General features: G+C 60.4%; 47 protein-coding genes, 6 tRNA genes, 3 rRNA genes and 1 riboswitch (1 of these 57 only partly in view). Of the genes, 23 read left to right on the forward strand and 33 right to left on the reverse strand.

Features of this window, described 5'->3' with window-relative positions; genetic code table 11:
* The first annotated feature begins 23 nt into the window (after positions 1–23).
* The 4 genes from DXT74_RS19610 to DXT74_RS19625 all read left to right on the forward strand — a co-directional run bounded on the left by DXT74_RS19610 (position 24) and on the right by DXT74_RS19625 (position 2984).
* Positions 24–99, forward strand: a tRNA-His gene (locus DXT74_RS19610).
* Positions 100–244: 145 nt separating this feature from the next.
* Positions 245–928 carry a GntR family transcriptional regulator gene (locus DXT74_RS19615; RefSeq protein ID WP_043593865.1) on the forward strand — a complete coding sequence of 228 codons (684 nt, stop codon included), beginning with the start codon at positions 245–247 and terminating at the stop codon, positions 926–928.
* A 134-nt stretch (positions 929–1062) separates the two neighbouring features.
* Positions 1063–1911, forward strand: coding sequence for a pirin family protein (locus DXT74_RS19620; protein ID WP_194426822.1), 849 nt, complete (start codon positions 1063–1065; stop codon positions 1909–1911).
* A 212-nt stretch (positions 1912–2123) separates the two neighbouring features.
* A complete protein-coding gene (locus tag DXT74_RS19625; RefSeq protein WP_194426823.1) occupies positions 2124–2984 on the forward strand; it encodes a pirin family protein in 861 nt (286 codons plus the stop codon).
* 209 nt (positions 2985–3193) lie between these two features.
* Here DXT74_RS19625 and DXT74_RS19630 read toward each other — a convergent pair whose 3' ends face one another.
* From DXT74_RS19630 to DXT74_RS19645, 4 genes are all read right to left on the reverse strand, one after another.
* Positions 3194–8131 carry a hemagglutinin repeat-containing protein gene (locus DXT74_RS19630; protein WP_194426824.1) on the reverse strand — a complete coding sequence of 1646 codons (4938 nt, stop codon included), beginning with the start codon at positions 8129–8131 and terminating at the stop codon, positions 3194–3196.
* A gap of 245 nt (positions 8132–8376) precedes the next feature.
* Positions 8377–10017, reverse strand: coding sequence for a ShlB/FhaC/HecB family hemolysin secretion/activation protein (locus DXT74_RS19635; protein ID WP_194426825.1), 1641 nt, complete (start codon positions 10015–10017; stop codon positions 8377–8379).
* Positions 10018–10309: 292 nt separating this feature from the next.
* Positions 10310–11377, reverse strand: coding sequence for an alanine racemase (gene alr / locus DXT74_RS19640; RefSeq protein WP_194426826.1), 1068 nt, complete (start codon positions 11375–11377; stop codon positions 10310–10312).
* A 2-nt stretch (positions 11378–11379) separates the two neighbouring features.
* Complete coding sequence (locus tag DXT74_RS19645; RefSeq protein ID WP_043641071.1) at positions 11380–12687, reverse strand: D-amino acid dehydrogenase; 1308 nt, start codon at positions 12685–12687, stop codon at positions 11380–11382.
* 136 nt (positions 12688–12823) lie between these two features.
* Here DXT74_RS19645 and DXT74_RS19650 point away from each other — a divergent pair, with 136 nt between their 5' ends.
* The 3 genes from DXT74_RS19650 to DXT74_RS19660 all read left to right on the forward strand — a co-directional run bounded on the left by DXT74_RS19650 (position 12824) and on the right by DXT74_RS19660 (position 15249).
* A complete protein-coding gene (locus DXT74_RS19650) occupies positions 12824–13312 on the forward strand; it encodes a winged helix-turn-helix transcriptional regulator (RefSeq protein ID WP_019100787.1) in 489 nt (162 codons plus the stop codon).
* Between the two features lie 269 nt (positions 13313–13581).
* Entirely contained in the window at positions 13582–14709 is a 1128-nt protein-coding gene (locus DXT74_RS19655) for a methyl-accepting chemotaxis protein (protein WP_194426827.1), read from the forward strand.
* A gap of 72 nt (positions 14710–14781) precedes the next feature.
* Positions 14782–15249, forward strand: coding sequence for a YbaK/EbsC family protein (locus DXT74_RS19660; protein ID WP_043641076.1), 468 nt, complete (start codon positions 14782–14784; stop codon positions 15247–15249).
* Positions 15250–15566: 317 nt separating this feature from the next.
* Here the strand turns inward: DXT74_RS19660 and DXT74_RS19665 are convergent, their stop codons facing one another.
* The 11 genes from DXT74_RS19665 to DXT74_RS19710 all read right to left on the reverse strand — a co-directional run bounded on the left by DXT74_RS19665 (position 15567) and on the right by DXT74_RS19710 (position 23014).
* Positions 15567–16763: a tryptophan--tRNA ligase gene (locus DXT74_RS19665; RefSeq protein ID WP_043641077.1), complete on the reverse strand. Its 1197-nt coding sequence runs from the start codon at positions 16761–16763 to the stop codon at positions 15567–15569.
* Positions 16764–16845: 82 nt separating this feature from the next.
* A complete protein-coding gene (locus tag DXT74_RS22955; protein ID WP_231138227.1) occupies positions 16846–17121 on the reverse strand; it encodes a site-2 protease family protein in 276 nt (91 codons plus the stop codon).
* Positions 17088–17480, reverse strand: coding sequence for a site-2 protease family protein (locus tag DXT74_RS22960; protein ID WP_231138228.1), 393 nt, complete (start codon positions 17478–17480; stop codon positions 17088–17090). Before DXT74_RS22960 ends, DXT74_RS22955 begins: the two co-directional genes overlap by 34 nt.
* A gap of 47 nt (positions 17481–17527) precedes the next feature.
* Positions 17528–18148: an L-threonylcarbamoyladenylate synthase gene (locus DXT74_RS19675; protein WP_019101806.1), complete on the reverse strand. Its 621-nt coding sequence runs from the start codon at positions 18146–18148 to the stop codon at positions 17528–17530.
* A gap of 12 nt (positions 18149–18160) precedes the next feature.
* The gene (locus DXT74_RS19680; RefSeq protein WP_194426828.1) at positions 18161–18724 is read right to left on the reverse strand and encodes a dihydrofolate reductase family protein; all 564 of its coding nucleotides are present in this window, start codon (positions 18722–18724) and stop codon (positions 18161–18163) included.
* Positions 18721–19584, reverse strand: coding sequence for a 3',5'-nucleoside bisphosphate phosphatase (locus DXT74_RS19685; RefSeq protein WP_194426829.1), 864 nt, complete (start codon positions 19582–19584; stop codon positions 18721–18723). Before DXT74_RS19685 ends, DXT74_RS19680 begins: the two co-directional genes overlap by 4 nt.
* Positions 19585–19586: 2 nt before the next feature.
* The gene (locus DXT74_RS19690) at positions 19587–19775 is read right to left on the reverse strand and encodes an oxidoreductase-like domain-containing protein (RefSeq protein WP_019101808.1); all 189 of its coding nucleotides are present in this window, start codon (positions 19773–19775) and stop codon (positions 19587–19589) included.
* A complete protein-coding gene (locus DXT74_RS19695; RefSeq protein ID WP_019101809.1) occupies positions 19772–19987 on the reverse strand; it encodes an RNA-binding S4 domain-containing protein in 216 nt (71 codons plus the stop codon). Before DXT74_RS19695 ends, DXT74_RS19690 begins: the two co-directional genes overlap by 4 nt.
* Positions 19988–20187: 200 nt before the next feature.
* Positions 20188–20751 (reverse strand): AAA family ATPase, encoded by a 564-nt coding sequence (locus DXT74_RS19700; RefSeq protein WP_194426830.1) that lies wholly within the window; start codon positions 20749–20751, stop codon positions 20188–20190.
* Positions 20752–21240: 489 nt separating this feature from the next.
* Complete coding sequence (locus DXT74_RS19705) at positions 21241–22239, reverse strand: asparaginase (RefSeq protein WP_194426831.1); 999 nt, start codon at positions 22237–22239, stop codon at positions 21241–21243.
* Between the two features lie 40 nt (positions 22240–22279).
* Positions 22280–23014: a UTRA domain-containing protein gene (locus tag DXT74_RS19710; RefSeq protein WP_194426832.1), complete on the reverse strand. Its 735-nt coding sequence runs from the start codon at positions 23012–23014 to the stop codon at positions 22280–22282.
* Between the two features lie 209 nt (positions 23015–23223).
* Between DXT74_RS19710 and DXT74_RS19715 the strand changes: the two genes are divergently transcribed.
* The 4 genes from DXT74_RS19715 to DXT74_RS19730 all read left to right on the forward strand — a co-directional run bounded on the left by DXT74_RS19715 (position 23224) and on the right by DXT74_RS19730 (position 27131).
* Complete coding sequence (locus DXT74_RS19715; protein ID WP_081576422.1) at positions 23224–24318, forward strand: ABC transporter substrate-binding protein; 1095 nt, start codon at positions 23224–23226, stop codon at positions 24316–24318.
* A gap of 67 nt (positions 24319–24385) precedes the next feature.
* Entirely contained in the window at positions 24386–25297 is a 912-nt protein-coding gene (locus DXT74_RS19720) for an ABC transporter permease subunit (RefSeq protein WP_194426833.1), read from the forward strand.
* Positions 25294–26112 (forward strand): ABC transporter permease, encoded by an 819-nt coding sequence (locus DXT74_RS19725; RefSeq protein ID WP_043641092.1) that lies wholly within the window; start codon positions 25294–25296, stop codon positions 26110–26112. Before DXT74_RS19720 ends, DXT74_RS19725 begins: the two co-directional genes overlap by 4 nt.
* A 14-nt stretch (positions 26113–26126) precedes the next feature.
* Positions 26127–27131, forward strand: a complete 1005-nt coding sequence (locus DXT74_RS19730) for an ABC transporter ATP-binding protein (RefSeq protein ID WP_114154764.1) — start codon at positions 26127–26129, stop codon at positions 27129–27131.
* Here the strand turns inward: DXT74_RS19730 and DXT74_RS19735 are convergent.
* The 3 genes from DXT74_RS19735 to DXT74_RS19745 form a co-directional block, all read right to left on the reverse strand.
* The gene (locus DXT74_RS19735; protein WP_194426834.1) at positions 27128–28972 is read right to left on the reverse strand and encodes a methyl-accepting chemotaxis protein; all 1845 of its coding nucleotides are present in this window, start codon (positions 28970–28972) and stop codon (positions 27128–27130) included. The two genes, DXT74_RS19730 and DXT74_RS19735, sit on opposite strands and share 4 nt — an antisense overlap.
* A 287-nt stretch (positions 28973–29259) precedes the next feature.
* The gene (locus DXT74_RS19740; protein ID WP_231138229.1) at positions 29260–30486 is read right to left on the reverse strand and encodes a DUF1615 domain-containing protein; all 1227 of its coding nucleotides are present in this window, start codon (positions 30484–30486) and stop codon (positions 29260–29262) included.
* A 96-nt stretch (positions 30487–30582) separates the two neighbouring features.
* Positions 30583–31911, reverse strand: coding sequence for a sodium-dependent transporter (locus DXT74_RS19745; RefSeq protein WP_043641099.1), 1329 nt, complete (start codon positions 31909–31911; stop codon positions 30583–30585).
* 644 nt (positions 31912–32555) lie between these two features.
* Here DXT74_RS19745 and DXT74_RS19750 point away from each other — a divergent pair.
* Positions 32556–33488, forward strand: coding sequence for a sensor domain-containing diguanylate cyclase (locus DXT74_RS19750; RefSeq protein WP_043641101.1), 933 nt, complete (start codon positions 32556–32558; stop codon positions 33486–33488).
* A 128-nt stretch (positions 33489–33616) separates the two neighbouring features.
* Here the strand turns inward: DXT74_RS19750 and DXT74_RS19755 are convergent, their stop codons facing one another.
* Together DXT74_RS19755 and DXT74_RS19760 are read right to left on the reverse strand one after the other, a co-directional pair.
* Positions 33617–35014, reverse strand: a complete 1398-nt coding sequence (locus DXT74_RS19755) for a NarK family nitrate/nitrite MFS transporter (RefSeq protein WP_194426835.1) — start codon at positions 35012–35014, stop codon at positions 33617–33619.
* 99 nt (positions 35015–35113) lie between these two features.
* On the reverse strand, positions 35114–36364 hold the full coding sequence (locus DXT74_RS19760; RefSeq protein WP_194426836.1) for a nitrate/nitrite transporter: 1251 nt from the start codon (positions 36362–36364) through the stop codon (positions 35114–35116).
* 268 nt (positions 36365–36632) lie between these two features.
* On the opposite strand from DXT74_RS19760, the gene DXT74_RS19765 reads away from it, so the two are divergent.
* Complete coding sequence (locus DXT74_RS19765) at positions 36633–36950, forward strand: hypothetical protein (protein ID WP_019103283.1); 318 nt, start codon at positions 36633–36635, stop codon at positions 36948–36950.
* Positions 36951–37092: 142 nt separating this feature from the next.
* On the opposite strand, the gene rrf is transcribed toward DXT74_RS19765, so the two are convergent.
* From rrf to DXT74_RS19805, 8 genes are all read right to left on the reverse strand, one after another.
* Positions 37093–37207 (reverse strand): 5S ribosomal RNA (gene rrf / locus DXT74_RS19770).
* Between the two features lie 122 nt (positions 37208–37329).
* Positions 37330–40218, reverse strand: a 23S ribosomal RNA gene (locus tag DXT74_RS19775).
* A gap of 257 nt (positions 40219–40475) precedes the next feature.
* Positions 40476–40551, reverse strand: a tRNA-Ala gene (locus DXT74_RS19780).
* 105 nt (positions 40552–40656) lie between these two features.
* Positions 40657–40733 (reverse strand) — tRNA-Ile (locus DXT74_RS19785).
* Between the two features lie 87 nt (positions 40734–40820).
* Positions 40821–42356, reverse strand: a 16S ribosomal RNA gene (locus DXT74_RS19790).
* The 16S, 23S and 5S rRNA genes sit together here with 2 tRNA genes alongside, the layout of an rRNA operon.
* Positions 42357–42741: 385 nt before the next feature.
* Entirely contained in the window at positions 42742–44448 is a 1707-nt protein-coding gene (locus DXT74_RS19795) for a hypothetical protein (protein ID WP_194426837.1), read from the reverse strand.
* Between the two features lie 166 nt (positions 44449–44614).
* A complete protein-coding gene (locus DXT74_RS19800; RefSeq protein ID WP_019103433.1) occupies positions 44615–44920 on the reverse strand; it encodes an H-NS family nucleoid-associated regulatory protein in 306 nt (101 codons plus the stop codon).
* A 102-nt stretch (positions 44921–45022) separates the two neighbouring features.
* Complete coding sequence (locus DXT74_RS19805; protein ID WP_194426838.1) at positions 45023–46060, reverse strand: folate-binding protein YgfZ; 1038 nt, start codon at positions 46058–46060, stop codon at positions 45023–45025.
* Positions 46061–46255: 195 nt separating this feature from the next.
* Here DXT74_RS19805 and DXT74_RS19810 point away from each other — a divergent pair.
* The 6 genes from DXT74_RS19810 (at position 46256) to DXT74_RS19835 (ending at position 48952) form a co-directional block, all read left to right on the forward strand.
* A tRNA-Asn gene (locus tag DXT74_RS19810) sits at positions 46256–46331 on the forward strand.
* 34 nt (positions 46332–46365) lie between these two features.
* Positions 46366–46441: transfer RNA gene (locus DXT74_RS19815), tRNA-Asn, on the forward strand.
* A gap of 27 nt (positions 46442–46468) precedes the next feature.
* Positions 46469–46544, forward strand: a tRNA-Asn gene (locus DXT74_RS19820).
* Between the two features lie 89 nt (positions 46545–46633).
* Positions 46634–47482 (forward strand): DMT family transporter, encoded by an 849-nt coding sequence (locus tag DXT74_RS19825; RefSeq protein ID WP_043635760.1) that lies wholly within the window; start codon positions 46634–46636, stop codon positions 47480–47482.
* Between the two features lie 73 nt (positions 47483–47555).
* Entirely contained in the window at positions 47556–48014 is a 459-nt protein-coding gene (gene mscL, locus DXT74_RS19830; protein WP_019104144.1) for a large conductance mechanosensitive channel protein MscL, read from the forward strand.
* A 184-nt stretch (positions 48015–48198) separates the two neighbouring features.
* A riboswitch (yybP-ykoY riboswitch) is annotated at positions 48199–48372 on the forward strand.
* Positions 48373–48382: 10 nt separating this feature from the next.
* Positions 48383–48952 carry a TMEM165/GDT1 family protein gene (locus DXT74_RS19835; RefSeq protein ID WP_194426839.1) on the forward strand — a complete coding sequence of 190 codons (570 nt, stop codon included), beginning with the start codon at positions 48383–48385 and terminating at the stop codon, positions 48950–48952.
* Between the two features lie 65 nt (positions 48953–49017).
* Here the strand turns inward: DXT74_RS19835 and DXT74_RS19840 are convergent, their stop codons facing one another.
* The 3 genes from DXT74_RS19840 to DXT74_RS19850 all read right to left on the reverse strand — a co-directional run bounded on the left by DXT74_RS19840 (position 49018) and on the right by DXT74_RS19850 (position 52038).
* A complete protein-coding gene (locus DXT74_RS19840) occupies positions 49018–50838 on the reverse strand; it encodes a methyl-accepting chemotaxis protein (RefSeq protein WP_019104142.1) in 1821 nt (606 codons plus the stop codon).
* Positions 50839–51037: 199 nt separating this feature from the next.
* Positions 51038–51637, reverse strand: coding sequence for a methyltransferase domain-containing protein (locus DXT74_RS19845; protein ID WP_114153011.1), 600 nt, complete (start codon positions 51635–51637; stop codon positions 51038–51040).
* An 8-nt stretch (positions 51638–51645) separates the two neighbouring features.
* Positions 51646–52038 (reverse strand): DUF1289 domain-containing protein, encoded by a 393-nt coding sequence (locus DXT74_RS19850; RefSeq protein ID WP_196783792.1) that lies wholly within the window; start codon positions 52036–52038, stop codon positions 51646–51648.
* 94 nt (positions 52039–52132) lie between these two features.
* Here DXT74_RS19850 and DXT74_RS19855 point away from each other — a divergent pair, with 94 nt between their 5' ends.
* On the forward strand, positions 52133–52384 hold the full coding sequence (locus DXT74_RS19855) for a hypothetical protein (protein WP_019104139.1): 252 nt from the start codon (positions 52133–52135) through the stop codon (positions 52382–52384).
* Between the two features lie 55 nt (positions 52385–52439).
* Here DXT74_RS19855 and DXT74_RS19860 read toward each other — a convergent pair whose 3' ends face one another.
* Both DXT74_RS19860 and DXT74_RS19865 read right to left on the reverse strand, forming a co-directional pair.
* Complete coding sequence (locus DXT74_RS19860; RefSeq protein ID WP_194426840.1) at positions 52440–53729, reverse strand: FAD-binding oxidoreductase; 1290 nt, start codon at positions 53727–53729, stop codon at positions 52440–52442.
* A gap of 133 nt (positions 53730–53862) precedes the next feature.
* Entirely contained in the window at positions 53863–55041 is a 1179-nt protein-coding gene (locus DXT74_RS19865) for an ABC transporter ATP-binding protein (protein ID WP_114153014.1), read from the reverse strand.
* Positions 55042–55701: 660 nt separating this feature from the next.
* Between DXT74_RS19865 and DXT74_RS19870 the strand changes: the two genes are divergently transcribed.
* The 3 genes from DXT74_RS19870 to sbcB all read left to right on the forward strand — a co-directional run.
* Positions 55702–56490 carry an alpha/beta fold hydrolase gene (locus tag DXT74_RS19870; RefSeq protein WP_043635791.1) on the forward strand — a complete coding sequence of 263 codons (789 nt, stop codon included), beginning with the start codon at positions 55702–55704 and terminating at the stop codon, positions 56488–56490.
* Between the two features lie 30 nt (positions 56491–56520).
* Positions 56521–57309 (forward strand): enoyl-CoA hydratase-related protein, encoded by a 789-nt coding sequence (locus tag DXT74_RS19875; protein WP_043635796.1) that lies wholly within the window; start codon positions 56521–56523, stop codon positions 57307–57309.
* Between the two features lie 88 nt (positions 57310–57397).
* On the forward strand, positions 57398–57421 hold the start of the coding sequence (gene sbcB / locus DXT74_RS19880) for an exodeoxyribonuclease I (RefSeq protein WP_194426841.1). 1392 nt of this gene lie beyond the right edge of the window; the window shows 24 of its 1416 coding nt (coding positions 1–24); its start codon is at positions 57398–57400; the stop codon falls past the right edge of the window.

A 57421-nucleotide genomic window follows, 5' to 3' on the forward strand; every position in this document is an offset into this window, starting at 1 on the left:
GCGTCGGCTCACCGCTTTCGGCGGTGGATGTAGCTCAGTTGGTAGAGTCCAGGATTGTGATTCCTGTTGTCGTGGGTTCGAGCCCCATCATCCACCCCAAATCTTAAAAAAACCCGGCCAAACGCCGGGTTTTTTCATTTTTGCGACTCATAAGGTCAGTTTTGGGCCTTGTCTGACAGTTCAAGCTCCGTATAATCGAATACATTTGCATGACACCGCTTGACTGACGACGACACCCACCACCATGACCACCATGCAGCCGATCAAGCGCCAGACGCTCACCAGTGCCGTAACCGAATCCTTGCGCCAGCGCATTCTCTCCGGGGAATTCGCCGATGGCCAACAACTGCGCCAAGAGGCGCTGTCCAATGAATACGGCGTCAGCCGGGTGCCGGTGCGCGAGGCGCTGCGCCAACTGGAAGCCGAAGGCCTGATCCAGATCATCGACCACAAGGGCGCACTGGTGTCCAAGTTGTCGCTGGAAGACGTGCTGGAGCTGCTGGAAATCCGCGCGATGCTGGAGGGCTCGGTTCTCAAAGCCGCCATCCCCTGTCACACCAAGGCCGATCACGATCTGGCCCAGCAAACCCTGCGCGAATTCGAACAAGCGCTGCGCAACAACGACGTGCGCCACTGGGGCGAATTGAACTCTCGCTTCCATCTTGCGCTGTACCGAGCCGCCAAGCGGCCAAACACGCTGGCGCTGATCGAGCAACTGCACAATAAAACCGACCGCTACACCCGGATGCAGATCTTGTTCACCCGCACCATGGAACGGGCGCACGAGGAACACAGCAAACTGCTGGAGCTGTCACGCCAAGGCAAGGCAGATGAAGCCGCGGAATTCATCCGCTTTCACATTCTGTCCGCCGGCCACGCCCTGGAAGACTACCTGCGCAACCAAAGCCCGCAGAACGCCTTGAGCTGAAACCCGCCGCTCCGTCTTCAAATTATTTGAACCTGGCGCGCAATTCTTTGCGCTATCAAGCGCCATGGCGGCGCGTAATAATCCGATCATGCCAACCGCCGGACGCGAGTCCGGCCCCACAGGGAGACATGGTCATGCAACACTCTTTCATCAGCCGGGAAGCGGAGCGCCTGGTCGACGGCCAAGCGGTGACCGACGGCGCTGGCGTGCGCCTGCTTCGCGTGCTCACCGCCGATCTGCAGCGACGGTTGGACCCATTCCTGATGCTGGACGAATTCCGCTCCGACAATCCCGGCGATTACATCGCCGGCTTCCCCAGCCATCCGCACCGGGGCTTCGAAACCGTCACCTATATGCTGGCAGGCCGCATGCGCCACCGCGACAACGCCGGCAACGAAGGCCTGCTCGGACCCGGCGGCGTGCAATGGATGACCGCCGGCCGCGGCATCGTCCATTCCGAACTGCCGGAACAGGAAGACGGCCTGATGCACGGCTTCCAGCTGTGGCTGAACCTGCCGGCGGAACGCAAGCTGTGCGCGCCGTGGTATCGCGACATTCCCGCCGCCGAGATTCCAACAGCCCCGACCGACGGCGCGGCGCGGCTGATCGCCGGGCGTTGGCGCGGCCAGGCGGGCGCGGTGGAGCGGGAGCTCACCGAACCGCTCTATCTGGATCTGCATCTTGACGCCGGAGGCGAAGAGGCGCTGGAGATACCCTCCGGCCACAACGCGTTCATCTACGTCTACCAGGGCGAGGTCGCCGTCGGTGCGCAGCAACGCGGCGTCAAGGCAAGGCAGATGGCGGTGCTGGACAATCGCAACGGCGGCAACGGCGTCAGCGTTCGCGCCGAGATCGACAGCCGCTTGTTGCTGATTGCCGGCAAGCCCTTGGGCGAACCCATCGCCCAGTGGGGGCCGTTTGTGATGAATACCCGCGAGCAAGTGGAAGAAGCCATAGCTGATTTCCGCGACGGACGTTTCTAAGAACCTGTTTACGATCTGCTGCGCGTCGGTGATACGGCGTTGAAAACAACTTCGAAATGCTCATGTACCATGCGTACACCCCGCTTCCTCAGCTGTTTTCGCCTTGTCTCACCTTAGCTCGCGAGATCGTAAACACGTCCTAAGAACCCGTTCAAAGTTTCGCGAGCGAGACTTGAACACCCCCTAAACGCAACTCATTGCCTGGAGCCGCCATGCCGCTGCTTACTCAAACCATCGTCAGTCTGGACCGCGACATCGGCTTTCCGGTGCGCCGCCTGTTGCCCACCCGCCAGGCGCGCCGGGTCGGCCCCTTCGTGTTTCTCGATCACATGGGTCCGGCCCATTTCGCCGCCGAAAGCAGCGCTGGCGATGTGCGGCCCCACCCTCACATCGGCCTGGCCACCGTCACCTATCTGTTCTCCGGCGCGATGATGCACCGCGACAGCCTGGGCACGGTGCAGCGCATCGAGCCCGGCGCGGTCAATCTGATGACCGCCGGCAGCGGCATCACTCACTCCGAGCGGGTGCCGGCCGACATCCGCCAGCAAGGCGTGGCGGTGGAAGGCATGCAGCTGTGGCTGGCGTTGCCGGACGAACTGGAAGAATGCGACCCCGCCTTCGCCCACTATCCGGCCGAGGATTTGCCGCGCTGGAACCAGGCCGGGGTGGAATTGAATCTGCTGATCGGCGCCGGCTGGGGCCGGCTCTCGCCGGTCGCCTATCCGCTGCCGGTGTTCTACGCCAGCGCCGTCATGCCTGCCGGCGCGCGGTTGACGCTGCCGGAAGGCGTGGACGAACTAGCCGCCTATGTCGCCTCCGGCGAGTTGGACGTGGATGGCGCCGTGCTGGGCTCCAATCAGTTGGGCCTGCTGCGAACGGGTCAAGGCGGCGAACTGCTCGCGCTCAGCGACAGCCGGGTAATGCTGCTAGGCGGCACGCCGCCGGCCAGCCCGCGTTATCTGGACTGGAACTTCGTGTCCAGCAACCGCGATCGTTTGGCTCAGGCGCGCGCGGACTGGATTGCGCAGCGCTTTCCGATGGTGCCGGGGGAGACGGAGTTCATTCCCCTGTGAGAACCTGTTTACGATCTACTACGCTTCGGCGATACCGCGTTGAGAACGTCTTCAAAATGCTCATGTGCCGTGTGTACATTCCGCTTTTTCCGCCGTTTTCGCCCTGTCTCGCCCTGGCTCGCGAGATCGGAAACACGTTCTAAGGGAACAGCCCCAAAACAAAACCCCCGCCAGTTTCCTGACGGGGGTTTTCGCTTGGATCGAACGCCTTACTTGCTCTGAATGCCGCCTTGTACCACGGTCGACGTATTCTGATGCTCGGCGCGGATCAGCGGTGCCTTGCCGGAAGTCACATCGCTGACAGCCTGTTTCAGAATGCCGGACGGCGTGCTGTTCAGCTTAACCCCGCCGCCGCCGTTGTAGCGCTCAGTGGCGATATCGGTGGTTTCCACTTTGGATTCGCCCAGGTCCACCTTGCCGTTGGCGGACGAAACGGTCGCGCCGGTCAGCTGGGTCTTTCCGCCCACTTGCAGCGTCACGCCGTCGGCGCCGGCGATACCGGTGACGGTACCCACCGAGTTGTCGCGTTTGACGCTGACGTCCACATCGGCCTTCAGCTCGGTGCCCTTGTCCTGGGCATTCAACAGCTTGTCCTTCAGCGTATTGCCGCCTTTGCGCGCCAGAGTGTCCAGCGTGCCGGACTTGGCCGGTCCGGAAATCGGCTGCTCGGGCAGGGTGACGGTTTCACTGTTGACGTTGAAGCTCACCGCATTAGTGGTGTCTTCCTTCAGGCCCTTGTTGAAGGCGAAGCGTTCATACTTCTCCTTCACCTTGTCGGACGCGGCGTTGACCAGCTCGGTGCCCTTCTCTTTCACCTTGTCCTTCAGCGGGCCGGCTTTGTCGGCGGCCTGGTCAACCAGGCTGGCTTCCTTGCCGTTGGAGCTGTTGGCGCCCAGCGACACATCCACCTTCACGCTATTGTCGCGATCCTGACGGCTTTCCAGCACCAGTTGGCCGCCCACCTGGCCGGTGACGGTCTTGCCGCTGACATTGGCGCCGGCCAGGGTGGCATTGCCCTCGACGTTCAGCTCCACTTGCTGCTTGGCGGTCACGGCGGCGTTGGCGTTGCTCAGCTTGTCCTGCTGGTCCACCTTCACCTCCAGACCGGCTTTGACGTCATGCACATTCTTGGTGCTGTCAGGCTTGATCTGACCGTTTTCCTTATCGCTGCTGGCCTTGTTGCCGCCGCCGATATTGCCGGCCACGCTCCAGTTGTTGCGCTGGCTGCTGGACTGCGCCGACTCCAGGCGGACATCGCCCTGGCTGTCCAGTTTGACGCTGTCGCCCTGCAACTGGGTGCCGCTCAGGCGGACGCCGCCGCTGCCGGCCTCAATGCTGGCTTGGCCGCCGCTGGTCACGCTGCCGCCAGCCTGACTGCGGCTGGACTCGTCGGTGCTGGCGTAATTGCCGCCGACGCCCACGTTGAAGCCCTTGCTTGCCTTCTCTTGACCGTTGCTCTGGCTGCCGCCGGCTTTGACGTCGAAGCCCCACTGGCTGCCGGATTTGTCGGCGCTGGATTCGGCGGCCTTGAACTCCACCTTGTCACCCTTCAGCGCCACGTCGCCGCGGCTGGTGATCTTGTCGCCCTGCAGGGCCAGCTTGCCCCCAGCCGTCAATGCCACGCCGGCATCGGCGTCCACGCCGCCGGTCACGGCGACACTGGAGTTGGCTTGCTGCTTGTCCACGTTCACCGCCACCCCGCCGCTGCCGCCGACATTCTTGCCGCCGCCTTCGATCGGGCTGGTGGTGATGGCCAGGTTGGCCTTGCCGCCCACGGTGCGCTGCTCGCTGCTAGTGGTGTTGTTCGCCTGGGTGAAACTCAGGTCGCCGCCTGCGTTGACGCTGGCCGCGCCCTTGCCGCCGGCGATGGCCACGCCCTGATAAGCGGCGTTGTTGTCCACCTCCACCTTGACGCCGTTGCCGGCGCGGATGCCGCCGGTCACCGCGGTGGAGCTGGACGAAGCGCTGGTCACCGTGCTGCCGCTTCCTGCCGCCTTGACGTTCACATCCTCGCCGGTGGTGGTGTAGACGCGCACGCCCACATCCGCCTCGGTCTTGCTGCCGCTCTGGCTCTGGGTATTGGCCGCGGCGGTGAACTGATGGCTGTCCGCCTTGATCTCCACGGTGTTGCCGGCCTGGTACTGGGTCCCCTGGTCAGTGAGCCCGCCCTTGGCGTCCACCTTGACGTTGCCGCCGCTCAGGCTGCTGGCCTGCGCGGTGCTGGACTGGCGGGTTTCCGTGCCGACGCCAGCCTTAACGCCAAGGTCCACGCCCAGATTGGGCGCGCCCAGGTCGCCTGCAGCGCCCGCCGCGCCGATCACATCGCCCTTGGCTACTTTTTCACCAGCCGCCACCAACGGACGGGTCACGCCGCCGTAATCGGCGTTGACGCCCACTTCCACTCCCCAGTGGCTGCTGTCGGTCGTGGTCTTCTGAGTGCTGTTGGCCGCCTGGTTGTCAATGCGGCCGCCGGCCAGCTTGATGTCGCCGTCAGCCTTCACCTGGGTGCCCTGATTGCGGATTTCGCCGTCGCCGTTTCCGGCTACGATGCTGACGCCGCCCTTGGAACTGATCGCGCTGACCTGGGCGGTACTGCTCTCGGACTGACTACGGCTGTTCTTCTGGTCCACGCCCAGCGCCACGCCGGTCTTGTCCAGGCCGGCGTCGATATAGATGCCGCCGCCGGTGACGCTGCTGCTCTTGCTTTCCTTCACGGTGTCCTGCGCCGCGTTCAGGCTGACGTTCTGACCGCTGAGGGCCGCGCCGCCGGCGCCGGCGTTCAGTTTGGAACCGGTCACCGTCAGATCGCCCTGGGCGTTGAGCGCCACCTTGTCGCCGGACAGCGTCGCCGCCTGGTTCTGGGTCGCGTCGCGATCCACGCTGCTGCTGCTGTGCTCAATGCGCACGCCGCCGCGGTACTGCTTGTCCCCGGTGATTTCGCCAACGCCGCGCAACGCCAGCTCGGTGTCCTTGCTCTCTACCGTGTCGCGGGTCTGCGACGCCGCCACCTTGATGTCGCCGTTGGCGGTTACGTTCAATTCGCCGCCGGCTCGCACCTGGCTACCGCTGATCGCCACGTCCTTGGCGGACTGGATGGTCAGATTGGTGTCGGACTTCAGCTCGGCGTTGACCGCTTGCTGTTGGCTGGCATTGCCCTTGCTGCTGCTCTTGGTGATGTTGAAAGCGGTGCCGCTGCGCTGATCGGTGCGGGTTTGCGATTGGTTGACCACGCTATCAATGCTGATGTCGCCGTTGCGGCTCACCGCCACCGCATTCTGCTCGCCGCGGGCGCGGCTGCCGGCGATAGCCACGCTGTCGCCGCGCAGCGTCAGCTTGCCGCCGGCGGTCAGATCGCTGCCGGTGTTGACGGTATCGGTCTTACCGTTGTCGCGGTTGCCTCCGCCGCCGATGCCCCCCCAGTAAACCTGGTCGTTGCGCAGGCTATTCTGGTTTGTCGTCTGCTGCACGCCCAGGCCGAGCGCGCCGCCCGCGTCCAGGGAGGCGTCGCGGCCGGCGGCCAGCTTGGCCGCCTTGGCGTCGATATCGCCGCGGGCGCGGATATCCAGATCACGCCCGGCGCGCAGCTGGCTTTGCGCCAGACGCTGTTCGGTGGACGCGTTGTTCCAAGAACCCGTTTCCAGGCTGGCGCCGTCGTTCTTGCGGTTGCCCCGGTCGCTGCGGGTATCGGTTTCCACCACCCCGCTCAGGCGCACGCCGCCATCGGCCTGCAGACGGATGTCCTGACCTGCGCTGACGCTGCCGCCGCGAATGGCGATCTGGCCGCGCGGCTGCGCGCCGTCCGCCGCCTGATTGTCCGCCGCCGGCGCCGCCGCGATCAGCGTGGCATCCTGCTCGGCGCGAATGCGCACGCCTTCCTGACGCTGACTGGTTTCACTCTGGTCGCGGTTATACGCCCAAGAATTTTTCCAGGCGTGATTGCTGCTGCTGGACGCGCTTTCTGCTACTTGGCTATCCAGCGTCAGATCCTTGCCGCTAAGCGCCACATTGCGGCCGCTGATGTCGGTGGCGGCCAAGGTCGCCGCGTCGCCGGCGCTAAGCGTCACATCATCGCGCGCGCTGATGACGCTGCGCTTGATGCGGGTGTCGCTGCTATTGCTGGCGGTATTGGTCTCGCCGGTTTTCCAGATGAACCAGCTTTCGTCGTGACCGCTATCTTGAGTGGTGGAGGTTTCCGCCCGGCCGCGGCTGTCGATCTGCCGCGCGGCCAAAGCCACCTTGCCTTCGCTGGCGCGGATCTGCGCGCCTTCCAGCGCCAGTTTGCCCTGGCGCGCCTCCACCGACACTTCTTGCGCGCCGTTCAGGCTGCCGCCCACATTGACGCCCGCGCCGTCCGCGGTGCTGATGATGTTGATGCGGCCGGCCTGCATCGCGCCCAGAAACACACTATCCAGCGAGCCCACGCCCTCAGGCGCCTTGTCGCTGCGCAGCACCTTGGCGTCCTTGCCTTGGTAATCCACCAAGTTGAAGCCGGCGCGGACATTAAGCTGCTCGCGCGCGGCCACATTGCCGCGCACATCAATGCGCGGCGCGATCAAATCCAACACATTGACGCCGCTCAGACCGGCGCCGTTAACGGTGAGCGCGTTGCCGTTCATCGCCGCCTGCAGGGAGGCGATGGCCCCGTTCTCGATATTGGCGTTGCCCACCAGCAGCGATGCGCGCGGGGTGTTGATAAAGCCGCAGCCGCTGCACGTGATGCCGTTGGGGTTGGCCAGCACATAGTCGGCGGCCTTGCCGAACACTTCCTGCTTGCCCAACAGCAAGGACGGATTGCGGCTGATCACCTCGTTCAAGATCACGCTGGCTTCGCGTCCGCCCAGCAGCGCGTTGGCGCCCAGCTGGCCGGCCAATTGCGACTGCCCGCCAACGGCGGAGTTGTTGAACACCGCGCCCGGTTTGCCGACGTTGAAATCCTGGTACTGGTTATGCGACAGGCCCGCGGCGCTGGGCGCCACGATATTGACCACCGCCGCGCCGTTGGCGGCGTTGCTCACTTGCGGCTGCGCGCCGTTGCCCCCGGCGACGATGCCGGCCGCCATCGCGGCCTCCACCACCCAAAACGCCAGTGTCAGCGCCGCGGCGACTTTCCCCGTTACCGATAAGCCGAAATTTATTTTTTTCTTCATGATTTGAGTCCCGTTCATTCAGAGAACAAGCAGATTCGGTCCAAAACCGTCTTTCCAGACAACCCATGTTCCGCGGGCTGAGCCGGCCTGCCAGCCGGGCCCATCTCAATGAAACATGCGTTTGATTTCGAATCTACGTCTCTTTTTAAATCAATTCAAATGAAATACTGCCAATATCGCTTAGTCGCTTTCGCAGTTAAATTCTTTCAAAAAATTTCCACGTCGAAAAATAAATACCAAAAGCATCACCAGGACAATGCAAACCTGGCGAACAGCTGATGGCCTTCCTGCTGCCAACCCGCGGGCTTGTACAAGGGCCGGCTGTATTCCAGATCCAGACTGGCCTTGCGATAGCTGAAGGCCAGACCCAGGCTGGCCCCGGCAATGCTTTGCCACTGCTGAACCGAGCGATGCGGCAGCACCCGGCCTCCGTCCAGACCAATCCGCGGCGTCACGCCAACGCCGGCCGCCTCGAAACGACGCGACAAGGTGTTGCGCCAAGACCAGCCGGTTTCCCCGGCCAGGGTATTGCGGCGGAAACCGCGCACCGCACTGGCGTCGGACACATCCATCTGCTCGACGCCGGGCAGATAGTCACGGCTGGTCTGCCCCGTTAGCGCGCTGTTGAGCTGATAAGGCCCGCCGGGCAAACCCAGGCTTTGAAACCAGTTCAGCGAAGCCTTCCACTTGGTGAACTGCGGATTGGGGCCGTCCGGCGCGCGCGGGTCCGGCGCGCTGGCGCCCAGCCAGCGCGTGCCGCGCTGCACGCCGGCGTCGGCGATCAACACGCCGCCGCTGAGCAATTGCAAGCGAGACAAACCCAGCTCGGCCACGCTCAGCGTGGGGCTGGTGATCTCGATCTCGCTGTCGAGAAAGTAATTGCGCACCCGCTTGTGCGTCAGTTGCGCCATCAGCGAGGTGGTCTGATCCTGGCTTCGGCTCAGTACCCGGTCCACTCGCAGGCCGCTCTGCGCGGTGCGGCCGGACAAATTCACCGCGCTGTACTGCAATTGCAGCGGGTTCAGATAATCTGCGCGGCTGGCGAAGGCGCTGAAAGTCCAATAGCCATAGGGCAGAGAGTAAAACAGCGATTCGCTGCGGCTATGCCGCACCGCGTTGTCGTTGCTGGTGCGCTGCGCCGACACGCTGACGAAGTCGGACAAACCCAGCGGGCTGTCCCAGGACAGACCCAGGCCAGCCTGAACCCTGCCCGTGCTGTCGCGGCCGGTGTTGTCGGCGTTGAAGCTCAAGCGCCAGGGCGCATCCTTGTTGTTGCGCAAACTGAGGATGGAACCGCCGACGGTTTCGCCGGGCAAGATATCCAGCGTCGCCTTGCTGGACGGCAGCCGGTTGGCCTGGTCCAGCCCCTGGTCGGCGTCGTGGATGTTCAGCGGCCGGCCGACCACGCCGGGAAACAAGGTGGCCGGGTTGCTGCGACTATCGTCGCTGACGATTTTCTCCACCCTGCCTTCATGCACGCGCAAAGTCAGCACGCCCTGCTCGTCCGGCCCTTCGGCCGCCACGCGCGCGGCGATATAGCCCTTCTTCAGATAGAGCTGGGTCAAGGCGCGGCTATAGCGGTTCAGCTCCTCGTTGTTCAGGCAATCGCTGGCCAGTTCGCCCAGAGAAGCCACTTCCTTACGGCTCAGCAGCTTGATGCCGGCCAGACGCACGCCCTTGACGCGCAGGCAATCCAGCTCGCTCATGTCCGCGGCTTGCGGCCGCCGCATCATATTGCTGTCCGGCTGCATTTGCCGCAGCCGATGTTGCTGGATGATGGCGTCGAAGCGGCGGCTGTTGTCCTGCAACAGGCGCCGCGAATCGTTTTCCATTTGCTGATGCATGCTGCCAGACATGCCCGGCACTTCCGCGGCCTGCGCCGTCATGCCCCAACAAACGATCCCCGCCATCCGCCAGAACTGGGCTGGAGATGGGTTTTTATATTTAATCATCATCGGATTCGTAACTATTTTTAAATAAAGGAAAACAGAAATTCCATGACGCGTCCAGACTAATGAGAATAATTATCAAATAATGACACTATTACCCAGCCTTGATGCCAGCCTTGCGGCATCAGCGCAACACAAAATGCAATATAAATAAAAAAACCCGGCCAGTGGCCGGGCTTTCCTCTTAGTCGTTTGATTCTGAAATATCTTTCAGAAGATCAGAAAAAACTTATTCGAACACAAAGTGGGCGCGCTTGATATTGCACAGCAATTCATAGGCAATGCTGCCGGCGGCGGCGGCCACCTCGTTGACCGATACCGTATCTCCCCACAACTCCACCTCGCTGCCAATGCCCGCGGCGGGCAAGTCGCTCAAATCCACGGTGATCATGTCCATTGACACTCTGCCGATGATGCGCGAACGGCGGCCGTCCACCGCCACCGGGCTGCCGCTGGACGCCAGCCGCGGATAACCGTCGGCGTAGCCCCCGGCGATCAGGCCCACCCGAGTAGGCCGATCGGTGACAAAGTTGTTGCCGTAGCCGATAGGCTCGCCGGCGGCCAGTTCGCGCACGCCGAAGATCCGGCTGCTCAGCCGCATCACCGGTTTCAGCGCATCGCCTTGCGGAAAACCCGCAGGCAAAGGGCTGGCGCCGTAGAGCAGGATGCCGGCGCGCCCCCAGTCGCGACGCGACCGCGGATAGCACAGGATGCCGGCGGAATTGGCCACGCTCTCCTCCCCCGGCAAGCCCGCGGTGGCGGCGTCGAAGGTTTCGATTTGCGCCAGCGTCATCGGCACCGTCGGCTCGTCGGCGCGGGCGAAATGGGTCATCTTGACGATGCTCTCCGCCTTGCCGCTGGCCTGCAGCCGTTCCCAGGCCGCGCGGTAATGCTGCGGCAGGAAGCCCTCGCGATGCATGCCGCTGTCCAGCATCAGCCAGACTCGGAACGGCGCGGCCGGCTGCGCTTCTTCCAACATGCGCAGTTGCTCTTCGCTCTGCACCACCAGCCACAGCCGGTGGCGCTCGACCTCGGCCAGCTCGGCCGCCTCGAACACGCCCTCCAACAGCAGAATGGGCGCGCTCACGCCGGCGGCGCGCAGTTGCAACGCTTCCTCCAGACAGGCGACGGCGAAACCGTCGGCGACATCGGCCAGCGCCTGGGCGCAACGCGCCGCGTCGTGGCCGTAGCCATTGGCCTTCAGCACCGCCAATACCCGCCCGCCATGCTGGCGCTTGGCCAGCAGGTAGTTGTCGCGCAGGTATTGGGTGCGAATGGCGGCGATCAGCGGCCGCATGCTCAAGCGCCCGCCACGGCCGGACGAGCCGCCGGCACCACCAGGGTTTCGCCCTGTTTGGCGTAGCGCTGCATGGACAGGCCGTCCAGGCTGATCTCCGGCTTGGCGCCGGTGATAATGTCGGCCAGCACCTTGCCGGAGCCGGCCCCCATGGTCCAACCCAGGGTGCCGTGGCCGGTGTTCAGCGACAGATTGGCGAAGCGAGTGCCTCCCACGATGGGAGTGCCGTCCGGCGTCATCGGACGCAGGCCGGTCCAGAAGCTGGCGGCCGGGATGTCGCCGCCATTCGGGTACAAATCGCCCACTACCATTTCCAGCGTTTCGCGACGGCGCGGGTTCAGCGACAAATCGTAGCCGGACAGCTCGGCCATGCCGCCGACGCGGATGCGATCATCGAAGCGGGTGATCGCCACCTTGTAGGTTTCGTCCAGCACCGTGGACACCGGCGCGCCGGCCGGATTGGTGATCGGCACCGTCAGCGAATAGCCCTTGACCGGGTAGACTGGAATGTCGATGCCCAGCGATTTGACCATGTCGCGGGAGAAGCTGCCCATCGCCACCACGTAGTGATCCGCGGTCAGCAAATCGTCGCCGACACGGATGCCGGTAATGCGCTTGCCGTCGCTCTCAATGCCGTCCACAGTCACGCCGAAGCGGAATTCCACGCCCTTGGCGCGCGCCATCTCGGCCAGGCGCGCGGTGAACAGATTGCAGTCGCCGGTTTCGTCATTGGGCAGTTGCAGGCCGCCCGTCAGCTTGTGCTTGACGCTGGCCAGCGCCGGTTCCACCTCCGCGCAGCCGTCCCGGTCCAACACTTTGAAGTCCACGCCGCACTCCTTGAGCACGGCGATATCCTTGCTGACGCCGTCCACTTGAGCCTGACTGCGGAACAGCTGCAGCGTGCCACCCTGGCGCGCTTCGTAGCCGATGCCGGTTTCTGCGCGCAGCTCTTTCATTTTGTCGCGGCTGTATTCGGCCAGACGCATCATCCGGCTCTTGTTGACCGCGTAAGCGTCTTCATTGCAATTGGCCAGCATCTTGGCGATCCATTGCAGCTGATACAAGCTGCCGTCCGGCTTCACCGCCAACGGCGCATGGCGCTGGAACAGCCACTTGGCCGCCTTCAGCGGAATGCCCGGCGCGGCCCAGGGCGTGGAGTATCCGGGGGAAATCTGGCCGGCGTTGCCAAAACTGGTTTCCAGCGCCACGCCCTCCTGACGCTCCAGCACCGTCACCTCGCAGCCCGCCTTGGCCAGATACCAAGCCGTGGACACGCCCAACACACCGCCGCCCAGCACGATCACCTTCATTTTCTCTCTCCGTTTGCAGCACTACATGTCTATAGTGATTTCGCGTAGTATATTAATGAAACACTGGGTTTTTTCACCAAAGTATCGTCAGACTACAGATTTTTAAACTGCAAAATTTTATATACACAGTGAAAACATGAAGAAAAGCGCAAGCGGCGATAAGGCACTGGATAAAACCGATCTGAAAATCCTGCGCCTGCTGCAGAAAAACGGCCGCATCTCGATGACGGAACTCTCTGAAAAGGTGGGACTTTCCACCACGCCGTGCACCGAACGAGTACGTCGAATGGAACGCGACGGCATCATCGAAGGCTATTACGCCCGCCTCAATCCGCATGCGATGGGCGCGGCGCTGTTGGTCTTCGTGGAGATCAAGCTGGAGGCCAAATCCGGCAATATTTTCGACGCCTTCCGTCGCGAAATCATGCGTATCCCGGAAATTCTGGAATGCCACCTGGTGTCTGGCGAATTCGACTACCTGATCAAAGCGCGCATTCCGGACATGTCGATGTACCGCAAGCTGCTGGGCGACATCCTGCTACAGCTGCCGTCTGCCAAGGAGTCCAAAAGCTACGTGGTGATGGAAGAGGTCAAGGAGACCCTGCTACTGCCTCTGGGAGAATAAATAAGCCGTTTAAAATCCATGACTTGCATTTGATTTAAATCAAAAAAGTCTTGCATTCCCCTCCCATCTAAGCCAAACCACAAGCAGCGGTTTCTTGAGTAAAAACACGTAGAACCTGCTCGAAGGCTCGCGGGCTAGAACGAGACGAGACGAAAACGGCTGAAGAAGCGGAACGTACCTAGGGTACGTCTGCATTCTGAATGCGGTTTTCTACGTCGTATCGCGAACGCGCAGCAGCCTTCCAACAGGTTGGCAGGCGGGAGATGAGGATGTTCGGCTTCATGAAAGCGGTGGACAAAACCGCGGACACGGCGCGGCAGGTGCGCCAGTTGGAAAGCGTGCTGGACCACGCCGATAATCTGATCATGCTGTGCGACACCAGCCGCGACAACGTGATCTTCTACATGAACAAGACCGCGCGCGACATCCTGGGCCGACACCGGGAAATGATGAACCAGAAATTCCGAGCCGGGGTCGACGTCAATCACGCTCATGGCCACAGCATTCATCAGTTCCACCAAAATCCGGAGCACAACCGCCGCATCCTGGCCGACCTGGCCAGCCGCAAGATAGACCAGCACATCGCGATGATTCCGGTGGGCGAGGTGATGTTCAAGACCAAGGTATTCCCGATCTGGGACTCTGCCCATCCCGACCAACTGCTCTGCTTCATGGCCAGCTTCCAGGACGTGTCCGCCGAAATCCGCGCCCAAGAATTGCAGGACCATGGCAACCAGCGCCGCGAATTCCTGGAGGCGCGCGTCAACGAGCTCTCCGACAATATGCAAGCGATGAGCGCCACGATAGAAAACGTCGCGGTGCAGACTTCATCGGCTTCCGAATCCGCGGACCTCATGCTGGGCGAGGCCAAAAAAAGCGTGGCCATCGTCAACGACACCAGCCAGAGCATGCAGCAAGTGGGCAATATGGTTCGCCAAACCGCCGACAGCCTGATGTCGCTGGGCAAACGCTCGGAAACCATCGGCCAGATCGTCAACGTGATCAAAGACATTGCGGATCAGACCAATCTCTTGGCCTTGAACGCGGCGATCGAGGCGGCGCGAGCCGGCGAGATGGGACGCGGCTTCGCCGTGGTGGCGGATGAAGTGCGCAAACTGGCCGAGCGCACCACCAAGGCCACCCAGGAAATCGGAGACATGATCCGTGCGATCCAGGGAGAAGTGCAGCAAAACGTGCGCGCCATCGAACTGGGGCGCGACCAGGTGCAAACAACCGAAAGCGACTTCCAACGAGCCGAAGCCGCACTACACACCATCGTTGGCGAGATCAACACCATGCGCAATTTCGTGGTGGAAATCGCCAACGCCTCGGAAGAACAGGCTGCCACCTCGCAGGATATTGCCGATAAGCTGAGCGACATCACCCGGCAAAGCTGAAGTAAAAACGCTTCACAAGCAAAGGATGGAGCGGAATAATTAAACGCTCCACCCTTTCGCTTTGAGGCCATCATGAGCTTAGCGTCCGTCCAGGCGTTTTTCGCCGCCCGTCAGCTGGACATCCCCATCATAGAGCTGGAAGTCAGCACCGCCACCGTGGCGGAGGCCGCCGCCGCCCACGACGTGGAGCCCGGCCGCATCGCCAAGACGCTGGCCTTCCGCCTGAACGACGGCCGCGATGTGATCCTGGTCGCCCGCGGCGACGCCCGCATCGACAACCGCAAATTCAAGGACGCCTTCGGCAAGGGCAAGATGCTGCCGCCGGACGAGGTGGAAGCCATCACCGGCCACCCGGTGGGGGGCGTCTGCCCGTTCGGCCTCGCCACCGAGCTGCCCATCTATCTGGACGTATCCTTGCAGGCCTACGACGAAGTGCTTCCGGCCGCCGGCGCCGTCCACAGCGCGGTGCGCCTGTCGCCGCAGCAGTTGCACCACATTACCCAGGCGGACTGGGTGGATGTGTGCCAGGCTTTTGCCTAAGTGCCTGTCACAATCTGCTGCGCTTCGTGAGGCGTGACACGGTGAAAACCGCTTCGAAATGCTCATGTACCGTGTGTACACTCCGCTTTCTCAGCGGTTTTCGCCTTGTCTCGCCTTAGCTCGCGAGATCGTGAACAGGCTTTAAGAAACGGTTTACGACCTGCTGCGCGTCGCTCTGAGCCGCGCGGTCGAACCGATGCCAAAAGCCGCCGTTTGTCGCCAAACGACGGCTAAAGCTTCCCCGCGGCGGAACATCCGCCATGCCAAGAAAAACGCCCGGCAAGCCGGGCGTTTCGCATCCATCCAGACAAAGGCGCTCAGTAGCCCAGCCCCATCGCTTCCTTGACGTCCTGCATGGTGGCGCGCGCCACTTGCTCGGCCTTGGCGTTGCCGGCGGCCACCACTTCCTTGACCAAGTTGGGATTGCTCAGATACTGCTCGGCGCGTTCAAACATCGGCTGCTGTTCGCGGAGTACGCCGTCTATCACCGGTTGCTTGCAGTCCAGGCAACCAATGCCGGCGCTGGTACAGCCCTGCTTCACCCATTCGCGGGTATCGGCGTCGCTGTACACCTGGTGCAGCTGCCATACCGGGCATTTGTCCGGGCTGCCCGGATCGGTGCGGCGCACGCGGGCCGGATCGGTCGGCATCGCCCGCACTTTTTTGGTGACGGTGGCGGGGTCTTCGCGCATGGTGATGGTGTTGCCGTAGGACTTGGACATCTTCTGGCCGTCCAGACCCGGCATCTTGGACGCCTCGGTCAGCATCGCCTCGCATTCGGCCAGAATGCTCTTGCCCTTGTTCTCTAGCCAGCCGAACAGCCGCTCGCGATCGGCAGCGCCCAGGTTCTGGCTGGCGGCCAGGATCTCGCGCGCGCCGGCCAGCGCTTCGGCGTTGCCGTCTTGCAGATAGGCGGTGCGCAGGCGGTCGAACTCCTTGCCGGCCTTGCCTATCTTCTTCACCGCGGCGCGGGCCAACTCTTCGAAGTTGGGCTCGCGGCCAAACAGGTTGTTGAAGCGGCGCGCCACTTCGCGGGTCAGTTCGATGTGCGGCACCTGGTCTTCGCCCACCGGCACCAGGCCGGCCTTGTAGATCAGAATGTCGGCGGCTTGCAGCAGCGGATAGCCGAGAAAGCCGTAGGTGCCCAGGTCCTTGGTGGATAGTTTTTCGATCTGGTCCTTGTAGGTGGGCACGCGCTCCAGCCAGGACAGCGGGGTCACCATGGACAGCGCCAGGTGCAGTTCAGCGTGCTGCGGCACTTTGGACTGGATGAAAACAGTAGCCTGCTCCGGGTCCACGCCGGCGGCCAGCCAATCTATCACCATGTCCCACACGCTCTTGCCGATGATGGAGACGTCGTCGTAATTGGTCGTCAGCGCGTGCCAGTCCGCCACCATGAAGTAGCAATCGTGGGTGCTTTGCAGCTGCACCCAGTTCTTGATCACGCCGTGGTAATGACCAAGGTGCAGGCTGCCGGTGGGGCGCATGCCGGAAAGAATGCGGTTGGCGAACATATATGAATTCCGTTTCGGGTAATAAGCGCAACAGCGCCGGAAACGAATTCCGGCGCGTCAGGATTAGTGTGAACCGGGCGCTTTAAATCAAGGCGCGCACCAGCCCGTACATCAAACCGTAGAACGGCCGCAAAATGGTGGTCAGCAAGCCGGTGGCGATCAAGGCCAGCAGCACCCACATGCCGTAAGGCTCCAGCTTGGAGTACTTCCAGGCCATGCCTGGAGGCAGAAAGCTTTCCACGATGCGGCCGCCGTCCAGCGGCAAGATGGGCAGCAGGTTGAGCAGCATCAGCGAGATATTGATGCCAATGCCGGCCTGACTCATCAGCGCCAGCGGTTCGCTGTAGCTCGTATCCATGCCGATGGCCAGCTTGAGTAGCAGCACATCAGCATCATCACTAGGTTGGAGGCCGGCCCGGCGGCGGCCACCAGCCTGCCATGCTCGCGCGGCTTGCGCAGCGCGCCGAAGTTGACCGGCACCGGCTTGGCCCAGCCAAAGATGAAGCCGCCCAGCGTCACGGACAGCAAGGGCAGCAGCACGGTGCCGATCGGGTCGATATGCTTGAGCGGGTTCAGCGTCATCCGCCCCATCATATAGGCGGTGCTGTCGCCGAAACGGCGCGCGGCATAGGCGTGGGCGGCCTCGTGCAGCGTGATGGCGAACAACACCGGCAGCGCGTAAATTGTGATTTTCTGGATCAGATTAATATCGCCCATGATGTCTCTTGTGGGTTGAAAACAGTGTAGTGAGGCAAAGGCGGCGCTTATAGACCGAACAGCGCCGGATCACCCTTGCCGCGGCGCAGCAGTTCCACGCCCTCGGTCATATCGATCACGGTAGTGGGCTCGGTGCCGCACCAGCCGCCGTCTATCACCGCATCCACCGCGTGCTCCAGCCGCTCGCGGATTTCATACGGGTCGGTCAGCGGCTCCCCGTCGCCGGGCAGCATCAGGGTACAGGACAAAATCGGCTCGCCCAGCTCCTCCAGCAAGGCCAGCGCCACTTTGTGATCCGGCACACGCAGCCCAATGGTGGAGCGCTTGGGGTGCAGGGTGCGGCGCGGCACTTCGCGAGTGGCTTGCAGAATGAAGGTATAGCTGCCGGGAGTGGCGGCTTTCAGCATGCGGAACTGGCTGTTGTCCACCTTGGCGTAATTGGCCAGTTCGGACAAATTGTGGCAGACCAGAGTCAGATGATGGCGCAGGTCCAGCTGGCGGATATCCAGAATGCGTTCCATCGCGGGCTTGTCGCCCAACATACAGCCAAGCGCGTAACAGGAGTCGGTGGGATAGACCACCACCCCGCCCTCGCGCAGGATCTTCACCGCTTCGCGCACCAGCCGTGCTTGCGGGTTATCCGGGTGGATCATGAAAAACTGTGCCATGGCGCGTTCGCCTCAGAGCTGCTCTGCGGCTTCCGCCGCGCGATTGATCAAATAGCTGCTTTGCAACAGGCCGCTGGCATAAGCCCGCGTGCTCTGGTGTTGCAGCCTGATGTCGCCATCCAGGCCGCTGAATAACGGAATACCGGCCCCCAGCAGCGCCGGCACTCGGTTGAGAATCAGCCGGTCCAACAGACCGGCGCGCAGGAAAGCGGATACCAGCCGGCCACCGTCCACATAGACATGGCGTGCGCCAGAAGTCCGTAGATCCGCCAGCAGGCGTGGGGGTGCCGCGGCGCTTAATTCCACCTGCGAGCGCAGCGCCGCCGGTATATCGGCCGGCTGCAGGCTACGGCTGGCCACGACCACGCGCAGGCCGGCATAGGGCCACTCGGGAAACGACAGTACTTTGCGGAAGGTGGCGCTTCCCATCAGCAATACGTCCACTGTCGCCATGAAGTCGGCGTAGCCGTAGTCCTCGTCTTCACAGGCCACTTGCTCCAACCAGTCCAGCGCGCCGTCTGCGCGCGCTATGAAACCATCTAGGCTGGTAGCGAGATAGGCGCTGGTCAAGCTCATGCGAGGGTCTCCGGGTGAATGATGCGCGCGGCCAGCGCGTCCCAAATGGGTTTGCAGATCGGCGGCAGGTCGTCGGTGCGGCCGACGTCGCGGCCGCCCTCGCCTGGCGCGTGGAAATCGCTGCCGGCGCTGGAGTACAGCTCGTGACGGGCCGCCAACAAGGCGAACTTGTGCATATCGTCAAGGCTATGGCTGCCGCTGGCCACTTCGATGCCGCGGCCGCCGGCCAGCTTGAAGTCGTTGATCAGCCGCTCGATCAAGGTACGGCCCATATCGTAGCGGCCAGGGTGGGCGATCACCGCCTCGCCGCCGCCGGCGCGGATCCAGCCCACCGCGTCCTCCAGGCTGGCCCATTCTTGCGCCACGTAGCCGGGCTTGCCCGGGGTCAGGAATTTACGGAACACGGTGCGCACGTCCTTGACCTGCCCGCTATTGACCAGGAAGCGGGCAAAATGGGTGCGGCCTATCATTTCCGGGTTGTCGCACAGCGCCATCGCGCCTTCAAACGCGCCTTGTATGCCCACCTTGATCAGTTCGTCCGACATCTGCCGCGCGCGGTTGACGCGGCCGTCGCGGATGGATTGCAGGCCGGCGGCCAGCGTCTCCTGTTCCGGATCAATGCCCAGACCGACGATGTGCACGGTGTGCTTGCCCCAGGTGACCGAAACCTCGACGCCGTTGAGGAAGGCCAGGCCCCGCCGCGCCGCCTCGGCCCGCGCCGCGGCCAAGCCGTGGGTGCAGTCGTGGTCCGTCAGCGCCACTAGCGTGGCTTCGCGCTCGGCGGCGCGCGCGATCACCTGCTCCGGCGGCAAAGCGCCGTCGGAAGCGTGGGAATGGAAATGCAGATCGATGCTGGCCATGCTCATTGTCCGTTGGCGGCGGCCTGGCGCGCAGCTTCGCGCAGTTCCCAGGCGGCCAGTTTGGCGCGGTATTCCGTCATCAGCGCGTTATAACTGTCCCAGATGCACGGGTCGCAGCCGCTGCCGCAGCAAGCGTCATCCGGCGGGGGCTCGGGCGCTTCCGGCGGCGGGTCAAAGTCGTCGTCGTTCATGGCGCCGCGACGCGGATGGAAAAGCCGTCCCCGCTCACCTGCTGACCCGCGCGGATCTTGCAGGTCTTGCGCAGTTCCACCTGACCGTCCACCCGCACATTGCCTTCGGCGATGAAATGTTTGGCGGCGCCGCCGGAATCGCAAACATTGCAGATTTTCAGCAGGTCGCACAAGGCGATGTATTCGCCGCTCAATTCAAAGGTTTCATTCATTTTTGCACACTCGATTGGGACAGGGCTGTGAGCGGGCTGTGGACAAGAACCGCAGCGCCTTCATTTTTCACGCCTTTTTACTGTCGCTTATTTTTTAATCTATTGCCGACATCTATCCACGCCATGGCAGGACAAGCTTGTGGGCCTGTTGTGGATAATTGCGGCAATTTGCTGAATTTCCAGCGCTTTCTTCTTGCCGGTCAAAATTTAGGCAATTCACCCGGCCAAATCGCGGCCAGCGCGGCCCGCGCCTGGGCCATGCGCTGTTCGTGCGCGCCGCTCACCCTGGTGGCGTCAATGCCCGCCTCTTCCAGCGCCTGCCGGTAGAGCCCGAACAACCAGTCGCGTTGAGTCGGGTGGCTGCGCAGCGGATCCGGCTCCCAGGGAATGTCCGGCTCGGCCAGCAGAGTCAAGGCGTAATCGCCAGGCCGGTACAGCTCCAACAAGCCCGGGCTGCAGCGCCCATGCGCCACCTCGCTCCAGATCTTGCAATTCAATGCGGTGGTGTCGCACACCAAGACTTGGACGTCGGCGGCCAATGCCTGTTCCGCCGCCAACTGTCCTCGCGCCACTTCCTCAATAATCTCCGGCGTGGAACGATACGGACGCGTGGCGAAATAGTCGCGCGCGTATTCCGGCACCCAGGCGGCGGCAATGCCCGATGCATTCAACGCAGCCGCCAGCGCGCGCGCCAACGTGGTCTTGCCGCAAGACTCCGGCCCTACGATGGCGATCTTCAACGGCCGTGTCGCGCCCTTGAACATACCGCGGCTTTCAAAATACGGAAAAGCGGTCAATTATACGCCGCTTGCCGCGCTATCAACAGCCGGACAGCTGTTCTCAACAAGCAGAGGGGACAGCCCTGTGCGCCAACTGTGGACAAGGAAGCTAAGCCCTTGCCGTGAAATGGATTTGTCCGCATTGATCAAAAAACAGGCAAATCACTGGATTACTCACATCCAGCGTGAAAAGCCATGTGGGACAATTGTGGATAAGACAGCCAAGTCCTTGTTCTGCCAAGCGCATTTTCGGCCGCTTATTTTTTAGGCAAAACAGCATACCCACTCATGACATAGCGGTAAGAAAGCACCAGTTCCGGCCATAGCTGGCCGCCGTCGGTCGCCCTGCCGCTTGCCCACACCCAAGGTGCAAAGCCATGTGGGCGAGCTGTGGACAAGCGCGACAAGGCCCTGAAAAACCGACACAAAAAAAGGCCGCTTAAAAAATGAGCAGCCCGAGTAGTGAACGGCGTTTTAATGCGCGCTCATCTCGCCGCGCAGGGGCCTGGCCAGTTGCGCCGCTAGTTGCGGGCCACTAAGACCGGCGGACAGCAACACGTGCAACTTGGCAAGCGCCGCCTCCGGCGTCAGGTCCGCCCCCGCCACCGCGCCGGCGCGCGCGAGCGGCTGGCTGGCGGCGTAAGCGCCCACTTCCACCGCCCCCCTCGGCGCCTGCGTGATGTTGAGCACCGCGCCGCCCCGCGCGGTCAAGGCCTTCACGCCATTCAATAGCGCCGGATCTGCCGGCGCGTTGCCGCTGCCGTAGCTCATCAGCACCGCGGCGTCCAAGGCCGGGTCCGCCATCAGGCGGCCAGCCAGCGCAGCCCCCTGGCCCGGGCTAAGGAACAGGCAGGCGATACTCAGATCTTCGCGCAGCGCCTTTGGCTGAAATTCTCCCTCCCCCGGCAACCAGGCCGCCTTGTTCCAATGCGGATGGATGGCGAAGCGAGCCAGCGGCTCCGCGTTGGGCGAGCCGAAGCCGGCGAAATGCTCAACGTCCAGCTTGCGTGCGCGGCTGCCGCGCAGCAGCAGGCGGTCGAAGGCGATGGCGACCTCATGCAGTTCAGGCTGGCTGGCCGCTTCCAGCGCATCGGCGACATTGTTCCAGCCGTCGGAGCGCGGATGCAGCAACGGCAGTTGCGCGCCGGTCAGCACCACCGGCTTGGCCAGGCCGCGCAGGGCGAAGGCCAGCACGCTTGCGGTATAGGCCATGGTGTCGGTGCCGTGGATGACGACGAAACCGTCGTAGTCGCCATAACGCTCGGCCAACGCGGCGATGATGCGGTTCCAGTGACGAGGCTCGATGGCGGAGGAGTCGATCAACTCGTCAAATTCGACCACGTCGAAATCCAGGCCGGGACGGCGAAAGCGCTCCAACAGGCCCGGCAACAGGCCCGGCGACGGCGCCAGACCGTCCGGGGTTTCGGTCATGCCTATGGTGCCACCGGTGTACAACACTAAAACTCGGCTCATGAGATCTCCTGTAAACAGTGTCCAATGCCGCGATGGTAGCTCAATTCGCAGCCTCGGCGGCAGGACTGTCCACGCGTAGACGCACTGCGTCATGCCGCCAGTATTCGTAATCGCAGTCCAGCGCAGCGCCGGCGGCATCGCGATTGATGCGCCGTATCAACAGCACCGGACTCCCCTCGGCCAGCATCAGCGCCTGGGCCACACGCCCCTGCGCCGCGGCCGGCAGGATGTCGAAAGCCGCGGCCGCGTATTCGATGCCGTAACGATGGCGATACAGCCCGGTCAACGATTGGCTCAGGTCCTGGCACTGGATGTCCGGAAAACGCTCCGGCCGCAGAAAGTGCTCCACGTATAACGCCACTCGCCCGTCCAGGCTGCGCTGACGGCATATTTTCCACAAAGAGCTCAAGGGCGGCACCTCCAGCGCCCGGCACAATTCGGGCGAAGCCAGCACGGTCTCGACGCTTAAAAGCCGGGTTTCCGCCGCCCGTTGCTGCGTGTCGGCCATTTGTTGGAAATGGTTGCCATAGAGCGGCGCGTATTCCAGGCGCGGAAAGGCAACGAACCAGCCGCGCCGTTCTTCGCGATACACCCGCCCCTCGGCTTCCAGCACGCCCAGCGCCTCTTTCAAGGTAATGCGAGTGGTGGCGAACAGCTCGGCCAGCGCGCGCTCCGACGGCAAACGACCGCCGGGCCGCAACAAGCCGCCCTCGATTTGCTGCAATAAGGCCGCGCGTATCCGCGCGGCCTGGGAAAGCGGTTTCGGTTCAGGCATCAGGACTAGTCCAACAATCAGGTCTCCGCCGGCTTTTTACCAACAAAAAATGACAAGGAAATTAACTGCCGCAAACGGCTATGGCTGTTCCTCCGCTGATTCGTCACCAATCTGCAATCAAATTGCCATGCGTCGTAAACCGGAATGTCATCTACGCGGAATACCATCAGCATCGTTTTTATTTGACCTAGTCCAAAGGGATGGATGCCATGAACAAACCGTTGCGCTGCGCCGTGCTGGGCGCTCTGGCCCTGCTGGCCAATACCGCTTTTGCCGACAACCTGAACGCGCTGATCCAGGCCGCCAAGAAGGAAGGCGAGCTGAACGTGATTGCCCTGCCCCATGACTGGTGCGGCTACGGCGGCGTGATCGCCGGCTTCAAGGCCAAGTACGGCATCAAAGTGAACGAACTGAATCCAGACGCCGGCTCGGCCGACGAACTGGAGGCAATCAAGGCCAACAAGAGCAATAAGGGCCCGCAGGCGCCGGACGTGATCGACGTGGGCCTGTCTTTCGGTCCGCAAGCCAAGGCCGCGGGTCTGCTTCAGCCATACAAAGTGTCCAACTGGAAAACCATTCCGGACAGCGTCAAGGACAAAGACGGCTATTGGTATGGCGATTACTACGGCGTGCTGGCCTTCGAAGTCAACAAGGACCTGGTAAGCAAAACGCCGACCGACTGGAGCGATCTGCTGAAGCCGGAATACAAGAACGCGGTGGCGCTGGCCGGGGACCCGCGCGCCGCCAACCAGGCGATCCAGGGCGTGTTCGCCGCCGGCTTGTCCCAATCCAAGGGCAATGTGGCCAAGGCCGCCGACGCCGGCCTCAAATTCTTCGCGCAGCTGAACAAGAACGGCAATTTTGTGCCGGTGATCGGCAAAGCTGCCTCGCTGGCCCAGGGCAGCACGCCCATCGTGATCCGCTGGGACTACAACGCCTTGGCCGACCGCGACACCTTGAAAGGCAACCCCAAGGTGGAGGTGGTGGTGCCCAAAACCGGCGTGGTGGCGGGTGTTTACGCCCAGGGCATCAGCGCTTACGCGCCGCACCCCAACGCGGCCAAACTGTGGCAGGAATACCTGTTCTCCGACGAAGGCCAGTTGGCCTGGCTCAAGGGGTATTGCCATCCCACCCGCTTCAACGATCTGGCCGCCCGCAAGAAAATCCCGCAGGACCTGCTGAGCCGGATGCCGGACGCCGCCGCCTATAAGAAAGCCTTGTTCCCCACGCTGGAACAACAAGAGGCGTACAAGGCGGTGATCACCAAGCAGTGGGACAGCGTGGTGGGCAGCAACGTCAAATAAGCCGTTTCGCCCTGATTGGCGCGCGGCGCTTCCGCCGCGCGCGGGCTCTCTTTGGAAACACGCCCTCATGTCCGCATCTTCCAACTCCCTCGCCGGCCGAGCCGGCCCGGCGTCGCCGCGCCGCGCCGGCGGCGGCTTCGTCTCGCTGTCCTGGCTGGGCGTGGCGCCGTTCTTTCTGTTTGCGCTGCTGTTCCTGCTGCTGCCCACCGCTCGCTTGTTGTTGGGGGCATTCCAGGACGCCGACGGCCATTTCACGCTGAACAACATCGCCCGGCTGTTCGAGCCGGCGATTCTCGACGCCTACAAGATCAGCCTGCAGATCAGCGCCGCCTCGGCGCTCTTGGGCGCGGTCTTCGGCCTGTTGCTGGCCCTCGCGGCAATCCGCGGCCGGCTGCCGGGCTGGATTCGCCCGACGCTGGCCACCTTCTCCGGCGTGGCGTCCAACTTCGCCGGCGTGCCGCTGGCCTTCGCCTTTCTCGCCACGCTGGGCCGCATGGGCCTGGTGACGGTGCTGTTGCGCCGCTACCTGGATTTCGATCTCTATGCCGGCGGTTTCAGCATTCTCAGCTTCAGCGGCCTGACGCTGACTTATTTGTACTTTCAGATTCCGCTGATGGTGCTGATCGTCAGCCCAGCCATCGACGGCCTCAAAACCGAATGGCGCGAAGCCTGCGACAGCCTGGGCGGCTCCGCTTTCGCCTACTGGAGCCGCATCGCGCTGCCGGTGCTGTGGCCCAGCATCCTGGGCGCGGCGCTGCTGCTGTTCGCCAACGCCTTCGGCGCGGTGGCCACCGCCTACGCGCTGACCGGCAGTTCGCTCAACATCGTCACCATCCTGCTGTACGCGCAAATCCGCGGCGACGTGCTGCACGATCAGAACCTGGGCTACGCGCTGGCGCTGGGCATGATCATGGTCACCGGCCTGTCCAACGCCGCCTATATCTGGCTGCGCGGCCGCGCGGAAAGGAGCCGGGTATGAAACACCAGCCAGCCCACAAACCATCGTCGCGTCTGGGTGCCTGGATCGCGGTCATCGCCGGCGGCCTGTACTTCCTTCTGCCGCTCTTGGCCACCTTCGAATTCAGCCTGAAGATGCTGCGCGAGGGTTACAGCCTGGAAGCCTACAAACTGGTGCTGCAGGATCCGGGCTTTCAGCAAAGCTTCGCCTATTCCGCGCTGATGGCCCTATTCACCATCGTCATCGGCATCCTGCTGGTGGCGCCCACAGCGTTCTGGATCCAACTCCGGCTACCGCGGCTGCGTCCGCTGGTGGAGTTCATCACCCTGCTGCCGTTGGTGATTCCGGCCATCGTCATCGTTTTCGGCTATCTGCGCTTGTTCGGCAGCGATGCCTGGCTGCCCTTGACCGGCAGCGAGCGCGGCACGGATCTATTGCTGGTCTGCAGCTACGTGACGCTGGCCCTGCCCTATCTATACCGCTCCATCGACGCCGGTCTGTCCGCCATCGATGTGCGATCTCTGGCCGAGGCGGCGCAAAGCCTGGGCGGCGGCTGGCGAGTGATTCTGCTGCGGGTGATCTTCCCCAATATCCAGTCCGCGCTGTTGTCCGGCGCGTTTCTGACCTTCGCCATCGTCATCGGCGAGTTCACCATGGCCAGCTTGCTGGCGCGGCCGGCCTTCGGCCCTTATCTGCAGTTGATCGGCGCCAACCGCGCTTACGAACCGGCGGCGCTGGCCATCATCGCCTTTTTGATCACTTGGGCGGCCATGGGCCTGCTACAGGTGGCCGGCCGTCACCGTCGCGCGCTGCGCGATGCCACCGCCTCGGAATAAGAAAGAACCCCACAATGGCATACCTGGACATCCAAAATCTGCACAAACGCTACGGCCAGCACACGGTGGTGCACGACTTCAATATGAGGGTGGAGGCGGGCGAGTTCGTCACTTTCCTGGGCCCGTCCGGCTGCGGCAAGACCACGGTGCTGCGGATGATCGCCGGCTTCGAGACGCCCAGCGGCGGCGCCATCCGCCTGCAAGGCGAGGACATCACGGCCTGCGCGCCGCAAAAACGCGGCATCGGCATGGTGTTTCAAAGCTATGCGCTATTTCCCAATATGAGCGCAGGCGAGAACATCGCCTTCGGCCTGAAGATGCAGAAGCGCGACGCCGCCGACATCCGCCGCAAGGTAGCGGAGGCGCTGGCGCTGGTGGAGCTGTCCGGCAAGGAGAACCACTATCCGCATCAGCTCTCCGGCGGCCAACGCCAGCGGGTGGCCCTGGCGCGCGCGCTGGTGGTGGAACCGCGCATTCTGCTGTTGGACGAGCCGCTGTCGGCATTGGATGCGCGCATCCGCAAGAATCTGCGCGAACAGATCCGCGACATTCAACGCCGGCTGGGGCTAACCACTATTTTCGTGACCCACGACCAAGAAGAGGCTCTGACCCTGTCCGACCGCATCTTCGTGATGAACCAGGGGAAAGTGGAACAGGAAGGCGCGGCCGAAACCATCTACACCCAGCCGGCCACCGAGTTCGTCGCCCGCTTCATGGGCAATTACAATCTACTGTCCGTCGGCGACAGCCGGGCGCTGTTCGGCCTGGAAATCCAGGGCCATCTGGCGATCCGCCCGGAGTCCATTCAACTGTTGCCCGGCGACAGCGCGGAAACGGACAGCTTGCCGGCGGTGGTGAAGCAACGCCAGCTGCTGGGCAATATCGTCCGCTATCAGGTGGAAAGCGCCGGCGCGCTGCTGCAGGTGGACCGGCTGAACCGCAATCCGGCGGACTTGCTGGCCGACGGCGCGCCAGTGCGGCTGCGCGTCCAGCGCGACGACATGCGCGAAGTGCGCTAGCCGTCGGTTGGGCGGCGGAAATAAGCCATCTGCCGACGCAGGCTGCCGGCGCGTTGCGACACCTCCTGCGCCGCCGCCGATAATTGCTCGCTGGCGGCGGCATTGCCCTGAGACAGCTGGCTCAGCCCCTGCATTACCTGGTTAATGCCGCCCACGTGCTGCGCCTGGACCACGGCCTCTTTGGAAATATCCCGCACCAGTTGCCGGGTTTGCTGACTGGATTCGACAATGGCGCTCAGGCTTTTGCCCGCCGCCTCCGCCAGCCGCACGCTGCCCGCCGCCACCTGGCCGATTTCCTTGGCCGCGGCTTGGCTACGCTTCGCCAGCTTGCGCACTTCATCGGCCACGACGGCAAAGCCCTTGCCCAGCTCGCCTGCGCGCGCAGCTTCGATGGCGGCGTTGAGCGCCAGCAAATTGGTCTGATAAGCGATGTCGTCGATGATGTCGGTTCGCTGGGCGATCACGTGCATCGCCTCTATGGTTTCGCCGACAACCCGCCTGCCCTCCTCCGCCTGGCGCGCGGCTTCGCTGGCCACGTCGCCGCTGAGGCTGGCATCGCGGGCCATCGCGAACATCTGCCCGGCAATCTCGTCCACCGCGTGGCTGGTCTGCTCGATATCGGAGGAAGTGCGACAAGCGCTGTCGGACAAGCCCTGCGAAGCGCTGTTCAATTGCAGCGCGGCGTTGGCCACCGCGTCCGCGTCCTGCTGCACCTGCAGAATCACCCCGCTCAGCTTCCGCCCCATCTGGCGAATATGCGCAGCCAGGCTATCGTCGTCGGAGGAGGCCAGCCGCAGGCGGAAGTCCAGCTGGCCGCCAGCCAGCTCGCGCATGCCGTGCGCCACTTCATCCGGCTCCGCGCCCAAGGTCCGCAGAATGCTGCGCGCCAGCAGCAATGCGGCGGCGATGGGCAACAGCACCCCGGCCAATACCGCCAAGGCCAGCCAGCTTTGCCAACGCGCAGCGGACTGCTGCGCCGCCAGTGCGTCTCGAATCCGGACCAACACCGCGTTCTGCACTTCCTGCAGAGCGTCTATGCGCCGGCTGGCCACCTCGAACCATTCCTCGCTCGACAAGCTCTGCATCGCGCCCGGACCACGCGCCAGCACCGCGTCGCGCAGCGATTCGTACGCGCCGCTAGCGTTCAGCGCCCGGTCCAGCAAGCGCTCGTCACCCTCGCTCTGTCGGTACAGGCTGCGGCATAGCGCCTCCTGCGACACCATACCGCTGACCAGACGGAATTCGTTGATATTGAAACTGCCCACCGCCAACACCCCGCCGATCAAGCCGCGCGCGCGGCCGGTGTACTCCGTCTGGCAATGCAAGGCGGACCACTGTTGCACCAATGCGCGCACGTCCTCGCTTTGCGAGTAGAACAGCGTGATGACCTTGGAGAGCCGCTCGATGACTTCGGTGTAACGCTCAAACGCCGGCAATGGCGAAATGTGACGCTGCGCCACATCGCGGCGCAGAGTAGAGAGCATCTCCACGGTTGGCAACTGCTGGGAGAAAAACAAGCCCGCCTTGCGCGACAGTTCGTCGGCAGGTTGCTGACGCAAGCGGACCAGCAAGGCGTCGGCCAGCGCTTTTTGCCGCGGCAAGGCGGCCGGCATCGGCTTATGCTCGTTCAGATAACGGTTGCTCAGGCCGCGCTCGATCTGCAGCGCGTGGATCAGCTCCCCCACTTTCTGCACATTGTCCGCCAGCGCCTGATCGCGCTGTAAAGCCTGGACCGTCCTCCATTGCTCAAAGGCAAACCACAGGGCCCCGCACAACAAGAGCAGCACCAGCGGAGCAATCAGCAAGGCCAGCTTGTGCGCCAGCTTCAGATGTACGCGCATCGGGGACTCCTGTTCGCGTGCATGGACGAAGGCCCCGCCTTGGAGGTGGAGGGCAGTTAGAACCTGTTCAATGTCTCGCGCGAGCTCGCGAGATCGCAAACCCGTTCTAACTATAGGTGGCCGGGCAAGGCAAGCCCAACGGCATTAAGAACCTGTTTACGATCTGCTGCTCGTCCGCGATACGGCGTTGAAACCGAACTCAAAATGCTCATGTACCACTCAACCATTCCGCTGTCTCAGCCGTTTTCGCCTTGTCTCGCCTTAGCTCTCGAGATCGTAAACACGCTCTAAGCCCCCGCGCGCGCTAGGCAGTTCTGATAGCGGCCATCCACGCGCCGGGCAAACCACTCCGTGGTCAGGCGGCGAGTGAACTTGGGACTGACCAATACGATCTGCGGCATGATCTCGCGCGGCGCCCTAGCGCCGGCCAGCGCGAAGACTTTCTGGTACAACGCGGTCTGGGCGAAGCCGGACAGCTTCTCCTGGCGCAGGTCGCGCAGCATTTCGTCCGCGCTCATGCCCAGCCGGCCGGACATGGCCAGCAGCGCTTTCTGGGTTTCGCTGGTCTCGCCGGACAGCGCACGGTTCATTTTGTCGCTGTACAGCATGATGTCGCCGTCCAGTGCCAGCTTGCGGCCGCTGAGACGGGCCACCGCCTGCTGGAAAGCCGCGTTGCGGCTGGCGTAACGGCCGGCGTTGTAATCGGCGAAGCGGTAGACCATCTGGCTGTAAGGCGCCGGGTATTGCAGCAGGATGGCGCTGCCGAAGTACACGCTGCCGCGCCGGGTGAATACTTCGTCGCGCAGGCTGCCAGCATAATGATAAGGATAGGGCCAGGCGCGAACATGGGTTTCCGCGAACGCCACGCTGACCTGCATCGGCCCGCCATCGCGAATCGGATTCTTGTGTTCGAAGATGGTCTGGCCGAACGGCAGCTCGCGCACCATGTCCTCAAACAGCGCATTCATTTCGCGCTTGGTGCGCAGCGCGTCCACTCGCTGCTTATAGCTGCGGCCGTCCGGAGACTTCTTCTGCATCGCGGCGTCCACCACGAAGGCGGGAATCAGGTATTTCTGCCGCCGCTGCTCGATCTCGCCCCAAACAATCTTGGATAGATTCGGCACCACAGGGTCCGGGCTGAAGCCGGACTCCTGCTCGGCCACCGCCAGCACCGCGCAAAAGTATTGCGGCGTGTAGGGAATTTTCAGATGGCTGAACGCGCCGATGATGTCGGCGTTCCAGCCCTTGCGATCCGGAATGCCGGCCGGCAGCAAGCGGTTGAGCAGTTCGCCGCCCTGCGCGTCCGTGACCGCCGGACGGCTGGCCGGCTTGCCGGCTGACGGAGGCGGGGTGACAAGCGGCGCCGGGGTCGCCAGCGGCGCGCTGGCTTCGGGCGTCATCGCCGGGACCGGCGCGGGAAGTTCGGAAACGGGAGCCGAAACCGGCGTGGGAGTGGTCGCGGCGCAGCCGGTCAACATCAGCGTTGCCAGGACCAGGGAAAGAGAGGACTTCACGCCGGCTCCTTGCGATGAGGCGATAAAACCGCAAGTGTAGCGCAAAGCCCGCCGCTGCTCGCGGCGGGCTCGTCATGAGCGAGCGCTCAGACCGGGTTAACCGGCGCGCAGGCTGGCCACCATGATCCAGCCGATCAAAGCCGGCGCCATCGCCATGCAGAAGCCGCGCATCAACCGCATGCGGCGGCCGGCGCCCTCGCCGGCCAGCTCGCGGCGCACCACCGGCCACGCCTTCCAGCCAACAAACAAGGCCAGCAGCAGTTCACCCAGCGGCATCAGCAGCTTGGAGGTCAGGTAGTCCAGCAGATCGAAGAAGCCCATGCCGAACAACTGGTATTCGCTCCACACCCCCAGGGACAAGGACGCCGGAATGCCCAGCAGGAAGATCCCCAGCGTCATCACCCAGGCCGCCTGGCCACGCTTGAGGCCGAACTCGTCGATCGCGAAACTGGTCACCACCTCCAGCAGGGACACCGAGGAGGTCAGCGCCGCCAGCAGCAGCAGGCAGAAGAACATCACCGCGAACAGCTGGCCCAACGGCAGATGGGCGAACACCGCCGGCATGGTGATGAAGGTCAGGCCCGGACCAGCGGACGGATCGAAACCGAAAGCGAAAACCGCCGGCAGCACCATCAGACCCGCGAGGAAGCACGTCGCCACCGTCAGCAGGATCACCCACAACGCCGACCCCAGCAGATTGGATTCCTTGCTCACATAGGAGCCGTAGGTGATCATGATGCCCAAGCCCAGCGACAGCGAGAAGAAAGCCAGGCCAAGCGCGTCCACCAACATGGCGCTGCTGACCTTGGAAAAGTCCGGAGCCACGAAATACTTCACGCCGTCCCAAGCCCCGGGCAGCGTCAGGCCTCGGGCAATCAACACCAACATCAGCACAAACAAGGCCGGCATCAGAAACTTCGATAGGTTCTCGATGCCCTTCTGCACACCGCCGGCCACCACCCACACGGTCAACAAGGCGAAGCCGGCATGGTAGGCGATAGGCTCCAGCGGGTCGCTGATGAAGCCGCTGAAAATGGCGCCCAGGGTCTTGGCGTCCGACGTCATGATGCCGCCCCCCAGCGCCTTGACGATGTAGGCGATGGTCCAGCCACCCACCACGCTATAGAAAGACAGAATCAGGAAACACACCAAAACGCTCATATAGCCGATGATGGGCCAGCCTCCGCCTGCCAGCTGGCGGAAGGCGCCAACGGCGCCGGCCTTGGACGCGCGGCCCAGCGCCATTTCGGCCAGCATCAGCGCCAGGCCCAGCGTCAGGCAGATGCCGAGGTAAATAAACAAGAAGGCGCCACCGCCATTGGTTGCGGCGACGTAGGGAAATTTCCAGATTGCCCCCAGCCCGATGGCCGAACCGGCGGCGGCGAGGATGAAACCGAGGCGCGAGCCCCATTGTGATCTTGCCATAATGCAGTCTGCTTCTTTGTCCGAATATTTGTTTTTGAATCGCCGAAATCGACGCCCGCGCCCAAACGCGATCGCCGCAGCGGCAAAGGTGCTGTTTTGCGCCGACAAGGCGCTGCCCGCGCCAGGCCAGATCATGAAGCCCGGGAGCGAACGGAAGGGACCCGGCAAGCCGGGCAAGGGAGAGAAAACCGCCGTGTGGGCGGGCCGAAAGCCGCGTCAGGGGTGGCGACGGACTACGGTTCTCGCTAGTGTATTTTGCGTACAAACACGAATTTACCATGATTGATGACAATTTCCAGCGTACGCAGGCAATTAATTCTGATTTCCAGGATAAGCACGGTCATTTCCCGGCAAAGATAAGCAAGCCAAGTCCCGGCCAACAAGTTGAGCATGAAATATCTGTACTCAGGGAATACACTTAGAACGTGTTTACGATCTCGCGAGCTAAGGCGAGACAAGACGAAAGCGGCTGAGACAGCGGAATGGTCGAGTGGTACACGAGCATTTTGAGCTTGTACTCACAGTGCGACGCTTCACGAAGCGCAGCGGACTTTGAACAGGTTTTTAGACAGCGGCCCCATTGCTACGCGTCTGGCCACGCCTGATGCGAACTCGCCGGCCTCACACGACTTACGGAGAGCCCTATGGCGATACTGCAAGCCTTTCAATCGCTGATCGACACCGTACAAGGCGCCCTGATCATAGCGCTTCCCGCCGATGGCCAGATCGTCAGCGCCAATCAGTTGGCGGCCATCCTGCTGGCCACTCCGCACAGCGACCTGATTGGACAACCCTTTTCCCGTTTCCTGCCGGACCCCGCCGACGCCGAACTACTGGCCGGCGAACTGCGCCGCACCAGCATGATTTACAACCGCTCGCTAACCTTGCAAGCCAGCGGCGGTCGCTGCTTCGAGGTACAGCTATCGCTGCGCGAGGTGGAGTTGGAAGGCGCGCTCATGCTGATCTACAGCTTCAGCGACCGCACAGAGACCAAGGTGATGAGCCAGTTGCTGGATTTTGAGCGTAATTTAGTAGAGCGCTCGATCAGCCTGATGAAAAGCCTGCGCGCGGAAGACAAACTGACCGATGACGACAAGCTAACCGGCGTGGCCGGCATGCACCGCCTGCTGTCCGCCGCTCACGCCGAAACCGGCCGCGCGCGTCGCTACGGCGGCGCCGTCTCCGGCTTGATCCTCAGTTTGATGAACGTGCCGGAACCGATGCCGGAGCTTGACGAAGGTTCGGCTCATCGCCACTTGCTGCGCCTCGCCAGCAGCCTCTGCCTGCAAAGCACGCGCGACAGCGACCTCGTCGCCCGGCGAGAAGACGACGCCTTCATCATTCTGCTGCCCAACACCGGGGTAAGCGGGGCCAACGAACTGGCTCGCAGACTCATCAAATCGCTGCGCCAGTTGAGTTTCGTGTACCAGGGAGAAGAACGCAAAGCGGCGGCCTGCGTAGGACTGAGCGCTCTGCGCGGCAGTGAAAACACCCCCAAACCCATGCTGGAACGCTTGAACGAAGCCCTGCAAAAAGCGCGGGAAGGCGGGCCCAACTACATCGTCAAACTACCCTGAGCGTTCCCCGAGCTCAGCCCCGCCCCAAACACAAACCAAGCCGCCGCCATCCCCATCAAGCCGATAAACGACAAACCGGCGAGGCATCGTCTCGACGCCCCGCCGGCTCTGCTTCCTGCCTTAGCTTATCAGCAACTCACTTCAGCGTTCTTGCGCGCATAGAACCACCAGCACAAAACCATGCAGCTGATATAAAAAACAATGAAACACAGCAGCGCCGGCTCCGCCCCGCCGGTCGCCTTCATTGACGCGCCAAAGCTTTGCGGAATGAAATAGCCGCCATAGGCGCCTATGGCGCTGATGAAACCGCCGGCCGCGGCCGATTCCTTAACCCCATCCGCCTCGGCCTGCTTGCGCGCCTCTTCGCCTCGGCCTGCCGCAGCACGCAGCCGGCCCGTAGTGAAGATGGTCGGAATCATTCGGTAAGTCGAGCCATTGCCCACGCCGGCCATGGTGAACAGCAACAGGAACATAGTGAAGAAACCGGCAAAACTACCGCCGCTCAATTGACCGGTCGCGTCATGCGCGGGCAGAAAATGCAACACCCCCACCACAGCCAAGGCCATCACCGCGAACACCCACAGCGTCACCCGCGCGCCGCCGAGCTTGTCGGAAATCACACCGCCGATAGGACGCACCAGAGCGCCGAGCAAGGGGCCGATAAAAGCGAACTTGGCCACCGGCACCTCAGGAAACTGGGTTTTGGTCAACAGAGCGAAGGCACCGGCAAAACCGATGAAGCTGCCGAAAGTGCCAATGTACAGCCAACACATCAGCCAATTATGCTTACGGCGGAAAATCACGGCCTGCTCGGTAAACGAGGCCTTGGCGTCGGCCAAATCATTCATGCCGAACCAAGCAGCCGCCGTGGCCAAGACGATGAAGGGAACCCAGACGAAGCCGGCGTTCTGCAACCACAGGCTCTTCTCCACCCCATCCTTGACATAATGCTGCGCATCACCGCCAAAGGCGCCGAACATGCCGCCAGTCACCACCAACGGAATCACAAACTGAGCCAAGGACACGCCGAGGTTGCCGAAACCGGCGTTCAAACCGTTCGCCGCGCCTTTCTGCGCCTTGGGGAAAAAGTAAGCGATATTAGCCATAGAACTGGCGAAATTCCCGCTGCCCAACCCGCACAGCAAGGCGATCGCCAGCATCACCGGATAAGACGTCGTCGGATCCTGCACCGCAAAGCCCAGCCATACCGCCGGGATCAACAGCGAGGCGGTGGACAAGGTCGTCCATTTACGCCCCCCGACAATGGATGGCATGAAGGAATAAAAAATGCGCAAGGTCGCGCCGGACAGCGCGGGCAAGGCCGTCAGCAAGAACAGTTGATCCTTGGTGTAGTTGAACCCCGCGTTCGGCAGGTTCAAAGTCACCACGCTCCACAATACTGAAATAACGAAAGCCAGCGTGAGACACGGGATCGAAATCCACAAATTGCGCCGTGCAATGCTCTGACCTTTCTGTTGCCAGAACTCGGCGTTTTCCGGCTCCCACCGTTTGATGACATAAGACATGACTCACCCTCCCCGCCGGCCCGAGTCATGGCCAGACCAGCGCTATTTGACAATCTTTTAAAGGCGGCTCGCGTCAAAGCACCGCCATTCAACTCACACTCAACGACCAGCCGCAGCCCGGCGCAAACCCTCCTCCGCCACCGGCTTGAACGAGTAATGCATCCAGACCAAGCTGACGCAGACTGTGCCGTACAGCAACATGAAGCAGCTGGAACGCACCCCCGCCAGATCCACTAGCACGCCAAACAAAATCGGCAACACGAAACCGGCCAAGCCGCCGGCCAGCCCCACCACGCCGGACACCGCGCCGATGTTGTCTGGAAAATCATTAGCGATGAACTTGAACACCGATGCTTTACCCACGGCCATCGCCACGCCGGCGATGAACAAAATCGCAGTGAACAACACCGAGTTCAGACCGATATGCAAGCTCCAAGGCCCCTTGACGGTGGCCACTACCATCTGGGTCTGCGGATAGGACAAAATGAAGAAGCACACCCACAACACCCACATCACCCACCACGTCGTGCGATATGCGCCGAAGCGGTCCGACATCCAGCCACCGATCGCACGCAGCACGCCGCCGGGCAAGGAAAAACAGGCAGCGAGAAAGGCGGCGGTTTTCATATCAAAGCCGTATTCGCCTACAAAGTACTTGGTCAGCCACAGCGACAAACCCACATAGCCGCCAAACACCACCGAGTAATACTGTGAGTAGCGCCAAACCCTAGGGTCGCGCATCACCCGCAATTGATCGATGAAACGCTGGCCTCCGCCGCTCAAATGCGCAGGGCTGTGATAACTGCAAAACCAAAACAGCAGTGCCGTGACCAGCATCACCCCGGCGTAAACCTGGGGCACCAGCGTCCAGCCGCCCAGCGCGATCAAAGCCGGCGCCACGAATTTGTTCACCGCCGCGCCTGAGTTGCCCGCTCCGAACACCCCCATCGCCATTCCCTGATGCCGCGCGTCGAACCAACGCGCCACATAGGGCGTACCCACGGAGAAGCTGCCGCCGGCCAAACCGATGAACAAACCAATCAGCAAGAAATGCCAATATTGGGAGGCGTACTCCATCAGGTAAATCGGCAGCACCGTGCTCAGTATCAGGCAGAACAAAACAACCCTACCGCCATAACGATCGGTCCAAATGCCCAACGGCACCCGCACCAGCGAGCCGGACAAGACCGGCATCGCCACCAGAATCCCAAACTCGGTCTCATTCAGACCCAGCTGCTGCTTCACGGGAATGCCCACCACGCCCATCATCATCCAAACCATGAAACAGACGGTGAAAGCAAAAGTGCTGACGGCCAGCACCGAGTACTGCTTATATGCCGCGGATGTCATCTTTTCTCCCTCTGCGACCAGGCGGCCGACCAGTCCAATTCCATATTCACACCATACTGCCGGCGTGAAGGAAAACCCATTCGCCAGACGTGGGCAAGGACAAGGAAAAACGATCTAATCGAAATAGTTCTTTTGGGTGGTATTCGAGAAAGGAACAACACAGTAGAGGGGGGAAAGCGGCGAGACGGTCCGGCTTTGCGCCAATGCAAGTTACAGCCCCGACGACATTGGCTAAGATAGGCACATTGCCAACAAGGGAGCTTCCCCCATGAATGCCGCCAAAAAAATACGTCGTTTCATCGAAGAAGGACACGACCCGCAGCAAATGCAAGTGCTCAAGGAACTGGCGACCGCATTGGAAATGGGCCGCTCTTTCGATCTAAGCCTGCTCTACGATATCGACATGCGTTATTTCGACGTCGCCATTGATCTACTGAAAGACTGGCGCTTCGATCATCACATCGCCTCTCGCAGCAAACTGCTGGAGCAGTTGCTGACCGAGATCGCACCGGATAAACAGGTGAAAAAGCCGGAAAGCCCAACCGAAAAACCCGCAGCGGTCAAACCCGTCAAGCCCAAAAAATAAGTAAACAAAACGGCACTGCCGTTGTGCTTATTCAGCCTCCAGCGCGCCCCAGACGCACGAAAGCCTCCCATGGGGAGGCTTGGCAAGATCCGAACACCAATGCAAAAGCCCAACTCGTCTGAGCTGGGCTTCGCAATCGGGCGTCTGGCGGTGTCCTACTTTCACATGGCGAATGCCACACTATCATCGGCGCTAAGGCGTTTCACGGTCCTGTTCGGGATGGGAAGGCGTGGGACCACCTCGCTATGGCCACCAGACATAAACTGGTACAAACTAGAAGAAGCCTGGGCTGATACTCTATCAACCCACATATATTCGGTATTCAATTGTGTCGCACATCCACACCTCGTCGCTCAGTCTCCCAAGCCACTCAAATGATAGGATCAAGCCTCACGAGCAATTAGTATCGGTTAGCTTAACGCCTCACAGCGCTTCCACACCCGACCTATCAACGTCCTGGTCTCGAACGACTCTTCAGGAGGGTCAAGCCCTCAGGGAAGTCTCATCTTCAGGCGAGTTTCCCGCTTAGATGCTTTCAGCGGTTATCTCTTCCGCACTTAGCTACCCGGCAATGCGACTGGCGTCACAACCGGTACACCAGAGGTGCGTCCACTCCGGTCCTCTCGTACTAGGAGCAGCCCCCGTCAAACTTCCAACGCCCACTGCAGATAGGGACCAAACTGTCTCACGACGTTTTGAACCCAGCTCACGTACCACTTTAAATGGCGAACAGCCATACCCTTGGGACCGGCTACAGCCCCAGGATGTGATGAGCCGACATCGAGGTGCCAAACACCGCCGTCGATGTGAACTCTTGGGCGGTATCAGCCTGTTATCCCCGGAGTACCTTTTATCCGTTGAGCGATGGCCCTTCCATTCAGAACCACCGGATCACTATGTCCTGCTTTCGCACCTGCTCGACTTGTCGGTCTCGCAGTTAAGCTACCTTTTGCCATTGCACTATCAGCACGATTTCCGACCGTACCTAGGTAACCTTCGAACTCCTCCGTTACACTTTGGGAGGAGACCGCCCCAGTCAAACTGCCTACCATGCACTGTCCCCAATCCGGATCACGGACCAAGGTTAGAACCTCAAACACACCAGGGTGGTATTTCAAGGACGGCTCCATGAGAACTAGCGTTCCCACTTCATAGCCTCCCACCTATCCTACACAAGTCTGTTCAAAGTCCAATGCAAAGCTACAGTAAAGGTTCACGGGGTCTTTCCGTCTAGCAGCGGGGAGATTGCATCTTCACAAACACTTCAACTTCGCTGAGTCTCAGGAGGAGACAGTGTGGCCATCGTTACGCCATTCGTGCGGGTCGGAACTTACCCGACAAGGAATTTCGCTACCTTAGGACCGTTATAGTTACGGCCGCCGTTTACTGGGGCTTCGATCAAGAGCTTGCACCCCATCACTTAACCTTCCAGCACCGGGCAGGCGTCACACCGTATACGTCCACTTTCGTGTTGGCACAGTGCTGTGTTTTTGTTAAACAGTCGCAGCCACCGATTCTCTGCGACCTCTCAAAGCTCCTCCCGCAGGGGATTCACTCTAAGAGGCATACCTTCTCCCGAAGTTACGGTATCAATTTGCCGAGTTCCTTCTCCTGAGTTCTCTCAAGCGCCTTAGAATTCTCATCCTGCCCACCTGTGTCGGTTTGCGGTACGGTTCTTATGCAGCTGAAGCTTAGTGGCTTTTCCTGGAAGCGTGGTATCAGTCACTTCAGGTCCGTAGACCCTCGTCATCACGTCTCGGCCTTAAGGGAAGGCGGATTTGCCTACCTCCCCAGCCTACCGGCTTAAACAGACTATTCCAACAGTCTGATGACCTAACCTTCTCCGTCCCCACATCGCACTGCATAAAAGTACGGGAATTTTAACCCGTTTCCCATCGACTACGCTTTTCAGCCTCGCCTTAGGGGCCGACTCACCCTACGCCGATGAACGTTGCGTAGGAAACCTTGGGCTTTCGGCGAGCGGGCTTTTCACCCGCTTTATCGCTACTCATGTCAGCATTCGCACTTCTGATATCTCCAGCATCCCTTACGAGACACCTTCTCAGACCTACAGAACGCTCCCCTACCATCTGCACTTACGTGCAAATCCGCAGCTTCGGTTATCAGTTTGAGCCCCGTTACATCTTCCGCGCAGGACGACTCGACCAGTGAGCTATTACGCTTTCTTTAAATGATGGCTGCTTCTAAGCCAACATCCTGGCTGTCTAGGCCTTCCCACTTCGTTTACCACTTAACTGATCATTTGGGACCTTAGCTGGCGGTCTGGGTTGTTTCCCTCTTGACGATGGACGTTAGCACCCACCGTCTGTCTCCCATGCTCGCACTTTCCGGTATTCAGAGTTTGCCATGGTTTGGTAAATCGCAATGACCCCCTAGCCATAACAGTGCTTTACCCCCGGAAGTGATACATGAGGCACTACCTAAATAGTTTTCGGGGAGAACCAGCTATCTCCGAGTTTGTTTAGCCTTTCACCCCTATCCACAGCTCATCCCCTAGTTTTGCAACACTAGTGGGTTCGGACCTCCAGTGCGTGTTACCGCACCTTCATCCTGGCCATGGATAGATCACTCGGTTTCGGGTCTACGCCCAGCAACTAAATCGCCCTATTCGGACTCGGTTTCCCTACGCCTCCCCTATTCGGTTAAGCTCGCTACTGAACGTAAGTCGCTGACCCATTATACAAAAGGTACGCAGTCACGGAACAAGTCCGCTCCCACTGTTTGTATGCATCCGGTTTCAGGTTCTATTTCACTCCCCTCCCGGGGTTCTTTTCGCCTTTCCCTCACGGTACTGGTTCACTATCGGTCGATCATGAGTATTTAGCCTTGGAGGATGGTCCCCCCATCTTCAGACAGGATTTCTCGTGTCCCGCCCTACTTATCGTACGCCTAGTCCTTGGAATGCGTTTTCGTGTACGGGGCTATCACCCACTATGGCAGTCCTTTCCATGAACCTTCCACTAACACAATCCATAACACGTACAGGCTCTTCCGCGTTCGCTCGCCACTACTAACGGAATCTCGGTTGATTTCTTTTCCTGCAGCTACTTAGATGTTTCAGTTCGCTGCGTTCGCCTCCTCGTGCCTATGTATTCAGCACGGGATCTCCTTGCGGAGGGGTTTCCCCATTCGGACATCGCGGGATCAAAGCTCTATTGCCAGCTCCCCCGCGCTTTTCGCAGGCTTACACGTCCTTCTTCGCCTATGATCGCCAAGGCATCCACCAGATGCACTTAGTCGCTTGACCCTATCATTTCAGTAACCTGGATCACTAAAACAACAAGTTGTGTTTGTGCGACGACTACACCGCCCCTTTTGATATGGCGACGTAGCCTAGATACAATCAAATACCCAAGATGACGATCCAGCCAATGAAGACTTAACTCCATCGTCTTTCTCGCCGTCTTTATATATTCGGCTTCTTCAGTTTGTTAAAGATCGGGCGTTAAAAATACAACGCAAACACAACCAAGCTGTTTTGCAAACTCGCTTGTGTTTGAGTTGTGGTGGAGGATGACGGGATCGAACCGACGACCCCCTGCTTGCAAAGCAGGTGCTCTCCCAACTGAGCTAATCCCCCTCTTTTTGCCTTATGCAGCGTTGCTCAACAACTCATGTACAATTGTACATTTCGCTATTTCGCGCCTTGCCTAAGCCAAAAATTACGTATCGCTACGCAAATTCTTGGTGGGTCTGGTTGGACTCGAACCAACGACCCCCGCCTTATCAAGACGGTGCTCTAACCAGCTGAGCTACAAACCCATTTCTCGGTCAGCCATCGCTGGCTGACACGCCCTTAACTACAAATAACCGATAGGCTGTAAGTACTCGATCAACAACCTTCTCTAGAAAGGAGGTGATCCAGCCGCAGGTTCCCCTACGGCTACCTTGTTACGACTTCACCCCAGTCATGAATCCCACCGTGGTAAGCGGCCTCCTTACGGTTAGCCTACCCACTTCTGGTGAAACTCACTCCCATGGTGTGACGGGCGGTGTGTACAAGACCCGGGAACGTATTCACCGCAGCATGCTGATCTGCGATTACTAGCGATTCCGACTTCACGCACTCGAGTTGCAGAGTGCGATCCGGACTACGATCGGTTTTATGAGATTGGCTCCACCTCGCGGCTTCGCGACCCTCTGTACCGACCATTGTATGACGTGTGAAGCCCTGGTCATAAGGGCCATGAGGACTTGACGTCATCCCCACCTTCCTCCGGTTTGTCACCGGCAGTCCCATTAGAGTGCCCAACTTAATGATGGCAACTAATGGCAAGGGTTGCGCTCGTTGCGGGACTTAACCCAACATCTCACGACACGAGCTGACGACAGCCATGCAGCACCTGTGTTAACGCTCCCTTTCGGGCACCGCCACATCTCTGCAGCGTTCGTTACATGTCAAGACCAGGTAAGGTTTTTCGCGTTGCATCGAATTAATCCACATCATCCACCGCTTGTGCGGGTCCCCGTCAATTCCTTTGAGTTTTAACCTTGCGGCCGTACTCCCCAGGCGGTCAACTTCTCGCGTTAGCTTCGCTACCAAGGATTCAAACCCCCAACAGCTAGTTGACATCGTTTAGGGCGTGGACTACCAGGGTATCTAATCCTGTTTGCTCCCCACGCTTTCGTGCATGAGCGTCAGTGTCATCCCAGGGGGCTGCCTTCGCCATCGGTATTCCTCCGCATCTCTACGCATTTCACTGCTACACGCGGAATTCTACCCCCCTCTGACGCACTCTAGTCGTGCAGTCTCCAATGCCGTTCCCAGGTTAAGCCCGGGGCTTTCACATCAGACTTGCACAACCGCCTGCGCACGCTTTACGCCCAGTAATTCCGATTAACGCTTGCACCCTACGTATTACCGCGGCTGCTGGCACGTAGTTAGCCGGTGCTTATTCTTCCGGTACTCTCAGCCCCAGTAGGTATTAACCACTGGGATTTGCTCCCGGACAAAAGTCCTTTACAACCCGAAGGCCTTCTTCAGACACGCGGCATGGCTGGATCAGGCTTGCGCCCATTGTCCAAAATTCCCCACTGCTGCCTCCCGTAGGAGTCTGGGCCGTGTCTCAGTCCCAGTGTGGCGGATCATCCTCTCAGACCCGCTACTGATCGTCGCCTTGGTGAGCCTTTACCCCACCAACTAGCTAATCAGACATCGGCTGCTCGTATAACGTGAGGCCTTACGGTCCCCCACTTTCCCCCTCAGGGCGTATGCGGTATTAATCCGGCTTTCGCCGAGCTATCCCCCATTACACGGTACATTCCGATGCATTACTCACCCGTTCGCCACTCGTCAGCGGTGCAAGCACCCTGTTACCGTTCGACTTGCATGTGTAAAGCATGCCGCCAGCGTTCAATCTGAGCCAGGATCAAACTCTTCAGTTCAATTCCAAGCAAATTTTCTGGCACGCAAGATCAAAGAAACATCGAGACATTTCTCGTCTTGCAGTGCAAGTGTTTGGTCATCGACCGAGCACTTACACCTATCGGTTATTCGTTCTGTTAAAGATCGGTGCAGATCGCTGCGCTTCGTTTCCGTCGCTGCGTTGTCTGCTGAGGAGGCGAACTATACGTCACGACCCTAAACCCGTCAACACCTTTTGCGACAAAAACCTCAACAACAACGCCCCATGCCGGGCAAACCCTTGATGCGGCAACGAATATCCATAAAGGGTATTTGCCAACCCCCGCCCCATGTCCCGACTATCCATGAAAAACGGGCCGAAGCTTGGCTTCGACCCGTGTTCGACTCCATCCTAAATGATGGAAGTCACGGCAAAACCGGCAGCCTTTCCAAAGCCTGGACCAACTCCACCTCGCTCAGACACCAATCGCTGCCCTTATCCATTACCTTGCCTAAGGAAAGCTGAAAATGCTTACCCTTGGCCGTCATGTAGAACTCTTTGCCCAATACATATAAGGAGAGCGGCAGCAGCAAAGCGTTGACCACCTTGCCCGAACGCTGACAAGGCACGAACAAGGCGATATGCCCTGCCAGCCAAACTTGCTCAGGCGGCAGCGTCGGATCGATCAATCTCACATCGGTTGGCCGCAACGAAGCCGCCACGGGTCTTCGGCTCAGGGTTTCAACTCCCAGATAGATCTGATCCGCAGAGTTCCGCTTCACTCGACGCACCACGCCCAAGCTCCAACCATCCACCGACTTCTCGCGAAAGCCAATCAGCGCGCCCAAGCCCACCCATTCATTCCCCATCGCGCCAAGGGTAACGCCAAGCCCGGTTTGGCTGACATTATCTACCTCCCAACGCGAAAACTCCTCTTTGGCCGGCGGAGATACGGCCTCCCCAGCCGAGGCGAGCCCAGGGATGGGAGCCCCCTTATCCCGCTTCCTCGTGGTAACGAAGCCATAAATACGGATATTGGCAGCATCATCGAAGTTACCCTCTTCCAGCGAGCCCGTTTGCTTGGCCTCGTCCACACTCCGAATCAAACGGTGCAGCACAGGCAGGCGATACGCTACTTCTATGCTCTGACCGGAAACAGGCACTCGTTCAGCTCTCTCGAAACGCATTTGCTGGGGAGACCACTCACGCATCAAAGCGCGCAGGGTATTGGCGTCGATACCCGGTTCCATCATTCTTTTGATTTCGGGCGGCACTCTGCCGGCATCCAGCACAATGCTCCAGCCGTGCAGAATCTCGACCAAGTCCGTCGTACCCCAATAGCGGGCGGCCTCATCCACCAAACCGCCTGTCACTCTCGCCGCGGGATGAGGTCCTTTTAAAGAGACCGCAAAACTCGAATATTCCGCGCATGCACGCGTCAAAGACATTCGGTTACTCAAAACCTGCAGCAGTTGATAGGCAAAGTGCAACTGTCTGGCGCTAAGATTGCCCCCAGTCAACACGGCGAGCATATGCAAGATGAGAAATTGATCCTGAACCGTGGTCGCCGGCTGGCCATCTCCGAATAAAAACACCGGCACGGAATCGCAACCATGGTGCTCTGCAAACCAATAGAGTTGGTTTACTCCCAGCCAAAAAGCCTCCTCCGGATTAAAACTCCGGATCCAGTGCCAGCGCGCATGCTCGCCAAGATAGAACATCATTCGCGCCAGCACGATGGGCAATAGGGTCAGCACTTTGGCACCCTCAACCGAGTCGGCGTCGACAGTCAGCACATGCTGATAGCTATCTATAAAGCATTTTCCGTACGCCAGTATCTGGCTTCTGAGCTGCGCTTCCAGCGCTTTGGGCATGCGCGTATTCAGCAAGTATTGCGCGCAGAGGTTTTCATGTAGCGATTCCGTCTCTTGGTTGAGCGCTAGCAGCGCTTCGACGCGATCCACTGAAATATTGTGCCAATCCAACTCCAATGGCGACAGCAATGCCACCACGCGCTCATGCGCGGCCGCACCGTGTTCCTTCTTCAAAGCCGCCACAAACTCCCTGGCCGCTTCCGCGCTAGCCAAAGGATCGGAGCGACCTTTAGCCCCTCTTGAAAAAAAATCCAGCATAGCCGCCCACTCTCAAGACAATGTCAGCACATTTCAATCACTACACGAAACAGCTTGAACGCTACATCCATTTATAGCAAGCCTCAAGCTGGACCGCTGGCCGTCAGATAAAGAAAAAGCGCCCATGACAGGCGCTTTTGAAATTCATTGCAAACCTGCTGTTTGCTTAGATAGCCAGAGCTTCCAGCGCTTTGCCGCTGGAGATCCACTCTTGTACCCACACCGGCTTACGGCCGCGACCGGTCCAGGTCAGTTCCGGGCTAACCGGGTGACGGTACTTGGCTTCCACCGGCTTGCGCACGCCGCCGGTTTTGCCCAGTACTTCTTCAACGCTCAGGCCGTAAGCGCGAGCAAGCTCAATGATTTGTTTCTTGGCTTTGGACTTTTCTTCGCTTTCGCGGCGCTTGATTTCAGCTTCGACATCGGCGCGCAGAGCCACCAGCTGGGTAAAATCCAATTTCGACAGTTCCATTAGCATGTTCCCAAATATATTGTAAGAGTAGTGGTGCATTACAGATGATAATGTAGCCAAGCCTTTCTACTCAAGTCAAGGAAACAAAACAGAAATTATCAATTAATTCTCAAGCCCCTCATTCAAGGAATAGGGCAAGTCCAGTTGCTGAAGCCTTATTGTATAGGCCTCATCAGCATAAATACCCTCTTCCCAAGCTTGAAATTGAACAACTGCCAAACCTTCATATTGTTCCGGAGCCACTTGGCAAACCGCCGACAACATGCCAATCGACTGACCCGCTACAGATGGGCTATAGAGTTTAGCGCCGATGGCAAGCGGCTGTTTAAATGCTACTTTGAACAAACGACGCTTCAATTTTCCCAAATACTGCGATCTGGCGACGATTTCCTGCCCCGGGTAGCAGCCTTTCTTAAAGCTCACCCCTCCAATCAACTCCATATTCGCCATCTGCGGCACAAATTGCTCCTGAGTCGCCAGATGGACCCAAGGAATACCCGCGTCGATATCCCGCCATTCCCAAACACCGGAAGAAATCAGGCTGGCGTCGTCCGTCAGCTTTTCCCCCACCCACTCTGCGCCTGCCTCGTCCACAACCAGCACCCAGCCTGTCCCGGGCAAGCCTATCAACAGGCCCGGCTCAACCCGAACCATCTCTCGCGGCCCCGGTGTTGACGCCAATGCGGACTCGATCGTCAGCGCCGCCAAGGCCGCCTTGCCCGCAAGGCCTATCAAAGTCAGGTTATCCGCAATCGATACCTTCACCTTGGAGCGCAGCACAAACATGCTCAAGCGCTTGGCCACGTAATCGGCCAAATCCGCAGATACCGCCAGGTAATAAGTTCCATCGCAACGCCAAACCAGAAAACTGGCCAGCATCCTTCCTTTGGCCGTAGAGTAACTGCTGTACTGAGCGCGGTTTTCATCCGACAACTCACGCACATCGCTAGAAAGCTGCCCTTGTAAAAAGGCCTCTGCGTCCTCTCCCGTCACCTGGATGACTTTGTGCTTATCCAAAATCGATATTGCGACGCCGGCGCGCAATGAGTCCAACTGCCGCAGATGAACATTCATTTCCACCGCATCTTTATTTGCCCGCTGCGCGCGCGCATCCAGCGTGAGCTTCCCGTCCAGATTCATTTAACCCACCTCAAAAACGCGGCTATTCCCGCATGGTCAACAAACGAAATTTTAACGCGCCGCAGCCCCCCTTCGCCAGCGATGAATTGCCGGCGCATGCCCCGCCTTCGCGCCGCTTGGCGGGCCCAAGCGATTTTCAGCCGCGCAAGTGTTGACAGCCCGACAGGCTGAAGCTATAGTTCGCCCTCACTCAAATCCCTGATAGCTCAGTTGGTAGAGCGACGGACTGTTAATCCGCAGGTCGCAGGTTCGAGCCCTGCTCGGGGAGCCATTACGGCCCTGTTTGAGAATTGCTTGTTTTCCATTCCCTGATAGCTCAGTTGGTAGAGCGACGGACTGTTAATCCGCAGGTCGCAGGTTCGAGCCCTGCTCGGGGAGCCAAAACAAGACAGCATCACTGAATGATGATCCCTGATAGCTCAGTTGGTAGAGCGACGGACTGTTAATCCGCAGGTCGCAGGTTCGAGCCCTGCTCGGGGAGCCAAGTTTCCAAAAGCCACAATCGCCGGATTGTGGCTTTTTCCATTTCAGCTTCCGTTTTACAATCGGCCCACCTTCCCCATTGGAATAATAATGATTTCCAAACCGATTGCTTTTGCCGGCGGCGCTATCTTGCTATGGGCTTCGCTGGCCACGCTTGGCACCCAAACCCGCTCGCTTCCCCCATTTTTCGTGGTTGGCGTTTGCCTGTTGATCGGCAGCCTGCTCAGTATCCGCCATTGCCGCGACTGGAAAGTGCCGCCGCGCACCTTACTGGTCGGAATCTATGGCTTGTTCGGCTACCATTTCTTGCTGTTCTTCGCATTTCGGCACGCGCCGGCCATGGAAGCCAATCTGCTGAACTATCTATGGCCCTTGTTGATCGTGATGCTCGCGCCCATCCTGGTTCCCGGCACCATACTGCACGGCCGTCACATTCTGGCCGGCGCGCTGGGTTTCAGCGGAGCGGCGCTGATTGTCAGCGGAGGCAAGCTCGCCTTGTCCAGCAACTATCTTGTCGGTTATCTGCTGGCCATCGGCGCCGCCGTTGTGTGGTCGACTTTTAGCCTGCTGACGCGCAGGCTGCCCAGCTTCCCCAATAGCGCGGTCGGCGGGTTCTGCCTGCTGTCCGGCTTGCTTTCCCTACTATGCCACGCCCTGTTCGAACCCAACGTCGCCCCCAGCGCTGGTCAATGGTTGGCCTTGATCCTGCTGGGAATCGGCCCGATGGGCGGCGCCTTCTTCCTATGGGACCGCGCGCTGAAGGAGGGCGACCCCAGACAGATTGGCTCCTTGTCCTATGCCACGCCCTTGCTGTCCACCCTGCTGCTGATAAGCACCGGCCAAGGGCAATTGAACGCTATTGCAATAACCGCCATCGTGCTGATTCTTGGCGGGGCTCTACTTGGCAGCCTGCCCGTTCGTCCACGTTCGCTTGCTTGAGAATGCGCTTGAGGTGGAGCGCCGGCAATTGAATACCTTATAATGCTTAACGCTATTTAAACAGAGGTTAACCATGTCCATTATCAAAGAATTCAAAGAATTTGCCATGAAAGGCAATGTCATCGACTTGGCGGTCGGCGTGGTTATCGGCGGCGCCTTCGGCGCCATCGTCAAATCGCTGGTCGACGATGTGATCATGCCCCCCATCGGCCTGCTGGTCGGCAATGTCGATTTCTCCAATATGTTCTTCGTACTAAAAGAGGGCAGCAAGCAGCTTGGACCTTATGTGTCGGTGGCCGCGGCCAAGCAAGCCGGCGCCGTCACGCTGAATATCGGCCTGTTCATCAACGCCATGGTCAGCTTCACCATAGTGGCCTTCGCTATTTTCATGCTGGTCAAGGCCATCAATCGGCTGAAGCGCGAAGAGCCTGCCGCCGCCGCGCCGGCTCCCGCCACCAAAGAGTGCCCGTTCTGCGCATCCAATATTCCGGAAAAGGCTTCTCGCTGCCCTCAGTGCACATCTCAACTCTAAGCGCCTGCCCAAAGTCTCGCGAGTAAGAGCGAGACAAGGCGAAACAGGCTGAGAAAGCGGAGCGTACACACGGCACATGAGTATTTCGAAGACGTACTCACCGTGTAACGCTCCACAACGCGTAGCAGATCGTGAACAGGTTCAAAGCGCTCCGATTGCCCTGATACGCCAACTGATTTAGAATTTGCTGGTTCTGGGGGAGTAGCCTCGGCGCGATTTTCAGCGCCGGCATGCATCAACAGGCTTGGCCGTCACGGCCATGGTGCATGCGACGAAAACTTCCGTTTGGCAAGACCCATGACATGTCTGCGCAACGCGGGGCTGCGGCGCGGGCTTGTCATGGCGCATGCGCAGCCCCCGGAGTCTTCATGGAAGCCTTTCTCATTTCCACCGGAATCGTCGCCCTGGCTGAAATCGGCGATAAAACTCAATTGCTCGCCCTGATGCTGGCCGGTCGCTACCGCAAGCCTATTCCCATCGTTCTCGGCATCTTCGTCGCTACTTTGTTCAATCATTTCGCCGCCGCAGCGGTAGGGCACTGGCTAATGAGCAAGATTGGACCGGATCTCATGCGTTGGGGGCTGGGTCTTTCCTTTCTCGCCATGGCGGGCTGGATGCTGATTCCGGACAAGCTGGATGAAGATAGCCGGCTCCTGGAGCGGTTTGGCGTGTTCGGCACCACCTGTATCGCTTTCTTTATCGCGGAAATGGGCGATAAGACGCAGTTGGCCACCGTAGCCCTGTCCGCGCGCTTTCCCGACGCCTTGCTGCTGGTGGTGGCCGGCACTACTTTGGGCATGATGCTGGCCAATGTGCCAGCGGTGCTCTTGGGCGAGGTGGCCGCGAAGAAGTTGCCGCAAAAAATGGTGCACACCATTGCCGCGCTGCTGTTTGCCGGCCTGGGCGTCGTCACTCTACTGACCCCGCTGCAAATTTGAAGTACAGCTCAAAACAAAACGGAGGCCGCGGCCTCCGTTTTGTTTTGCTTCCTCCCGACAACATATCAGTTCCGGCCGGCTCCGCGTCCAAGCGATTCCAGCAGTTCCTCCGGGTTGAAGCCCAGTCGGAAGCCGCCCCAATGCTTGCCTGACAGCATGATGGGCAGCACTACCTCCGACAACACTTCTCCAGTATCGCGGGTGTACGTCTGCAACAGGAAGGATTGTGTGCTGCGAGCCGCGCGCAGGCCGGCGACGTCGGCAAACTTGCGCTTGTCTCGGCTATTGATCAAGTCCTTGGCCGGATCCCCGCTCAAGGGCTGGCTATACCAACTATTGTGAGTCGGCGCGTAGCCATTGGTATCCACCGCCAGACAGAACACGCCGCCGGGCACGGACTTGGCGGCGCGGTCGTACACTGGCTGCATCAGCTTTTCCAGCTTGGCATCGTACTGCGTGCGGAACTTGGCAGGCTTGGCGCCAGCGATGGGCTGGTAGTTTTGATCGAACAGCGGTACGCCCGCGGCCAGCTGCGCAGTCATGATGGCTTGCAACTCATCCCGCGCCCCCCGGGCCGTCTGCATGATCTGGTCGAACTCGCCCTCGCCCAAAATGAAGCGCGCCACTAACTGCTGCACCTGCTCCGCAGCGCCGGACAGCTTGGTGGCCGACTCTTCCGTATGGTTCAGGCGGTCCGTCACTTGATGACCTAGCTCGTGAATTTCCGCCACATGAAGATTGACCTGTCCATTAGAGGCGACGAACTCCGACATGGTGGCGGCGATCTGACTGAGACTATTCGCCGTTGTTTCAAAGTCTCCCATCATCTTGCTGAAATGCTCCGACGCCTTGGAGACGATTTCGCGAGCAGACTTGGTGTCCTCGGTGATCTGGGCGGTTTCCACCTGGGTTTCCGACACCAGCCCCAGCATATCGTCGATATTATGCGAAATCTCGTCCGTCGCTTTTTTGACTCGCTCCGCCAGCTTGCGCACTTCATCGGCCACCACGGCGAAACCGCGTCCGCTCTCGCCGGCCCGCGCCGCTTCGATCGCCGCGTTCAAAGCCAACAAATTGGTCTGGTCCGACACATCCTTGATCAGATCCACAATGGTCTTGATGCTGGACGAGCGCTGGCTCAAATCATCCACAGTGTGGTTGAAATGGCCCACCTTCTGATTAATGCCGTAAATGCTCTCAGCCACGGACTTGAGCTCGGCGTAGGACTCCCGCGCCACGTCCAGGTTGGCCAGGGTGGTGGATGAAATCGCCTGGGTCTGCTCCGTGACCTGGCCCACGCCCTCGGTGCTCTGATCACTGGCGGCCCGGACTTGTGTCGCCAACTGATCCTGTTTGCGCGCCCCCTCCAGCGACTCAACCACATTCTTTCGGGTGCGCGCCGAATCCATCGCGATCCGCACCGTCATCAATCGCACATTGCTGATGATTTCGCGCATTTTCAGCAGAAAACGGTTATACGACAGCGACAGTTCGCGGATTTCATCGTGGGTGATGGTGGGAATGTCTCTGGACAGGTCGCCCTCGCCGGCGCCTATTTCATTGAAAATCCGGATAATCATTTTTAGAGGCCGGACAATCAAAAAACGAAGATACCAGACCATAAAGGCAATGAAGACGAAGCTGACCATCCACAACGCCATCGTCCAAAACAGGGCTCCGTCTATGCTGGACTCGATGCCCGCCAACACTTGGGGCGAAGCGACTTGCCCTTTCAGCAGGCTCCGAATGTCTTCCAGAACATAATAAACATAAGCCACCATGCCCAACTGAAACAGGCTGATAAAAAAGAAACTGCACAATTTCTTGGTCAACGTATCCCAGAAAGTCTTTTCCACCAGGGTATACACGCGCCAGAACCACTGCATGACTTCTCCTCTTGCTCCGCAATCCTGTTCAGCGCCTGATTCAGGCCCCGAGCCATCCGGCGCTTTGGACCCGATTGCCGCTGTTATCTAGAATTATTGTTGTTTATTGACTTCAGTCAGCCATCCTAAGCGATGGCGGCCTTGTTTTTGGAATAGTTGGCGGACTATTGATTATCATCAAATAGGCAATGCCAATGTATTACAAATCTTCGCTTCCGTGTTGCCTTCTCCACACCATCCAGAACTCCTGACCGCCAAATACCGGCACGCCGTCCTCCTGCGGCTGACAGCTCTCCAACACGAAAGCCGGCTCCAGCAAAGCGCTCAAGGCCGATATGCTCAGGCCGAACGGCGGGCCGCGCGGGGTGTCCGCGATGAAGAACACGCCCGCCAGCGCGCCGCCGGGGCGCAGCAAACGAGCCATGTGCTCCGCATAGCGTGTATGCAGGCGTGGCGGCAGCGCGCAGAGAAAGGCACGCTCAAACACCGCGTCGAAAGGCGGCTCGTGCTCGACGGCGAAAAAATCAGCCTGCTGGATATGAGCGGCCGCCTGCGGCCATTGCGCGCGCGCGATCGCCACGGCCTGCTCGCTGAAATCGATGGCCAACACCTGATGGCCGCAGTCCAGCAACAAGGGTAAATCTCCGGCGCTGCCGCAGCCTGGAAGCAGGATTCGGCTAGCCGGCTGACGCTGAAAAAACGCCAAGGCCTCCGGACTGGTTTGCGCACCCTCCCAAGGGGTCACGCCATCGCGATAACGCACATCCCAAAACTCGGTCAAAGAACTGTCCTGCGCCATCTCTCCTCCTAGTGATGCTCAGCCCCTGCCTGCTCTCTCAGGAAGGCGGCAACCTGCGCCGGGCTCCAGCCGGCGCAATCCCGCTGGCAAACCGCACCTTCCCTCTCTCGCCAAAACAGGCAGTCTCCATCCATGCGGAACCATAAGGACAGGCAAGGCACGCTCATCCACTCGCCGTCCTCAACTTGGTGAAGCTCCGGCAGGCAAGTGAAGACCGCGGCGATCTTCAACCCTCGCTGGCGCAGCGGCAGTTGCAACCAGACCCGTTCCCGCTCCTCCGCGTCCATAAAACACCAATTCGAGATTTCATCGAAGCTGCGCGCGCAGCCGCGGCAGATATCGTCGCCCACCGCGGTGGAACACACAGCGATGCAAGGCGAGTCAGGCCGTTCTGTCGTCATGCCCGTCCCTTGAAACAATAATGTCATATTTCTTGACGCGCCAAACTAAAGTGTCAGATAAATGAATAGTCATAAAAATAAAATATCCGCTGTCATGACCCGCAACGAAACCTTGATTTTCCGCACGCTGCGCCTGCTGCAGACCATGCACATCCAGTACCTGGACGAACACAAACTGTTCCTAGCGCTCTCTCGCGAATCCGGCGGCGAATACAGCGCGGACGACGTTCACGAGCATCTAGTCTACATGGAGCAAAACGGCTTGCTCAAACCCATCCGCACCGCGGACAACCATACCGCCTACGCGCTGGATTGGGGCGGCTACGATTATCTGGACCCCTCCTGAAAAGCAAAAAGGCAGCGCGAAGGCTGCCCATGATCCGCAACGCGTCAGCGCCGGTTCATAAATAATCCCGCATCCGGAAATACGCCATACCCAGCACCAAGGCCGGCGTGCGCAACCAGCGGCCGCCGGGAAAGTGATTATGACGAATCTTGGCGAACAGGTCGAAGCGCGAAGCGTCGCCGGCCACCGCCTCCGCCACCACCTTGCCGGCCAAACCGGTGATGTTGACGCCGTGTCCGGAAAAACCCTGAAGGTAATAGATATTACCGTCCAAGCGTCCAAAATCAGGGGCGCGGTTTGCCGTGATATCGCAGAATCCGCCCCAAGCGTAGTCGATCTTGACGTCTGCCAGTTGCGGGAACACCCGCAACATGTCGCTGCGCATGCCTGCGGCCAGATTGCTTGGCTCGCGTCCGGAATAGCTGACCTTCCCGCCGAACAACAAACGGTGGTCGGCGGACAAGCGATAGTAATCCAGCACGAAATTGGTGTCGCACACCGCCATGTCGTTGGCGATCAGAGCCTCGGCCCGCTCCTTGCCCAAGGGTTCGGTGGCAATTACATAGGTGCCGGCCGGCATGATCCGCCGCTCCAATTCCGGCACCAGCGCGCCAATATAGGAGTTGCAAGCCAACACCACCTGGGTGCAATTGACCACGCCCTGCTCGGTCGCCACTTGCGGCCGCGCGCCGCGGCTCAGGCGTAATGCCGGGCTTTGCTCGTAAATGGCGACGCCCGCCTCGCGCGCGGCTCGGGCCAGCCCCAGCGCATAGTTCAAGGGATGCAGATGGCCCGAGCGCGGATCGTAAAGGCCTCCCTGATAGCGCTCGCTGGCTAGCCGCGTTCTGAGCTCGGCCTTATCCCACAGCTGCATGCCGCTGTAGTCATAGGTCTGCGCCGCCTCGCGCTGCCAGTCCTCCAATTCCTGCATATGCCGCGGCTTAACCGCCACGCTGATATAGCCGCGTCGCCAATCGCAGTCGATGCGGTGCTGGCTCACCCGCTGCTCAATGATCTCCACCGCCTCCACCGACATATTCCACATCTGCTTTGCCAGGCTGTCGCCCAGCTGCGCGCGCAACGTGTCAATGCCGCAGGCGAACCCGGAAATCACCTGTCCGCCGTTGCGCCCTGAAGCGCCAAAGCCTATCTGCGCGCCTTCCAACAACACGACGGAAAATCCTCGCTCCCGCAGGTTCAACGCCGCCGACAAACCCGCCAGCCCGCCGCCCACCACACAGACATCGCAGTCGACCGCGCCTTGCAACGCCGCCCCGGGCTCCCAAGGCTGAGCGGTGGCGGCGTAATAGGATGGCGCATGGGCTTGATGGGCAAAACGAAGCATGGAAACCTCTCATGAAGACAAATGATGCGGCGGCAGGATCAAGGGATGGACAAACGCGTCAAAGCCTTTCCTTTCGCGATGGAAGATGAAAAAAGCGGATACCCGGCCGCGGGCATCCGCTTGCGGACGGCTCTTACCGGGTCAAAACCACTGGAACATCCTGCCGCCAGCTGACGAACACCGCGTCGCCCCAGGTTGGCGCGGTTTCGCCCGCGTCATACCAGCGCGAAGACGGCACCACCGATTTGACGACCTTGCCGCTGGCCAGTTTCACGTGATAGATGGAATAACTGCCCAGATAGGCAATGTCCTCCACCACGCCGGCTGCGACATTAGGCCCCGCCGGCAGCGGTTTGATGTCCAGCCGCACATCTTCCGGGCGAATGCTGGCCCAAACACGCATGCCCTTGGGGCCGGTAATCCCGTGATCGATGCGGATGTCCCCGCCCAGCTCCGGCGAGCGGATTTCCACCAGGTCCGGCTCGTCCACCACCACCGCGCCCTCGAAAATATTACTCTCGCCAATGAACTCCGCGGTGAAGCGACAGTTGGGGTAATCGTAAATTTCAGACGGCGTGCCCACTTGCAACAAAGAGCCCTCGCTCATGATGCCGATGCGGCTGGCCATGGTCATCGCCTCTTCCTGATCATGAGTCACCATGATGCAGGTCACCCCCACCTGTTCGATGGTGTTGACCAGTTCCAGTTGGGTCTGTTGGCGGAGTTTCTTGTCCAGAGCGCCCAAGGGCTCGTCCAGCAGCAGCAGCTTGGGGCGCTTGACCAGGCTGCGCGCCAGCGCCACGCGTTGCTGCTGACCGCCCGACAACTGATGCGGCTTGCGGTTGGCGTACTTGCGCATCTGCACCAGGTCCAGCATCTTGCCCACCCGCTCCGCGATCTCGTCCCGGGACACCTTATCCTGCTTCAAACCAAAGGCCACGTTCTGCTCCACCGTCATATGCGGAAACAGCGCGTAGCTCTGGAACATCATGTTCACCGGCCGCTCGTACGGCTGCAGGCCCTGCATATCTTCCCCGTCGAGGATGATGCGGCCCGAAGTCGGCGTCTCCATCCCCGCCAACATGCGCAACAGCGTGGACTTGCCGCAGCCGGAGCTGCCGAGCAAGGCGAAAATTTCATTTCTGCGGATATCCAGATCGACATGATCCACCGCGACATGATCGCCGAACTTTTTCAGCACGCCGGCAATGCGCAGATAAGCCTTGTCTGCGTCGGTCTGCGCCTCGGCGGCTTGGGCGTTGTGGGCGGAAAAAGCGGCTTGGGCCGGTTTGGCGGCAACAGCTTGCGTCATTGAGTCGTTCCCTCTATTGCAGTTCCGCAGCGGCGCGGGCCTGCTGCGTCCGCCGCGCGGCCCCCGTCTCGAGGCGGCGCGGCGGCAATCGAATGCCTTGCTTGATGATCGCGCCGGCCGGGGCCGGCGCGCATGGGGTCAAGAGTCCGTCCGGCTTTCCGCGCCGGCCGGCGGCCCCGCCGCGAGGGCGCGTGGCCATGCCGCCACCGCCGTGTCCGTTGCCAACATGATGTCTCCTCTGTGCGGCGCCGAGAGCTGCCGCGGCCGGACGGCCGCGACGATAGCAAGCGCCTTTGTCGTTTTAGTCTTGAACAGAAGCCTATGCCACGTTTAATAAATTTGACAACATCTAGTGCAAACACTCTCGAAAAATTATCTCCGCTGTGGCGCGCGCGCCTCACCCGGACAGATCAGCAGGGCCCGCCAATCCGGCGGGCGCGATCAAGATGGCCGGCAAACGCGGCATGATCGTTATTGTTTAATTCGTCAAACACTTTATCCTTATCCAACGCTTGGGAACCGCCCGCGTAAATGCCGGGGTTGCGCCGGCCCGTCTTCCTGAGCCCGCGCCGCCAGCAAATTGCCCCGCAAGCGCCGGCGCGCTCTAGAATGAAGCATGCATGTTGACGTCGCCCAACGCCTGACCAAAGGAAAAACGCCATGCCCTATGCCGAAATCTCAGGACACAATGTCTATTACGAACTCAGCGGGCAGGGCGCCCAAGTGCTGGTGCTATTCAATGGCATCACCATGTCCACCGCAGCCTGGGCTCTGCTCCAGCCTCAATTGGAGCCGCATTTCCAGCTGTTGCGCTTCGATTTTCTCGGCCAGGGCCAAAGCGACCACCCCGGCGGCGACAAATATCCGCTCGGCGAACAAGCCGACCTCGCCGCCGGTCTATTGAATCATTTGGGCATTGCCGAGGTCTATCTCACCGGCTTGTCTTACGGCGGCATGGTGGCGCAGCACTTCGCGCACCGTCATCCCAACCGCGTGTCGCGCCTGCTGTTGGCCGCCACGCTGGCTTGGGCCGACAGCGTCAACAATCACATCAGCGACAGCTGGATCGCGGCCAATCAAAGCGGCGGGCTGGACTTGCGCTACGCGGTCAGCGTCCCCTGGCTGTTTTCCAGCCGTTTTCTCGCCAGCAACGCCGCCATGCTGGACGATATGAAGTTGATTGCCGGCATGGTGGACTGGGATGCGGTGATCCGGCTGATCGCCGGCGTCACCGAGCACGACGCGCGGACCTGGCTGCACGAGCTGGCCATGCCCTGCCATATACTGGTTGGCGACGAAGACCGCCTGACGCCCTTGTATCAGGCCGAATTGCTGCGCGAACGCCTGCCCGCCGCGCAGCTGGAAATCCTGCCGGGCGCCGGCCATGTATTGCATATCGAGGCCGCGGACGCCTTTGTCCGCAGCATTATCCGTTTTGGCCACAGCTAAAACGCCCATCGTCAGAACAAGGAGAACCGAATGACCGTCGAGTCCGTTTTGCTTGCCGTTGATCCAAAGGGAATCGCCACCATCACCCTCAACCGCGCCGAGCTGCTGAACGCGCTGGACGACAACACCGTCGGCCTGCTGACCGCGATGCTGGAAACCCTGGCCGAAGACCCGAGCGTGCGCGCCGTGGTATTGACCGGCAGCGGCATCAGCTTTTCCGCCGGACACGATATCGACTGGATGCGGCGGATGGCCGGTTTCGGACGCGAAGAGCTGGAACGCCACGCCCGCCTTCTGGCCAAGCTGCTGCGCACGCTGGACACCTTGCCCAAGCCCACCATCGCCAAAATTCAGGGATCCGCCTTCGGCCTGGGCGCAGGGCTGGTCGCCTGCTGCGACGTGTCCATCGCCAGCTCGGAAGCGCTGTTCAGCTTTTCCGAAGTCAAACTGGGGGTCATCCCCGCGCTGGTGGCGCCCTATATGGTCCGCGCCATCGGAGAGAGATCAACGCGCCGTTACTTCATGACCGCGGAGCGCTTCAACGCCGGCAAGGCCAAGCGCCTGGGACTGGTGCACCAAGTGGTGGAAAGTGATGAGCTGGACATGGCGGTGGACTTCCTGATCAACCATCTGCTGATCAACGGCCCGGCGGCCATGCTGGAAGCCAAACGCTTGCTGGCCGACATCGCGGGCCTGGGCGTGGGGGAAGACAGCATGGAAATCTGCATCCAGCGCATAGTCTCCGTCCGCCTGAGCGAAGAGGGCCGCGAAGGCATTCAGGCCATGCTGGAAACACGCAAACCCTCATGGATGGATTGAGCGCCGCGGACGCACGAGAACGGCGCGGCTGGCCCCGCCGCCCCTATGGATGCGACAATGCGGCCAACTTCACCGCATTGTTGCCGCCATGTCCAATCACAGCTTCTTTTGG

The sequence above is a fragment of the Chromobacterium sp. Rain0013 genome (genome assembly GCF_015291765.1).
Lineage (GTDB): Bacteria > Pseudomonadota > Gammaproteobacteria > Burkholderiales > Chromobacteriaceae > Chromobacterium > Chromobacterium haemolyticum.

Excerpts from the sequence above, each read along its gene's own strand:
- DXT74_RS19615 (WP_043593865.1), top strand. The coding sequence starts at position 245 with ATGACCACCATGCAGCCGATCAAGCGCCAGACGCTCACCAGTGCCGTA.
- DXT74_RS19620 (WP_194426822.1), top strand. The coding sequence starts at position 1,063 with ATGCAACACTCTTTCATCAGCCGGGAAGCGGAGCGCCTGGTCGACGGC.
- DXT74_RS19625 (WP_194426823.1), top strand. The coding sequence starts at position 2,124 with ATGCCGCTGCTTACTCAAACCATCGTCAGTCTGGACCGCGACATCGGC.
- DXT74_RS19630 (WP_194426824.1), bottom strand. The coding sequence starts at position 8,131 with ATGAAGAAAAAAATAAATTTCGGCTTATCGGTAACGGGGAAAGTCGCC.
- DXT74_RS19635 (WP_194426825.1), bottom strand. The coding sequence starts at position 10,017 with ATGACGGCGCAGGCCGCGGAAGTGCCGGGCATGTCTGGCAGCATGCAT.
- alr (WP_194426826.1), bottom strand. The coding sequence starts at position 11,377 with ATGCGGCCGCTGATCGCCGCCATTCGCACCCAATACCTGCGCGACAAC.
- DXT74_RS19645 (WP_043641071.1), bottom strand. The coding sequence starts at position 12,687 with ATGAAGGTGATCGTGCTGGGCGGCGGTGTGTTGGGCGTGTCCACGGCT.
- DXT74_RS19650 (WP_019100787.1), top strand. The coding sequence starts at position 12,824 with ATGAAGAAAAGCGCAAGCGGCGATAAGGCACTGGATAAAACCGATCTG.
- DXT74_RS19655 (WP_194426827.1), top strand. The coding sequence starts at position 13,582 with ATGTTCGGCTTCATGAAAGCGGTGGACAAAACCGCGGACACGGCGCGG.
- DXT74_RS19660 (WP_043641076.1), top strand. The coding sequence starts at position 14,782 with ATGAGCTTAGCGTCCGTCCAGGCGTTTTTCGCCGCCCGTCAGCTGGAC.
- DXT74_RS19665 (WP_043641077.1), bottom strand. The coding sequence starts at position 16,763 with ATGTTCGCCAACCGCATTCTTTCCGGCATGCGCCCCACCGGCAGCCTG.
- DXT74_RS22955 (WP_231138227.1), bottom strand. The coding sequence starts at position 17,121 with ATGGATACGAGCTACAGCGAACCGCTGGCGCTGATGAGTCAGGCCGGC.
- DXT74_RS22960 (WP_231138228.1), bottom strand. The coding sequence starts at position 17,480 with ATGGGCGATATTAATCTGATCCAGAAAATCACAATTTACGCGCTGCCG.
- DXT74_RS19675 (WP_019101806.1), bottom strand. The coding sequence starts at position 18,148 with ATGGCACAGTTTTTCATGATCCACCCGGATAACCCGCAAGCACGGCTG.
- DXT74_RS19680 (WP_194426828.1), bottom strand. The coding sequence starts at position 18,724 with ATGAGCTTGACCAGCGCCTATCTCGCTACCAGCCTAGATGGTTTCATA.
- DXT74_RS19685 (WP_194426829.1), bottom strand. The coding sequence starts at position 19,584 with ATGGCCAGCATCGATCTGCATTTCCATTCCCACGCTTCCGACGGCGCT.
- DXT74_RS19690 (WP_019101808.1), bottom strand. The coding sequence starts at position 19,775 with ATGAACGACGACGACTTTGACCCGCCGCCGGAAGCGCCCGAGCCCCCG.
- DXT74_RS19695 (WP_019101809.1), bottom strand. The coding sequence starts at position 19,987 with ATGAATGAAACCTTTGAATTGAGCGGCGAATACATCGCCTTGTGCGAC.
- DXT74_RS19700 (WP_194426830.1), bottom strand. The coding sequence starts at position 20,751 with ATGTTCAAGGGCGCGACACGGCCGTTGAAGATCGCCATCGTAGGGCCG.
- DXT74_RS19705 (WP_194426831.1), bottom strand. The coding sequence starts at position 22,239 with ATGAGCCGAGTTTTAGTGTTGTACACCGGTGGCACCATAGGCATGACC.
- DXT74_RS19710 (WP_194426832.1), bottom strand. The coding sequence starts at position 23,014 with ATGCCTGAACCGAAACCGCTTTCCCAGGCCGCGCGGATACGCGCGGCC.
- DXT74_RS19715 (WP_081576422.1), top strand. The coding sequence starts at position 23,224 with ATGAACAAACCGTTGCGCTGCGCCGTGCTGGGCGCTCTGGCCCTGCTG.
- DXT74_RS19720 (WP_194426833.1), top strand. The coding sequence starts at position 24,386 with ATGTCCGCATCTTCCAACTCCCTCGCCGGCCGAGCCGGCCCGGCGTCG.
- DXT74_RS19725 (WP_043641092.1), top strand. The coding sequence starts at position 25,294 with ATGAAACACCAGCCAGCCCACAAACCATCGTCGCGTCTGGGTGCCTGG.
- DXT74_RS19730 (WP_114154764.1), top strand. The coding sequence starts at position 26,127 with ATGGCATACCTGGACATCCAAAATCTGCACAAACGCTACGGCCAGCAC.
- DXT74_RS19735 (WP_194426834.1), bottom strand. The coding sequence starts at position 28,972 with ATGCGCGTACATCTGAAGCTGGCGCACAAGCTGGCCTTGCTGATTGCT.
- DXT74_RS19745 (WP_043641099.1), bottom strand. The coding sequence starts at position 31,911 with ATGGCAAGATCACAATGGGGCTCGCGCCTCGGTTTCATCCTCGCCGCC.
- DXT74_RS19750 (WP_043641101.1), top strand. The coding sequence starts at position 32,556 with ATGGCGATACTGCAAGCCTTTCAATCGCTGATCGACACCGTACAAGGC.
- DXT74_RS19755 (WP_194426835.1), bottom strand. The coding sequence starts at position 35,014 with ATGTCTTATGTCATCAAACGGTGGGAGCCGGAAAACGCCGAGTTCTGG.
- DXT74_RS19760 (WP_194426836.1), bottom strand. The coding sequence starts at position 36,364 with ATGACATCCGCGGCATATAAGCAGTACTCGGTGCTGGCCGTCAGCACT.
- DXT74_RS19765 (WP_019103283.1), top strand. The coding sequence starts at position 36,633 with ATGAATGCCGCCAAAAAAATACGTCGTTTCATCGAAGAAGGACACGAC.
- DXT74_RS19795 (WP_194426837.1), bottom strand. The coding sequence starts at position 44,448 with ATGCTGGATTTTTTTTCAAGAGGGGCTAAAGGTCGCTCCGATCCTTTG.
- DXT74_RS19800 (WP_019103433.1), bottom strand. The coding sequence starts at position 44,920 with ATGGAACTGTCGAAATTGGATTTTACCCAGCTGGTGGCTCTGCGCGCC.
- DXT74_RS19805 (WP_194426838.1), bottom strand. The coding sequence starts at position 46,060 with ATGAATCTGGACGGGAAGCTCACGCTGGATGCGCGCGCGCAGCGGGCA.
- DXT74_RS19825 (WP_043635760.1), top strand. The coding sequence starts at position 46,634 with ATGATTTCCAAACCGATTGCTTTTGCCGGCGGCGCTATCTTGCTATGG.
- mscL (WP_019104144.1), top strand. The coding sequence starts at position 47,556 with ATGTCCATTATCAAAGAATTCAAAGAATTTGCCATGAAAGGCAATGTC.
- DXT74_RS19835 (WP_194426839.1), top strand. The coding sequence starts at position 48,383 with ATGGAAGCCTTTCTCATTTCCACCGGAATCGTCGCCCTGGCTGAAATC.
- DXT74_RS19840 (WP_019104142.1), bottom strand. The coding sequence starts at position 50,838 with ATGCAGTGGTTCTGGCGCGTGTATACCCTGGTGGAAAAGACTTTCTGG.
- DXT74_RS19845 (WP_114153011.1), bottom strand. The coding sequence starts at position 51,637 with ATGGCGCAGGACAGTTCTTTGACCGAGTTTTGGGATGTGCGTTATCGC.
- DXT74_RS19850 (WP_196783792.1), bottom strand. The coding sequence starts at position 52,038 with ATGACGACAGAACGGCCTGACTCGCCTTGCATCGCTGTGTGTTCCACC.
- DXT74_RS19855 (WP_019104139.1), top strand. The coding sequence starts at position 52,133 with ATGACCCGCAACGAAACCTTGATTTTCCGCACGCTGCGCCTGCTGCAG.
- DXT74_RS19860 (WP_194426840.1), bottom strand. The coding sequence starts at position 53,729 with ATGCTTCGTTTTGCCCATCAAGCCCATGCGCCATCCTATTACGCCGCC.
- DXT74_RS19865 (WP_114153014.1), bottom strand. The coding sequence starts at position 55,041 with ATGACGCAAGCTGTTGCCGCCAAACCGGCCCAAGCCGCTTTTTCCGCC.
- DXT74_RS19870 (WP_043635791.1), top strand. The coding sequence starts at position 55,702 with ATGCCCTATGCCGAAATCTCAGGACACAATGTCTATTACGAACTCAGC.
- DXT74_RS19875 (WP_043635796.1), top strand. The coding sequence starts at position 56,521 with ATGACCGTCGAGTCCGTTTTGCTTGCCGTTGATCCAAAGGGAATCGCC.